Below are 57,671 nucleotides of genomic sequence, written 5' to 3'. Positions count from 1 at the left end.
CGGCGTCGGGTCGCTCATCCACGTCTACTCGATCGGCTACATGGAGCACGACGAGCGGCGCCGCCGGTTCTTCGGCTACCTGAACCTGTTCGTCGCGGCGATGCTGCTGCTGGTGCTGGCCTCGGACTACCTGGTCCTGTTCATCGGCTGGGAGGGCGTCGGCCTGGCGTCGTACCTGCTGATCGGGTTCTGGCAGCACAAGAACTCGGCGGCCGTCGCGGCCAAGAAGGCGTTCGTCGTCAACCGCGTCGGCGACATGGGCATGGTCCTGGCGATGGCGTCGATGATCACGGTCTTCGGCTCGACGGCGTTCGACGCGGTGTTCGCGTCGGCCGAGGGCGCCTCGACCGGCTGGCTCACCGCCATCGGCCTGTTCCTGCTGCTCGGCGCCTGCGGCAAGTCGGCGCAGTTCCCGCTGCAGTCCTGGCTGCTGGACGCGATGGAGGGCCCGACCCCGGTGTCGGCGCTCATCCACGCGGCGACCATGGTGACCGCCGGCGTCTACCTCATCGTCCGGTCCGCGGCCATCTACGACCTCGCACCCGACGCCCGCACCGCGGTCGTCGTCGTCGGCGCGATCACGCTGCTGATGGGTGCGATCATCGGATGCGCCAAGGACGACATCAAGAAGGCGCTGGCCGGCTCGACCATGAGCCAGATCGGCTACATGACGCTCGCCGCGGGGCTCGGCCCGGCCGGGTACGCGTTCGCGATCTTCCACCTGCTGACGCACGGCTTCTTCAAGGCCAACATGTTCCTCGGCGCCGGCTCGGTGATGCACGGCATGCACGACGAGGTCAACATGCGCCGCTACGGCGGGCTGCGGATCATGATGCCGATCACGTTCGTCACGTTCGCGATGGGCTACCTCGCCATCATCGGCATCCCGCCGTTCGCCGGGTACTTCTCCAAGGACCGCATCATCGAGGCGGCGTTCGCGGACAACTGGATCACCGGCCTGGCCACGCTGCTGGGCGCCGGCATCACCGCGTTCTACATGACCCGCCTCATGCTCATGACGTTCTTCGGCAACCGGCGGTGGCAGCACAGCGAGCCGCCGCACGAGTCGCCGTCGGTCATGACCGTCCCGCTCATCGTGCTGGCCGTGCTGTCGGTCGTCGGCGGGTTCGGCCTGCTGTACCTGGGCGCGGACATCGTCGACTGGCTGGCGCCGGTCACCGGTGAGGAGCACCACGAGCTGCCGATGCCGCTGTGGCTGCTGATCACCATCACGCTGGCCACCGTCGTGGTCGGGGTCGCCATCGCCTGGGCCCTGTACGGCCGCCGCGCCGTTCGCGAGGACGTCCCGGCCGGCAACCCGCTCACCGTCGCCGCCCGCAACGACCTCTACGGCGACGCGTTCAACGAGGCGGTGTTCATGCGGCCGGGCCAGTACCTGACCCGCTCGCTGGTCTACTTCGAGAACCGCGGCGTCGACGGCGCCGTCGTCGGCACCGCCACCGCCGTCGGCGGTCTGTCGGGCCGGCTGCGGCGCTGGCAGACCGGGTTCGTCCGTTCCTATGCCGTGACGATGCTCGGCGGCGTCGGCGTCGTCGTGCTGGCCATGCTGTTGGTGAGGCTGCCGTGACCTTTCCCTGGTTGACCACGCTCATCGCGCTGCCGGCGCTCGGGGCGGTGCTGACCGCCCTGGTGCCGACCGGGCGGGGCACGCTCGCCAAGCAGGTCGCGACCGGTTTCGCGCTGCTGACCCTGGTGGTCGGCGCGCTGATCAGCATCCAGTACCTGTTCGACGTCGACATGGGCGTCGAGCCGGAGACCTACGAGTGGATCCCCGAGTTCGGGGCCTCGTGGGCGCTGGACCTGCACGGCATCAGCCTCGCGCTGGTCGCGCTGACGGTGCTGGCCACCCCGATCGTCGCGCTGTCCATGTGGCACGAGGCCGAGGACGAGAAGCGCGACCCCAAGGCGTTCTTCGCGCTGCTGCTGGTGGTCGAGGCGCTGACGCTGACGGCGTTCCTCTCGCAGGACGTGCTGCTGTTCTACGTCGTCTTCGAGGCCATGCTGATCCCGCTGTACTTCATGATCGGCATGTACGGCGGCCCGCAGCGCCGCTACGCCGCGGTGAAGTTCCTGCTGTACAACCTCGTCGGCGGGCTGGCCATGCTGGCCGCCGTCATCGGGCTGTACGTGCAGTCGGTCGAAGCGGGCGACCCGTCGTTCTTCCTGCCCGACCTCGTCGCGCTCGACATCGACACCACCACCCAGTGGTGGCTGTTCGTCGGGTTCATGCTGGCGTTCGCGATCAAGGCTCCGCTGTGGCCGTTCCACACCTGGCTGCCCGACGCCGCGGCCGAGGCCACGCCGTCGAACGCGGCGTTCCTGTCCGGCGTCGCCGACAAGGTCGGCACCTACGGCATGATCGCGCTGGTGCTGCCGCTGTTCCCCGACGCGTCCCGCGACGCCGCGCCGGTGATCGTCGTGCTGGCGGTCGTGAGCATCATCTACGGCGCACTGCTGGCCATCGGCCAGACCGACATGAAGCGGCTGATCGGCTACACGTCGATCTCGCACTTCGGCTTCATCGTGCTGGGCATCTTCGCACTGACCGGCCAGGCCGCCACCGGCGCGACGTTCTACATGGTGAACCACGGGCTGTCGACCATCGCGCTGTTCGTGGTCGTCGGCTTCCTCATCCGCCGGCGCGGGTCGCGGCAGGTCGACGACTTCGGCGGCGTGCAGAAGCCGGCGCCGAAGCTGGCCGGCGTGTTCCTGTTCGCGGGCCTGTCCGGGCTGGCGCTGCCGCCGCTGTCGACGTTCCTGTCCGAGTTCCTGGTCATCTCCGGGACGTTCCTGCGGTACCGGCCGGCCGCGATCGTCGCGACGCTCGGCATCGTGCTGTCCGCGCTGTACATCCTGTGGCTCTACCAGCGGACGATGACCGGCCCGGTGCGGCCGGCCGTGGAAGGCATGCCCGACCTGCGCACCCGCGAGGTCGCCGTCGTCGCCCCGCTGCTGGCGCTGCTGCTGGTCGTCGGGTTCTTCCCGAAGCCGCTGACCGACGCCATCGACGAGGCCGTCGAGCCGACGCTCGTCGAAGTCGGCGTCGACCAACCCGAGCCGCTGGCTCCCGTCGCTGAACACGCCGAGGAAGGGACTGGCCGGTGAACGCCCCGACCATCGAGTACGCCGAGCTGGCGCCGCTCATCACGATCTTCGGCGCCGCGGTCGTCGGCGTCCTGATCGAGGCGTTCGTCCCGCGCAAGCTGCGGCACCCGATCCAGGTCGGGCTGGCGCTGCTGGCGCTGGTGGCGGCGCTGGTCCAGGTGATCCTGCTGGCCGGCACCGGCATCGTCGCCGCGGTCGGCGCGGTCGCCGTCGACGGGCCGGCGCTGTTCCTGCAGGGCACCATCCTGGTGCTGGCGATCATCAGCGTCGCGTTCTTCGCCGAACGCAAGCTCGAGGCCGGCGGCGACGCGTTCGCCCCCGCCGCGTCGTCGCTGCCCGGCAGCGAGGAGGAGCGGGTCCTCGTCCGCGAGCGGATGCTGCAGACCGAGGTCTACCCGCTGGTGCTGTTCGCCGTCGGCGGCATGATGCTGTTCCCCGCCGCGAACGACCTGCTGATGCTGTTCATCGCGCTCGAGGTCATGTCGCTGCCGCTGTACCTGCTGTGCGGCATGGCGCGCCGACGCCGGCTGCTCTCGCAGGAGGCGGCGCTCAAGTACTTCCTGCTCGGCGCGTTCTCGTCGGCGATCTTCCTGTTCGGCATGGCGTTCGTCTACGGCTACGCCGGCACGCTGCGGTTCGGGGAGATCTCCGAAGCGCTGACGGCGAACATCGGGCAGGACGGCATCCTGCTCGCCGGCGTCGGGCTGATGGCCGTCGGCCTGCTGTTCAAGGTCGGCGCGGTGCCGTTCCACTCGTGGACGCCCGACGTCTATCAGGGCGCGCCGACCCCCGTCACCGGGTTCATGGCGGCGTGCACCAAGCTCGCCGCGTTCGGTGCGCTGGTGCGGCTGTTCTACGTCGCCTTCGGCGGGCTGCGCACCGACTGGCAGCCGATGCTGTGGGCCGTCGCGATCGCCACCATGCTGGTCGGCGCCGTCGTCGCCCTGACGCAGACCGACATCAAGCGGATGCTGGCCTACTCGTCGATCGCGCACGCCGGGTTCGTGCTGACCGCGATGGTGGCCGCGGACTCCTCGGCCACCGGCGCGATCCTGTTCTACCTGGCGACCTACGGCATCGCGACGCTGGGCGCGTTCGCCGTCGTGACGCTGGTGCGCGACTCCGGCGGCGAGGCCACCCACCTGGCCAAGTGGGCCGGGCTGGGGCGGCGTTCGCCGGTGCTGGCGGCCACGTTCGCGCTGTTCCTGCTCGCCTTCGCCGGCATCCCGCTGACCAGTGGCTTCGTCGGCAAGCTGACGGTGTTCACCGCGGCCGTCGACGGCGGCGCCGCGCCGCTGGTCGTGGTCGGCGTCATCGCCAGCGCCGTGGCGGCGTTCTTCTACGTGCGGGTCATCGTGCTGATGTTCTTCAGCGACCCCGCGCCGGAGGGCCCGACCGTCGCGGTGCCGAGCCTGTGGACAGCGGTCGGCATCACGCTGGGCGCCGCGGCGACCCTGCTGCTGGGCATCGTGCCCGGCCCGCTGCTGGACCTGGCGCAGCAGGCGTCCATGTTCGTTCGTTAGAGTTGAAGCTCCTGCCGGGTGAGGGTGCCCGGCTACGAGGGAGGGGCCGGGGTTGAGCAGCGGTCTGGGCATACCGTCCGTCGACGCCGCACTCGAGGCGTCCATCAGCGCCGGTCTGGACGACGTCGAGGCGCGGCTGCTGGCGGCCGTCAAGTCCGACGACGCCATGCTCAGCGAGAGTTCGCGGCACCTGGCGCAGGCCGGCGGCAAGCGATTCCGGCCCATGCTCACGCTGCTGGCGGCCGGCTTCGGCGACATCGACGCGCCCAAGGTGGTGCCGGCCGCCGTCGTCGTCGAGCTCACCCACGTGGGCACGCTCTACCACGACGACGTCATGGACGAGGCGCAGCTGCGCCGCGGCGGTCCCAGCGCCAACGCGCGCTGGGGCAACAGCGTCGCCATCCTCACCGGCGACTTCCTGTTCGCCTGCGCGTCGGACCTGCTGGCCGACCTCGGCGCCGAGTCGGTGCGCATCCAGGCGCGCACGTTCCAGCGCCTGGTGCACGGTCAGCTGCACGAGACCCTCGGCCCGCGGGAGGACGAAGACCCCGTAGCGCACTACCTCTCCGTCCTCTCCGACAAGACGGCCTCGCTGATCGCCGCGTCCACCCGGCTCGGCGCCCTGCACGCCGGCGTCGACCCTTCGCAGGTCGAGGTCCTCGGCCAGTTCGGCGAGCGCATCGGCATGGCGTTCCAGCTGGCCGACGACCTGCTCGACATCGCCGGCTCCGAGCGGCTGTCGGGCAAGACGCCCGGCACCGACCTTCGCGAGGGTGTCGCCACCCTCCCCGTCCTGTACGCCCGCCGGGCCGCCCGTCCCGGCGACGAGCGGCTGCTCTCGCTCATCTCCGGCCCCGTGGTCGACGACGCCGACCACGCCGAGGCGCTGGAGCTGCTGCGCGCCCACCCGGCCATGGCCGAGGCCTCCGCCGACGTCCGGCGCTGGGCCGACGACGCCCGGGCCACGCTGGCCGGGCTGCCCGACCTCCCCGCCCGCGCCGCCCTGCACGCCCTCTGCGACACCGTCGTCACCCGCATGTCCTGACCCCCGCCTCTTCCCAGCGTGGAACCAGGGGCTGCGCCGGCCGAGAGCGATCGGAGCGGCCACATCTCACCCGCTGCGGCGACCGAACCGGGACCACGACGCCACGACATGCGGCGCTGTGTCGAGTGAGGTGCGCATCGTGCGGGTGACCTCACCCCGCTGCGGTGATGCGGCGTCACTGTCGTCGCCACAGAGGATTCACATCGTTCCCGCGGCCGTTCCTCGAGGCGCGGCGAGCGGCACCGACCCTGGTGCGCGCCGGATGATCACGTTCAGCACGAGATCTCGTGCCATACCACGCCTGCAATCGTGGTGACGCTCGGGGAATCGTGGTGATGACCCGTTCGCCCGCTCACGCCGTGCGGGCCAGCACGCCCGCTGGCGGCGGCTGGATCGGCTGGATGCGGCATACGTAGCCGCCGGTCGCCGGCATCCAGCCGCCGAGGCGCTCGAAGCCGAGTTGGCGCAGCGTGACGTCCCAGCCGCGGGTGCCGGTGGTGCCGTAGGGGAGCGGGCGGTTGGTGATGGTGGTGCCGTCCTGATCGGTGACGACGATCTCGTCCAGCAGTCGCGCCGGCGGACGGCTCCACAGCAGCCAGCCGGTGTAGGTCTCCTTGCGCATGTGATGACTTTAAGTGGCAATGTAGACCTTTGTATAGCTCAGTGTCTTTGTGCAGGTCAGCAGAGCTTCTATCGTGGGCGGCATGGTGGACGTCCCGGAGTTCCGGCCGCAGGGCCACGAACTGCTCTACGTCGCCATCGCCGACCACATCGTCGCGCGCATCGACGCCGGCGAGCTCCGGCCCGGCGCCCGGCTCGCTCCCGAGCGCGAACTCGCCGTCGAGTACGGCGTCGCCTACCTGACGGTGCGGCGGGCCATGCAGGAGCTGCGCGAGCGCGGCCGCATCCTCACCGTCCACGGCAAGGGCACCTTCGTCGCTCCTGACCAGCCCGCCGGCGAACCGCCGCCGGCCCCGGACCGGTGACGATCGTCGTGCCCGCCGCCTTCCAGCGGGTCACGCGGCCCATCACGAGGACTTCCCGAGCATCAACACGATCACAGGCGTAGTACGACACGAGATCTCGTGCTGAACGTGATCATTTCGGGCCGGTCAGGCGGCACTCGTCGGGTCGAGCACCAGTCGATCGACGGCGGCCCGCCGCGCGCGCTGCCGCCGCACCAGCACCTCGGCGGTCAGGATGGCCAGCGCCGTCCAGATGAGCGCGAACCCGACCCAGCGCACCGGGGGCACGGTCTCGCCGTAGACGACGACGCCGAGCAGGAACTGCAGCGTGGGTGTCAGGTACTGCAGCGTCCCCAGCGTGCTCAACGGCACCCGCACCGCCGCCGCCCCGAAGAACAGCAGTGGCACCGCCGTCACCACTCCGCAGCCGGCCAGCAGCAGCGTCGTGCCCCAGCCGGCCGTGCCGAAGTCGCCGGTGCCGTTGGCGCCCAGCACCACGAGGTACGCCAGCGTCGGCAGGAAGAGCACCGCGGTCTCGACCGCGAGGCTCTCGACGGCGTCGACGTCGGCCTTCTTCTTGACCAGGCCGTAGGCGCCGAACGAGAACGCCAGGGCCAGCGCGATCCAGGGCGGCCGGCCGTAGTCGACGGTCAGCACGACGACGGCGACGGCGGCCAGGCCGAGCGCGGCCCACTGCAGCCGCCGGAGCCGCTCGCCGAAGACCACGACGCCCAGGACCACGGTGACTAGCGGGTTGATGAAGTAGCCGAGCGACGTCTCGACGATGTGGTCGTTGTTGACGCCCCAGATGTAGACGCCCCAGTTGACGCAGATGAGCAGGGCGGCCAGGGTCAGCAGCCCGTACGAGCGGCGGCCGAGGGTGCGCAGCTTGCCGAGGTTCCGCGCGGCGGCGAGCAGCCCGAGCACCAGGACCAGCGACCAGACCACCCGGTGCGACAGGATCTCGATCGCGCCGGTGTCCTCCAGCAGCTTGATGTAGAGCGGGAAGACACCCCAGAGCGCGTACGCGCCGAAGCCGTACAGCAGGCCGGACCGGGAGGTGCTCACCAGCGCATGTTACGGGTATGCCAGCAACCACCGCACGGTTGGCTCATGACGCGAGACGCGTCACGGGTCAGCCGACCGTCCAGGTGTCCTTGCCGCGCAGCAGCGCCTGCAGGTCGCCCTCGCCCTGCGTGGCGGCGGCCTGGTCCAGCTGGGCGGCCATGAGGTCGCCGTACGCCGGCCGCTCGACCTGCCGGAAGATGCCGATGGGGCTGCGCGCCAGCGTGCCGGGGTCGGCCAGCCGCGACAGCGCGAACGCCTGGGTGGGGTCGTCGGCCGTGGCGTCGTGGACGATGACGCCGGGGTCGTCACCGGCGCACACCTCGAGCGCGCCCGTGGACGGGTTGCGGCGGACGCCGTGCTGCCCGTCGGCCCCGAACCTCACCGGCTCGCCGTGCTGCAGCCGGATGAGCACCTCGTCGCGGCTGTCGCGGTTCTTGAGGATCTCGAACGCGCCGTCGTTGAAGATGTTGCAGTTCTGGTAGATCTCGACCAGCGACGTTCCGCGGTGCGCCGCCGCGGCCGACAGCACCGACGTGAGGTGCTGGCGGTCGGAGTCGATGGTGCGGGCGACGAACGTGGCCTCGGCGCCGAGCGCCAGCGACACCGGGTTGAACGGCGACTCCAGCGAGCCCATCGGCGTCGACTTGGTGATCTTGCCCTGCTCGCTCGTGGGCGAGTACTGGCCCTTCGTCAGCCCGTAGATGCGGTTGTTGAACAGCAGGATCGTCAGGTTGACGTTGCGGCGCAGCGCGTGGATCAGGTGGTTGCCGCCGATGGACAGCGCGTCGCCGTCGCCGGTGATGACCCAGACGGAGAGGTCGGGACGCGACGCGGCCAGGCCGGTCGCGATGGCCGGCGCGCGGCCGTGGATCGAGTGCATCCCGTAGGTGTTCATGTAGTACGGGAACCGCGAGGAGCAGCCGATGCCGGAGACGAAGACGATGTTCTCGCGGGCCAGCCCGAGGTCGGGCAGGAAGCCCTGGACGGCCGCGAGCACGGCGTAGTCGCCGCAGCCGGGGCACCAGCGGACTTCTTGGTCGCTGGTGAAGTCCTTCTTGGTCTGCTTCACATCGGTGGTGGGCACCCCGGCGAGGCCGGGCAGGCCCAGTTCGACGGGTGCGGTCACAGCGCACCCACCTCCTCCATGATCACGTCGGCCAGCTCTTCGGCCTTGAACGGCAGGCCGCGCACGCGGTTGTACCCGACGACGTCGACGAGGTACTTGCCGCGCAGCAGCAGGGCGAGCTGCCCGAGGTTCATCTCCGGCACCAGCACGCGGTCGTAGGACCGCAGCACGTCGCCGGTGTTGGCGGGCATCGGGTTGAGGTGACGCAGGTGCGCCTGGGCGACGTTGTGGCCGGCCTTGCGCGCCCGCCGGACCGCCGCGCCGATGGGCCCGTACGTCGAGCCCCAGCCGACCACCAGCAGGCGGGCCTCGCCGCTGGGGTCCTCGACCTCGAGGTCGGGGATGCCGGCGATGCCGTCGACCTTCGCCTGGCGCACCCGGACCATGCGGTCGTGGTTGTTGGGGTCGTAGGAGATGGTGCCGGCGCCGTCGAGCTTCTCGATGCCGCCGATGCGGTGCTCGAGGCCGGGCGTGCCCGGGACCGCCCACGGCCGGGCCAGCGTCTCGTCGTCGCGCAGGTACGGCCAGAACTCCGCCTCGCCGTCGGTGGCATGGTTGGGCTCGGTGGCGAAGCCGGGCTCGATGGTCGGCAGCGAGTCGACGTCGGGGACCCGCCACGGCTCGGAGCCGTTGGCGAGGTAGCCGTCGGACAGCAGGAACACCGGCGTGCGGTAGGTGACGGCGATGCGCACGGCCTCGATGGCGGCGTGGAAGCAGTCGGACGGCGACGACGCGGCGACGACCGGCACCGGCGACTCGCCGTTGCGGCCGTAGATGACCTGCAGGAGGTCGGCCTGTTCGGTCTTCGTCGGCAGGCCCGTCGACGGGCCGCCGCGCTGAACGTCGACGATGACCAGCGGCAGCTCCAGCGACACCGCCAGGCCGACGGTCTCGCCCTTCAGCGCGACGCCCGGCCCGGACGTGGTGGTGACGCCCAGCGCCCCGCCGAACGACGCGCCGAGCGCGGCGCCGATGGCGGCGATCTCGTCCTCGGCCTGGAACGTGCGCACGCCGAACCGCTTGTGCTTGGACAGCTCGTGCAGGATGTCGGACGCCGGCGTGATGGGGTATGACCCCAGGAACAGCGGCAGCCCGGACTGGCGCGCCGCCGCGACCAGGCCGTACGACAGCGCCAGGTTCCCGGTGATGTTCCGATAGGTGCCGGCCGGCATGGCGGCGGGCTTGACCTGGTACGAGACCGCGAACTCCTCGGTGGTCTCGCCGTAGTTCCAGCCGGCCTTGAGCGCGGCGATGTTGGCGTCGCGGATGGTCTCGCGGGTGGCGAACTTCTCGCGCAGGAACGCCACCGTGCCCTCGATGGAGCGTCCGTACATCCAGGACAGCAGCCCGAGCGCGAACATGTTCTTCGACCGCGAGGCGTCCTTGCGGGACAGGTCGAACGGCGCCAGGGCCTCCATGGTGATGCCCGAGAGGTCGAGCGCGTGCACCTTGTAGGCGCTGAGGGTGTTGTCCTCGAGCGGGTTGGTGTCCCAGCCGACCTTCTTCAGCGCCCGCGGCGTGAAGTCGCCGGTGTCGACGATGATCGTCGCGCCCTTCGGCACGTCGGGCAGGTTGGCCTTCAGCGCCGCCGGGTTCATCGCCACCAGCACGTCGGGCGCGTCGCCCGGCGTGAGGATGTCGTAGTTGGCGAAGTGCAGCTGGAAGCTGGACACGCCGGGCAGCGTGCCGGCGGGCGCCCGGATCTCGGCCGGGAAGTTCGGCAGTGTGGAGAGGTCGTTCCCGAAGGAGGCGGTCTCGGCAGTGAATCTGTCGCCGGTCAGCTGCATCCCGTCACCGGAGTCGCCAGCGAATCGGATCACCACACGGTCGAGCTCGCGTACGTGCTTCACCGTCACCGTGTGTCGACGCCTCCTTATGACGTTCGGTGTCGCCGGGGTGTCCCCGGCTCGAATCCCGACCATCCATGCTACGGCGACTTTCCACAGGAGCCGTCCTGCCGTCCGAAGCGTGAGAGATGACACGTCCGAGCCATCTCTCGACCCATCGGACATCTGCGCGTAACCTCTACGGTCACCATCGCAGCACCCGGATCAGTTCGGAGGTCGTCATGGTCGACACCGTCCGTACCGAGCCCGCCCCGCCCCGGAGGCGTCCTCCGCTCAGATCGATCGTGGTCTGGACGCTGGTCGCCGTCGTGGGCGCGATCGCCTGGGGCGTCGTCGCGCTGAGCCGCGGCGAGGACATCTCGGCGCTGTGGCTGCTGGCCGCGGCGCTGGGCTCGTACGCCATCGCCTACCGCTTCTACGCGCGGTTCATCGCCCGCCGGGTCCTGCAGGTCGACGACACCCGCGCGACGCCGGCCGAGACGCTGCGCAACGACACCGACTTCCAGCCGACCGACCGGCGGGTGCTGTTCGGCCACCACTTCGCCGCGATCGCCGGGGCCGGCCCGCTCGTCGGCCCGGTGCTCGCCGCGCAGATGGGCTATCTGCCGGGCACCCTCTGGATCGTCGTCGGGGTGATCTTCGCCGGCGCCGTCCAGGACATGGTCGTGCTGTTCTTCTCGATGCGGCGCAACGGCAAGAGCCTCGGCCAGATGGCGCGCGAGGAGATCGGCGTCGTCGGCGGCGTCGCCGCGCTGATCGGCGTGTTCACCATCATGATCATCCTGCTCGCCGTGCTGGCGCTGGTGGTCGTCAACGCGCTGGCGCACTCGGCGTGGGGCACCTTCTCGATCGCGATGACCATCCCGATCGCGCTGTTCATGGGCTTCTACCTGCGCACGCTGCGGCCGGGCCGGGTGATCGAGACCAGCCTCATCGGCGTCGGCCTGCTGCTGCTGGCGATCGTCGGCGGCGGCTGGGTCCAGGACTCCAGCTGGGCCGACACGTTCACGCTGTCGCCCGAGGCGCTGGTGCTCGCGCTGGTGATCTACGGCTTCGTCGCCTCGGTGCTGCCGGTGTGGATGCTGCTGGCGCCGCGCGACTACCTGTCGACGTTCATGAAGATCGGCACCATCATCCTGCTCGCCATCGGCCTGCTGCTGGCCCGCCCGGTGCTGCAGAACGAGGCGGTCACCGACTTCGCGTCCAGCGGCGACGGCCCGGTCTTCGCCGGGTCTCTGTTCCCGTTCGTGTTCATCACCATCGCCTGCGGCGCGCTCTCCGGCTTCCACGCGCTGATCGCCTCCGGCACCACGCCGAAGCTGATCGAGAAGGAGTCGCAGGTCCGGATGATCGGCTACGGCGGCATGCTGATGGAGTCGTTCGTCGCCGTCAGCGCGATGATCGCCGCGTCGGTCATCGACCCCGGCCTCTACTACGCGATGAACGCGCCGGCCGGCTTCCTCGGCGACTCGCTGGAATCGGCGTCACAGGCCGTCGCCAGTCTCGGGTTCTCCATCACCCCGGACCAGCTGGCCGCCGCGGCGGCCGCCGTCGAGGAGTCGACGCTGGTCGCCCGCACCGGCGGCGCGCCCACCCTGGCCGTCGGCATGTCGCAGATCTTCTCCGACGGGTTCGGCACCGGCGGGCAGGCGTTCTGGTACCACTTCGCGATCATGTTCGAGGCGCTGTTCATCCTGACGACGGTCGACGCCGGCACCCGGGTCGGACGGTTCATGCTGCAGGACACCCTCGGCAACGTCTGGAAGCCGATGCGCGACGTGTCGTGGAAGCCCGGCCTGTGGGTCACCAGCGCGCTGGTCGTCGGCGCGTGGGGCTACTTCCTGTACGCCGGCGTCACCGACCCGCTCGGCGGCATCAACCAGCTGTTCCCGCTGTTCGGCATCGCCAACCAGCTGCTCGCCGCCATCGCGCTGACCGTCGCGACCACCATCCTGATCAAGAGCGGGCGGCTGAAGTGGGCATGGGTCACCGGCATCCCGCTGCTGTGGGACGCCGCGGTCACGCTGACGGCGAGCTGGCAGAAGGTGTTCTCCGACGATCCCACGCTCGGGTTCTTCGCCCAGCGCGACCGCTTCTCCGAGGCGCTGGACAATGGCGAGATCCTGCCGCCGGCGCGGTCGCTGGAGGACATGGAGCAGGTGGTCACCAACTCCACCGTCGACGGCGTGCTGGCGGCGTTCTTCGCGCTGCTGGTGGTGATCATCATCGCCGACGCGGCCAGGGTCTGCGTCAAGGCCCTGCGCGACCCGTCGGCGGCCACCACCACGGAGGCGCCGTACGTCCGGTCGACGATCGTCGCGCCGTCCGGGCTGATCCCGACCCGGGCCGAACGCGAGCTCATGGCGGCGGCCGCCACCCGCGGCGAGCGGGACGGTGACGGATGAGCGAGCTGGTGGGTGTGGTGCGGCGCGCCGCCTCGGGCGTGTGGTGGTACCTGCGGGAGGTCAGCGGCGAGACGGCCTACGATCGCTATGTCGAGCACTGTCGCCGGCACGAGGCGGTCCGGGTGCTGTCGAGGCGCGAGTTCGAGCGTCGCCGGCAGGACGACCGCGACCGCTCGCCGCAGCAACGCTGCTGCTAGGGCGCGTGGAACCCCGCGGCTCCACCGCGCGTTGACCCGCAGGGCGCCGTGCTCGTCGCGACGGGCGCCCGAGAGGTGGACGTGCAACGCAATCGTGTGAAGGCCGTAGTGCTGCTGGCCGGGCTGTCGGCGCTCGGCCTGCTGGCCGGCTCGTGGTTCGGCCCGGCCGGACTCCTCGTGGCCGCGGTCGTCGTCGTGGGACTGAACTGCTACGTCGTCCGGCGTTCCGACACGATCGCGCTGCGGGCCATGCGGGCCTACCCGGTCAGCGAGGCCGAGCAGCCGGTGCTGCACCGCGTGGTCCGCGAGCTGACGGCCCCCGCGCGGGTGCCGATGCCGCGCCTGTACGTCAGCCCCACCCGCGCGGTGAACGCGTTCGCGACCGGCCGCGACCCCGCGCACGCCGCCGTCTGCTGCACCGAGGGGATCCTCGAGCTGCTCGACGAGCGCGAGCTGCGCGCCGTCGTCGGGCACGAGCTCGCCCACATCCGCCGCGGCGACACCGTGGTCTCGTCGATGGCGGGCGCCGTGGCCAGCGTCGTCATGGTCGCCGCCGGCCTGCGCGTCCTCGGCGGCGGGCGCGACGGCGGCCAGGCCGGCCCGGTGGGCCGGGCGCTGCTGACGGTGCTCGGGCCGGTCGCGGCGGCCGTCGTCCGGGCGACGGTCATGCCGGCCCGCGAGTACGAGGCCGACGCCGAGGCCAGCCGCATCACCGGCGACCCCCTCGGCCTGGCCGCCGCCCTTCGCAAGCTCGACGCCAGCACACGCCGCCTGGTGCTGCCGCCCGAACGCGACATCGTCGCCACCAGCCACCTGATGATCGCCAGCCCGCTGCAGCAGACCGGCCTCGCCAAGCTGTTCGCCTCGCACCCGCCGATGGCCGAGCGGGTCGCCCGGCTGGAGCAGCGGGCCGGCTACCGCCGCTGACGGCCCGCTACGATCGACCGCGACGATACTCACGGCCCGGCCAGGCAGGAGGGGTCGGAGCCGGTGCCCTTGCACGCGTTCGTCGACGAGTCGTTCTCCACCGACTATGTGGTGGCGGCCGCCGTCGTCCCCGCCGCGGACGTGAACGCCGCCCGGGCGGCGCTACGCGGTGTCCTGCGCCCTGGTCAGCGGCGCATTCACTTCAAGGACGAGCGGCCACGGCGCGAGGACCAGGTGCTGTCCGTGATCGAGAGTCTTGAGGTCACCGCGACGGTGTATGTGACCAAGAATGAGCGGAAAGCCCGCGGTGTGTGTCTCGAGCGCATGGTGCCCGACCTCGCGGCAGCCGGCGTCTCGCGGCTGGTGCTCGAGCGCGACGAGTCGTTGGTGCGGTTCGATCGGCAGGTGCTCGCCCGGCTGACGCGGGAGTACTGCCCCGGCCTGGTGTACGAGCACCTGCGCGCTCATAGCGACTTGCTGTTGTGCGTGCCGGACGCGATCGCATGGTGTTGGGCGAAGGGCGGCCGCTGGCGCCAGCGTGTAGCCGGCTACACGGTCGAGAGCCGGACGTAGGGAGCGCGAAGCCCCGCTCACCAGTCGTCCGGCTGGCTGCGGGGCTCACTTCCTCAGGCTACTGCCCTGGCATCGGTCATCCTACGCTCGTCGGGCGGGTGCCGCCAAGGCGAAACGACCGGCGCCCGAGCCATGCGGGGTGCACGGGCCGGGCGCCGGCGCGGTTCAGCCGTCAGTCCTCGACGTCCTCGGCGGCGGCGGCGCCGAGGTCGGGGTTGTCGGTGAAGAAACCGTCCATGCCGGCCTCGAGGAACACCTGGATCTCGGCCTCGACGTCACCGATCCCGGCGGGGTCGGCGGACGAGCGGAACTCCGCGGGCAGGAACTGGTTCTCGCGGCGGAACGTCCACCCGTGCACCTCGAGCCCGGCCCGGTGCGCGTCGCGGATGACCGGGGTCGGCGAGCCGAGCGTGCCGTCGGCGTCGCGCGGGATCATGACGTTCTTCTCCAGGCCGACGCCGTCGGCGTAGCGCGCGATCGCCCGCAGGCCGGCGGCCGTCGCGAGGTCGGCGTACGTGCGCGGGTCGCCGGCCGCGACGAGGTCGTACGGGGCGCCGCTGGAGCTGATCAGCTGGGCGATCCGCACGTCGGTCATCCGGTCCAGCTGCTCGAGGTTGCCGGTCTCGAACGACTGCAGGATGACGGGGGCGTCGCGGTGGTCCATCCCGTTCGCCCGCAGCTGCGCGACCAGCGGCTCCTCCAGCGACAGCCCGATCGTGTCGAAGTACGTCGGGTGCTTGGTCTCGGGGTAGACGCCGACCGGCCGGCCGTCGCAGGTGCGCGAGTTCCGGGCCAGGTCCAGCACCTCGTCGAGGGTCGGGATCTGGTAGAGCCCGTCGAACGCGGTGTTCTGCGGCCGCGTGGCGGGGATGCGCTCCTCGGCCCGCAGCGTGCGCAGCTCGGCGAGGGTGAAGTCCTCGGTGAACCAGCCGGTGATCTGGGTGCCGTCGATCGTCTTGGTCGTGCGGCGGCCGGCGAACTCCGGGCGGCCGGCGACGTCGGTGGTGCCGCCGATCTCGTTCTCGTGCCGCGCGACCAGCACGCCGTCCTTCGTCGAGACGAGGTCGGGCTCGATGTAGTCGGCGCACTGCAGGATCGCGGTCTCGTACGCCGCCAGGGTGTGCTCCGGCCGGTAGCCGGACGCGCCGCGGTGCCCGACGACGGTGACGCCGTCGTCGGTGGGACGGGCCGGGCGCAGGTCGATGACGGCCATCTCGGTGTCGTCCGGCGTGCCGGTGACGCGCGCGTCGTTGCCCGGGTAGTTGTTGTCGTTGCCGATGAGGATGCGGCCGTCCTTCAGCCGCAGCACGGTCTCGAACGACTGGACCGGCAACGCGAACGTCTCGCCCAGGCCGTAGCCCTCGCCGGCGTCGATGCCCAGCGGGTTGTCGATGCGCAGCGCGTCGAGGACCAGCGACTTGCTCACGTATCCGTCGCGGTCGCGGCGGTTGAGGTCGACCTCGTAGACGCGCTTGATGACGGACTGGTCGCCCTCGAAGTCGTCGCGCTCGATGATCCAGAACTTGCCGCGGCCGACGGTGAACGCGTCGCCGATGACGTTGGCCTCCTGGTGGGTCTGGTAGCTCCAGGTGCGGCCGGTGTACCGGTCGCGCCTGGTGTCGAACTCATGGATCTCGCGGCGGCGCTGGTCGGGGTCGTTCACGTAGGCGCCCTCGACGATCGGGTACAGGTACCGGCCGTCGGGCGAGGCGGCCATCGCCTCGAACCCGCGGCTGGACCGCACCAGCGGCGTCTCACCGGGCCGCAGGTACGGGCTCTGCGGCGACTTCAGGTCGTCCGGCAGCGGGACCGGCGGCTCCAGCAGCGTGCCGTCGGCGGCGAAGTGCAGGATGAACGGGCCGAACTCCTCGCCCACCCAGAACGTGCCGTCCTTGGCCAGCACGACCGACTCGATGTCGAAGTCGGCGCCGGTGAGCAGCCGGTCCGGCGTGGTCTCGTTGACGATCGGGAAGTCCAGCACGTGGTTGCGGTCGTTGTAGGAGACGAACCGCTCCACCTCGATCTCACCCGAGCCGCCGTCGCCGGTGTTCCAGTCGGGCCGGACCAGGTAGTTGCGCAGCAGGAAGTCCGCCGAGTTGCCCTTCGAGCCGAAGCCGTTGTCCGGCTGCGCCCAGAACGTGCCGTCGCCGTTGTCGACCATGGCCGAGAAGCCGGGGATCACCTGGCCGTCCCACGGGCCCTGGCGCCCGTTCGCCGGCGTCGCCAGGGCGCCCGACGGCGGCCCCTCGGCCAGGTAGTCGGCCGACAGCGTGGCCCGGCCCTCGAGGACGGGGTGCGTGACGGACCCGTGGCCCCGCGAGGGGGACCCGGGGACGCGGTCTTCTCCGGCGGCCGCGGCTGCCGGGAGCAGCAGGGTCGCGGCGACGGCGGCCGCGATGGAACGCGCGAATGGAGTTCTCATCCGCCGATCACAACGGCGTCCCGCGACGACGATGCGACGTCGTCATGAACGCTGCCCGGCGCACGGCCGAAGTCCCCGCGAACGGCCGCGGCTGCGCCGTCCCCGCCCACGCCGCCGTGCCCGCCCGCCGTCCGTCCGCCACCGTCCGCCACCCTTCTGTGGCGGGCGGCGGGTAGGGCGCGGGGATGGGGAGGGGGATGGTTCAGCGGTAGTTGGTGAACTGGACGGCGAAGTCGAAGTCCTGCTCGCGCAGCATGGCCATGACCGCCTGCAGGTCGTTCTTGCTCTTCGACGAGACGCGCACCTCGTCGCCCTGGACCTGGGTGCGCACGCCCTTGGGGGCGTCGTCGCGGATGGCCTTCGTGATCTTCTTCACCTGGTCCTGGTCGAGGCCGTCCTGCAGGGTGGCGGTGATCTTGTACACGGTGCCCGACGCGCGCGGCTCGCCGGCGTCGAGCGCCTTGAGCGAGACCTTGCGCTTGACCAGCTTCTCCTTGAAGACGTCCAGCACGGCGTTGACGCGGTCTTCGGCGGAGGCCTCCATCTCGATGCCCAGCTCGCCGAGCCAGCGGATCGAGGCGCCGGTGCCGCGGAAGTCGAAACGCTGGGAGATCTCCTTCGCCGCCTGGTTGAGCGCGTTGTCCACCTCCTGCCGGTCGACCTTGCTGACCACGTCGAACGACGACTCGCTAGCCACGATGGCTCCTTCTGGATCTCTCGAGCCCGAACCGATTGTCCGGAGCCCTCCGCACTGATGTATTCTCTCACCGGTCCCAGCCGATGGCCGGGAACCACGGCAGGTTGCCCGAGCGGCCAAAGGGAGCTGACTGTAAATCAGCCGGCACAGCCTACGCAGGTTCGAATCCTGCACCTGCCACGCCTCTCGGGGTCAGTGAGCGCACGTCCCGGCACCGGCCGGTTCGGGACGTGAACTCCGCAGCCGAACGGCCGATTTCGCACCACGGCCACAGGTTGTGTACCCTCGTCTGGCGCACGCCCCAATAGCTCAGTCGGCAGAGCGTCTCCATGGTAAGGAGAAGGTCTACGGTTCGATTCCGTATTGGGGCTCTGGTGAGGCTGCGCCGTTTGCGCGGCGCCGACTCCCCTCGGCGGGGTAGCTCAGGTGGTTAGAGCAAACGGCTCATAATCGTTGTGTCGCGGGTTCGAATCCCGCCCCCGCTACTGGTGTGATGTCCCAGGACATTGGCATGGCCCGAACCGACGGATGTGGGTTCGGGCTCATCGTTTTTCGGTGCCGGTCCTGGCGGGCGTCCGGTTCCGTGGTCGCGGGTGCGGTCGATGATCAGGTCGCGGAGGAGTTCCGGCGTGGGTGTCGCCGGATCGGTTGGCGGATGGACAGCCTTGGGGCGCGCGGCGTAGGCGGTGGCCTGGGCCGCGCGCGGTGTGTATCCAGGAGAGCCTGCAGGTCGGCTCGTCGGCGACGTCACCGTGACGACCCGACCCGGACCCTTCGGTGTGTTCATCCAGGATCGACCACAGCATCAGGTGGTCGATCCTGGATGATCATCGAGACAGCACGGACGAGCCACCACGGATGTCCCGATCGGCGGCCTGCGTGAGCTTGGCTCGCCGAAAGCGACCATCCGTGCCGGATAGGCCCGATTCGTGGAGCACTTCGGCGTGCCAAGGCAGCGGCCACCGACATCGTGACGACGATGCCGACATCCTGACGACCACGCCCCGGCGCGATCGTCGTGCTCTCGTCCGCACGCCGATGTCGCGCACGCCGTCATTCTCGATGGCGGCTGACAGATGACCCGACAACACCCCATTCCGATGTGTTGAGCCAGGACACCGCCCCCGCTACTGGGACCCCTGGTCAGCCATGGGTTTTCTGTTCCGAACGGAGCGATGCAGATCGCGGCGAAGCCGCGGGCCGACCCCATCCTCCAGGATCGGTGGGGCAACCGCCGCTCGGCCGGCCTGGGCCGGCTCCGGCGCGGCGACCGTGAGCGCGTGCTCCGGCTGACGCCACGAGCGTGCTCGACGTTTTGAGCCGGCAACCGTGGGTATGGCGCCGGTTCAACCGATTCCGGTAGGGGGAGCGTCATGGTACGCCACACGATCTTGCACGCGATGCACGACGTCGGCCTCGCCGCGTGGTTCGGCGGAACGCTGGCCAACGCGATCTCGTTGAACCCGGCCGCCGGCGCCGCAACCGACTCCAGGAGCACGGGTGCGGTCGCGAACGTCGGCTGGAACCGCTGGACGCCGATCAACGCCGCGGCCATCGGCCTCCATCTCGTCGGCAGCGCGGGCTTGCTGGCCGGGAATATGCCCCGGCTCAAGGCTCAGCAAGGTGTCCTCGCCATGTCGCTGGCAAAGACGGCGCTGACGGCGGCGGCGTTAGGCGCTACCGCCTACGGCCGAGCGCTGGGCACGAAGGTGTCGAAGCGCGAAGACCTCCCGGCGGAGAGCGGCACCGAGCCCACGGCGTCGACGCCCCCTGACGCCGCCACAGCCCAGCGCCAACTGTCCATGGTCCAGTGGACCATCCCCGCGCTGACCGGCGCAATCGAGGTGATCAGCGCCTATGCGAGCGAGCAGCAACGAGCGACCGAGGTGCACAAGGGCATACTCAACCGCCTCATGGGTTGACGTCGCGAATGAGCGGACGAGCCGAGCAGAGCCCATCGCACCGAGTCGGGTTGGAACGCAGAGACCGTATCTGACCAGGAAGTTCTGCGGACGCCTCAGTAACGGGAGGCCCGCTGCGGCGGGGGATGAGTCCAGTTGATTCGTCAGCGTTGTCGCGATTCGAAGCCCGCCCCGCTTGATGCACGCTGCCACGCCAGCTGGCCGTCACCTCGCTCGCACTGCGCTCGATTGGGTGGTAGGTGACCAGGTCGGGTACCCTTGCACGGTTCCGACGATCCTGACGTCTTCGAAAGAGGCACCCGTGGCCGCCAAGAGCGCTGACATCCGCCCCAAGATCACCATGGCCTGCACGGAGTGCAAGGAGCGCAACTACATCACCAAGAAGAACCGGCGGAACGACCCCGACCGGCTCGACTTGAAGAAGTTCTGCCCGCGCTGCCGCACGCACACCGTCCACCGCGAGACCCGCTGACGCCTCCGCGTACAGCCTCGTGGCCAGGGTCCTCCCGTCGGTGCTCGGCCCTGGTGACGGTAACGTCAGCGCATGCCCATTGATCCTTCGGTCGTCGGACGGGTCTACCCTCCCCAGCTCTATGAAGTGAGCCGGGAGAAGATCCGCGAGTTCGCGGAGGCTATCGGCGACGCCAACGCCGCGTACATCGACACCGCCGCCGCTCGCGGTTACGGCCACGCCGATGTCGTCGCGCCGCCCACCTTCGTGATGATCCCGGTGATGAACGGCTTCGACCTGCTGATGAAGGACCTGGGCATCGAGTTCGCCCGGGTCGTGCACGTCGACCAGCGGTTCACCTATTCGCAGCCGCTGCCGGTGGGCACCCGTGTCGAGGCGACCACCCGGCTCGACGGCGTCCGCGCCGTCGCCGGCAACGACCTGCTGAAGATCCGCACCGAGGTCCGGGCCGAGGACGGCTCGGACATCTGCCTCTCCGAGGCCACCCTGCTGGTGCGACCCGAGGACTCCGACGGAAGAGACGCCAGTGACTGAGCGGGTGACCGAGCAGCTGGTGGTCGGCGACGTCGTCGCCGACCACACGTACTGGATCACCCGCGAGAACCTGGTCCGGTACGCCGGGGCGTCCGGCGACTTCAACCCGATCCACTGGAACGAGCGGGTCGCCACGTCCGTCGGGCTGCCCGGCGTCATCGCGCACGGAATGCTCACCATGGCGCTGGCCGGCCGGCTGCTCACCGACTGGCTGGGCGACCCTGCGGCCGTCGTCGAGTACGGCGTCCGCTTCGCCCGCCCGGTGGTCGTCCCCGACGACGACATCGGTGTGGCCGTCCGCGTCGCCGCCGCCGTCACCGAGGTCCGCGACGACGGCCTGGTGGCGCTCGAGCTCACCGTCAAGGTCGACGAGCAGAAGGTGCTGACGCAGGCCCGGGCGCTGTGCCGGCTCCCGGCCGACCGGCCGTCGCAGCCATGAGCGCGGGGGTGGGCGCGGTGCGCGAGACCTTCGATCTCCCCCTCGCCGGTCTCACCACGCTGCGGCTCGGTGGCCCGGCCAAGCGCGTCGTCGAGGCCACCACCGAGGACGAGCTGATCGGCCTGGTCCGCGACTGCGACGACCGCGGCGAGCCGGTGCTGGTGGTCGGCGGCGGGTCCAACCTGGTCGTCGGCGACTCCGGGTTCGACGGGACGGTGGTGCGGGTCGCCACCCGCGGCATCGACGTCGACGCGAGCGCCTCCTGCGACAGCGACGCGCTCGCGGCCTGCGGCGGGGTGCTGCTGACGGCGGCTGCCGGCGAGCCGTGGGACGACCTCGTCGCGTACACCGTCGAGAACGAGTGGCCCGGCCTCGAGGCGCTCTCCGGCATCCCGGGCCTGGTCGGAGCCACGCCCATGCAGAACGTCGGCGCCTACGGCCAGGAGGTCGCGCAGACGGTGTGGACGGTGCGTACCTACGACCGCCACGACCGTCGCGTCCGTACGTTCGCCAACGCCGACTGCCGCTTCGCCTACCGCGACAGCCGGTTCAAGGGCTCCGACCGCTACGTCGTCCTCACCGTCAGCTACCAGCTGCGCGAGGGGAACCTCGGCCGGCCGGTCGCCTACGCCGAGCTGGCCCGCCGGCTCGGCATCGCCGTCGGCGAGCGGGCGCCGCTGACCGAGGTCCGTGCCGCCGTGCTGGCGCTGCGCACCGGCAAGGGCATGGTGCTCGACGCCGATGACCACGACACCTGGAGCGCCGGCTCGTTCTTCACCAACCCGATCCTCACCGAGGCGCAGGCCGCCGCCCTGCCGGCCGACGCGCCCCGGTGGCCCGCCGGCGACGGCCTGGTCAAGTCCAGCGCGGCCTGGCTGATCGAGCACGCCGGGTTCGGCCGCGGCTACACCGGTGGCCGCGGCGACGTCTCGCTGTCGACCAAGCACACGCTGGCCCTGACCAACCGGGGCGAGGCCAGCACCGCCGACCTGCTGGGCCTGGCCCGCGAGGTGCGCGACGGCGTGCGCGCGGCGTTCGGCGTCGAGCTGACGCCGGAGCCCACGCTCGTCGGCTGCGCGCTCTAACGCAGCGACTGCGCGCTGCGGAACACTCCGTCCGGGTCGTAGCGGCGCTTGACGTCCCGCAGGCGGGCGGCGTTGTCGCCGTAGTAGGCGCGCTCCCAGTCGGCGAGGCCGGGCTCGGCGAAGTTCGCGTAGACGCCGCCCGTGCCGTACGGGTGGAGGGTGTCGCGCATATCCCGCACCCAGGCCCGGGCGTCGGCGCTGGCATCGGGCGCGACCGCGATGTGGTGGACGACGTAGCGGGCCAGGCGGTGCGGGAACGCGGTCGCGTCCGGGGCGACGTGGTGGTCGCCGCCGCCCCAGGGCATGAACCCGATCTCGCGCCCTGCCGGCCCGGACGAGAACCGCGCGAGCAGCGCGTCCACCGTCTCGGCCGGCAGCGGGCCGGTGAAGAACTCCGAGGTCGCGTACAGATGGAGGGACGGGTCGGAGGCGCTGACCGTGGCGCCGGCGAGGCGCCGGGCGGATTCGAGGTAGGACGACTCCGTGACGTCGACCCGCGTCGGAGGCGCCAGGCCGTCGCACAGGCGGGCCATCGACTCGCGGGTCTCGGCGTCGGTGCCGGCCATCGCGCCGTGCAGCCGCACCTCGTCCGGGTACACGCCGGCCTCGGCGCACAGCCGGGCGGGTGCGTCGACGGCGCGGTCGAGCCAGGCGCGGAGGACGCCGGCCGCGGCGGCGACCGGCCACGCGTACTGGAAGGTGGTCATCCGCGGCGCCGGCACGGTCCGGAAGGTCATCGAGGTGACGACGCCGAGCCCACCGGTTCCGCCGCCCCGGAGGGCCCAGAACAGGTCCGGCTCGTGCCGTTCGTCGGCGACGACCACGCCGCTGTCCGCCGTCACGACCTCCGCCCGGACGAGGTGGTCGCAGGTCAGCCCGTACTGGCGACTGAGCATGCCCCAGCCGCCGCCGAGCGCGAGTCCGCTGACGCCCACCGTCGGACAGGTTCCGGTCGGAAGCGCGCGTCCGTGGGCCGCGAGCGCCTCGACCAGCCCGGCCAGCCGGACCCCGCCGCCGACGACGACGTGGCCGGCGTCGAGCTCGATCGTGTCCATCGGGGACACGTCGATGACCAGCCCGGCGGTCGAGGACAGACCGGCCGCGCAATGCCCTCCGGACCGGACCGCGAGCGGCATCGCGTGACGGCGGGCGAAACCGATGGCGGCGGCCACGTCGGCGGCGTCGCGGCACCGGAGCACGGCGGCCGGTGCCGGGACACCGTCGTGCGCGACGAACGGCCGCGCCCGCACGGCCGCGTCGAAGCCGGGGTCGCCCGGGAGCAGGAGCGTGCCGGCGACGCCGTCGCGCAGGGTGGTCCAGTGCTCGGTCTTCACACGCTCACGTCCTCGTCGTCGTCGGATGCGTGTGCCCGCCGGTCCCTCGCCCGGCCGCGACCGACCGTACCGGACGGGTCCGACAGCGGACGCCGCCGATCACCGGACGGGAAGCTCGACGAACCGGGCTCGGCCGGCCTCCCGGGGCGGGCGCACCAGGAGGCGTGCGGTCGTCACGGCGTCCGGGCCGGTGCCGGTCACGCCGTCACCCTAGGCCCGCTCCAGCACCTCCTCGGCGGGCGGCGCCGCGGCGACCACCGGCGGCCGGCGGCGGCGCAGGCCGGATGCGGTGACGAGGACGCCGATCACGGCGCCGGCCAGCGGGACCAGCAGCGCCGTCCGGAACGTGTCCAGGCCGGCGCCGTCCGCGCCGCTGCCGGCGACGACGACCGCCGTCACGACGGCCAGTCCGAGCGCCGAGCCGAACTGGAACGACGTCGTCAGGACGCCGCTGGCCAGCCCCTGCTCCTCCTCGGCGACGCCGTCGGTGGCGGCGATGGTGAGCGGCCCGTAGGCCAGCGCGAACGCCGTGCTGAGGACGAGGAACGACGGCAGCATGGCGGCGTACGTCCAATCCACGTCCAGCCGCAGGAACAACGCGTACGCCGCCGCGGCCAGCGTCAGACCGGCCACGATCACCGTCGAGTTCCCGAACCGGCGCACCAGCACCGGCGTCAGCGTCGGGGCCAGGATCGCGTCCAGACCCAGGACCATCAGCGCCAGCCCGGTCTGCGTCTCCGACCAGCCGCGGAACTCCTGCAGATAGAGCACGGCGATGAACTGGAAGCCGACGAACCCGCCGACCAGCATCATCGCCCCGACGTTGGCCCGCACCAGGGGCGCGGACCGGAGCAGCCCGAGCCGCAGCAGCGGCGTGCGCGACCGGCGCTCGATCGTCACGAACACGGCCAGCAGCGCGATGCCGGCCGCCGCCGTCGCGGCCGTCGACCCGGCGCCCACCTCGGGCAGCATGACGACGGTGTAGACCAGCAGCAGCATCGCGCCGGTGAGGGTGAGCGTGCCGCCGACGTCGTAGCCGGCGCGGGTCCGCACCGGGGCGGTGTCGTGCGGGATCAGCCGCAGCGCCGCCACCAGGATGGCCGCCGCCATGAGCACCGGCGCGAAGAACACCCAACGCCAGTCCAGCGACGTCAGCAGCCCGCCGGTGACCATGCCCAGCGAGAATCCGCCCGCCGCGATGCCCGCGTAGACGAGCAGCGCCCGGTTGCGCTGCGGTCCCTCGGCGAACGTCGTCGTGATGATCGACAGGCCGGCCGGGGTCATGAACGCCGCCGCGACGCCGGTGACGAACCGCGCGACGATCAGCATCCAGCCGTCGGTGGCCAGTCCGCCGAGGCCGGAGAAGAGCAGGAACACGGTGAGCCAGAGGACGAACATCCGGCGCCGGCCCAGCAGGTCGGCGGCGCGCCCGCCGAGCAGGACGAACCCGCCGTAGCCGAGCACGTAGGCGCTCACCACCCACTGCAGGGACGACGTGGACATCCCGAGGTCCGCGCGGATGGAGGGGAGCGCGACGCCCATCATCGAGACGTCGATGCCCTCGAGGAAGATCGCGCTGCTCAGCACGAGCAGCACGGCCCAGCCGCGGGCGGTGAGCCGGTCGGAGGGTGCCGGTGGGGTGGGCACGGATGAGCTCCTTCGCACGGTTATCGAACCGATGGTCGGTTCCTTCTTGTAACTGATCGCATCTTCCGGCACCATGGCTGACCATGGAAGAAGGCACCTCGAAGTCACCCGGTCACCTCCAGGGAACCGACGACTGTCAGCAGTGGGACCCGCGCGAGGACTGCGACGTCCGGCAGATCCTCGACCGCATCGCCGACAAGTGGTCGCTGCTCGTCATCGCGCTGCTCGACGGCCGCAGCCTGCGCTTCACCGAGCTGCGGCGGAGGATCGACGGCGTCAGCCAGCGCATGCTGACGGTCACGCTGCGGCAGCTGGAGCGCGACGGCCTGGTACGCCGCACCGTCCACCCCGTCGTGCCGCCGCGGGTCGACTACGAGCTGACGCCGCTCGGCGCCACGCTGCACGACACCATCGAGGCGCTCGTCCGGTGGACCGAGGAGCACCAGCAGGAGATCGCCGCCGCGCGCGACGCGTACGACCGGCGCGTCGCCGCCGAGGCGCACCTCGTCGACGCCTGACCTTCCCGAATGGGGTGCGCGAGCCCACGCGGATGTGGCAGACTCTGCGCTCGTGATCGCCATGCCGACCCGTACCGCCGTCGCGGCGGTCCTCGGCATGCCCTGCTGTTGTCGCTGTCGCTGAACCCCACCCGCGACCCGACCATCCCGGTGCCCGGCAGCGGCCGGCCCCGTCACCACAGCAGGCAGGAATGTTCTCCCACCCCTCGCCCCTCCGCGGGCGCACCGTCCTCGTCCTCCACGCGCACCCCGACGACGAGGCGATCTTCACCGGCGTGACCATGCGCCGGCTGGCCGACGCCGGCGCACGGGTCGTGCTGGTCACCGCCACGCTCGGCGAGCTCGGCGAGGTGCACGTGCCGCTCGCGCCGGGCGAGACGATGGCGCGGCGGCGGGTCGCCGAGCTGGAGCGGGCGGCGTCGCTGCTGGGCGTGCAGCGCCTGGTGCTGCTCGGCGCGCGCGACTCCGGGCTGCCGGGCGCCGCCGACAACGTCCATCCCGACGCGCTCGCCGCCGCCGATCCGGAGCGGGTCGCCCGCCGCGTCGCCGCCCTGATCGACGAGGAGTCCGCCGAGGCGATCGTCCACGACGACGGCCGCGGCATCTACGGGCACCCCGACCACCTGGCGGCGCACCGCATCGGCGCCGCGGCCGCGCGGCTCACCGGCGTCGTCTCCTACGAGTCGACGGTCGACCGCGACCACCTGCACGACCGCGTGACCCGGTCGCACCTCATTCACGCCGCCGCCGAGGCGACCGGGCTGCCGTTCGGCGTCCCTGCCTCCGACGTCGCGCTGCGGCTCGGCGCGACGGCGGGGGAGCTGGCGGTCAAGCGCGCCGCCATCGCGGTGCACGCCAGCCAGGTCAGCCCCGACTCACTCGGCCACGCCGGCTTCGACGAGGCCTACGGCTACGAGTGGTACCTGCGCTCCGGCGGCCCGGGCATCCTCGACGAGCTCGTCTCGCCCGCCGCCGTCGTGGGCGCCCCCGCCTGAGTCCAGTTGACGGTGTGGAGAGGCGCGGCGCGCTGCTGCGGCGACGTGCGCACAGCGGTTGATCATGGAGATGGTCTCCTCTGGGATCGCGGGAACCGCGACCTTTTCGATGATCAACTCGGTGAGCGGCGGTGTGCGACGCCGTCCTCGTAGGAAACGGGCGCCTCGAGGACGTCGTAGATGTTCTGGGCGACCCAGTAGGTCTTGGAAAGAAGCGTTGTGGACCCCAGCGAACTTGGAAGTTGGAGCACAGACTCCAAGTCTCGGCGCGTTGGTTTGGAAGCTGGCGCGGTGGTTCCCACTGAACTTGGAAGTTGGAGCACAGCTTCCAAATCTCCCGGCGTTCGTTTGGAAGTTGGCAAGGTGGTTCCCAGCGAACTTGGAAGTTGGAGTGCAACCTTCATGTCGTATGTCGTTGCGCGAGGGTACGCCGTTCGCTACATGAGCGCGACGGTCAGGACGCGAGCCAGGCGTCGACGCCTTCGAGGAGCTCCTTGCGGACGTCGGACGGCGCCGCCGAACCCTCGATGGAGCCGCGGGCCAGCGCCGCCAGCTCGGCGTCGGAGAAGCCGTGCACGTGCCGGGCGGTCTCGTACTGGTCCAGCAGCCGCGACCCGAACAGCAGCGGGTCGTCGGCGCCGAGCGCGATGCGGGCGCCGGCCTCGGCCAGCCGGCGCAGCGGGACGTCCTCGGGGGTGGCGTAGACGCCGAGGCTGACGTTGGACGCCGGGCAGACCTCCAGGGTGATCTGCTCCTCGACGATGCGGCCGACCAGCGCGGGGTCCTCGGCCGAGCGGATGCCGTGGCCCAGCCGGTCGGCGTGGAGGTCGTCCAGGCAGGCGCGCGCGCTGTCCGGGCCGCGCAGCTCTCCGCCGTGCGGGACGGAGAGCAGGTCGGCCCGCCCGGCGATGGCGAACGCCGGCGCGAACTCCGCGATGACGCCGCGCCGTTCGTCGTTGGAGAGCCCGAACCCGACGACGCCCCTCCCGGCGTACTGCACGGCCAGGCGGGCCAGCGTGCGGGCGTCGAGCGGATGACGGGTCCGGTTCGCCGCGATCACGACGGCGATGCCCACCCCCGTCGACACCGAGGCGGCCCGGGCGGCGTCGAGCACGAGGTCGGTGAACGCGGTGATGCCGCCGAACCGCCCCCCGTAGCCCGACGGGTCGACCTGGATCTCCAGCCAGCCCGAGCCCTCGGCCGCCTCGTCCTGCGCCGCCTCGGTCACCAGGCGGCGCACGTCGGACTCCGTCCGCAGCACCGACCGGGCGAGGTCGTACAGGCGCTGGAACCGGAACCAGCCCTTCTCGTCGGCCGCCGACAGCAGCGGCGGCCAGTCCTCGCGCAGCGAGTCGGGCAGCCGCACGCCGTGCTCGTCGGCCAGGTCGAGCAGCGTCGAGTGCCGCATCGACCCGGTGAAGTGCAGGTGCAGGTGCGCCTTGGGCAGGGCCCGCAGGTCGCGAGGAGCCGGTTCGGTCACCGCGGCGCGGCTCAGCCGAGCAGCCGCTGGATCCGGCCGACGCCCTCGGCGAGGTCGTCGTCGCCCAGTGCGTACGACAGCCGCAGGTAGCCGCTCGGCCCGAACGCCTCGCCCGGCACCACCGCGACCTTGGCCTCCTCGAGGATCAGCTCGGCCAGCTCGGCGCTGGTCTTCGGCGTGCGCCCGGCGATGGTGCGGCCCAGCACGTCCTTCACCGAGGGGTAGGCGTAGAACGCGCCCTCGGGCTCGGGGCAGTAGACGCCGTCGATCTCGTTGAGCATCGACACGATGGTGCGCCGCCGGCGGTCGAACGCGGCCCGCATGTGCTCGACGGCGGACAGGTCGCCGGAGACGGCGGCCAGCGCGGCGCGCTGCGCGACGTTCGCGACGTTGGACGTGGCGTGCGACTGCAGGTTGCCCGCGGCCTTGATGACGTCCTTCGGGCCGATCATCCAGCCGACCCGCCAGCCCGTCATGGCGTAGGTCTTGGCCACGCCGTTGACGACGACGCAGGTGTCGGCCAGCTCGGGCACCTCGACGACGATGGACGAGAACCGGGCGTCGCCGTAGACGAGGTGCTCGTAGATCTCGTCGGTGACGACCCACAGGCCGTGCTCGTGCGCCCACCGGCCGATCTCGCGGACCGCCTCGGGCGAGTACACAGCGCCGGTGGGGTTGGACGGCGACACGAACAGCAGCACCTTGGTGCGCGGCGTGCGCGCGGCCTCGAGCTGCTCGACGCTGACGCGGTAGCCGGTGGTCTCGTCGGCCAGGACCTCGACGGGCACGCCGCCGGCCAGCGCGATGGACTCGGGGTAGGTGGTCCAGTAGGGCGTCGGCATGAGGACCTCGTCGCCCGGGTCGAGCAACGCGGCGAAGGTCTGGTAGACGGCCTGCTTGCCGCCGTTGGTGATGAGCACCTGGCCGGGCTCGACCTGGTAGCCGGAGTCGCGCGCCGTCTTCGCGGCGACGGCCTCCTTCAGCTCCGGCAGGCCGCCGGCCGGGGTGTAGCGGTGGTTGCGGGGGTCGCGGCAGGCCTCGACGGCGGCCTCGACGATGTAGTCGGGCGTCGGGAAGTCGGGCTCGCCGGCCCCGAAGCCGATGACCGGGCGGCCCGCCGCCTTGAGCGCCTTGGCCTTCGCATCCACCGCGAGCGTGGCCGACTCGGCGATGGCGGCGATGCGGGCAGAGACGCGGGGGTGGGCGCCGGCGGGCGCAGGCGAGGTCATGCGGTCCATCCTGGCATCACCTCACCGCGCCGCGCCAAGGGGTTGTGCGGATTGGGAGACGTCAGCGCCGCTTGCCGCTCACCGCGGCGTAGTAGGCGCTCGACTCGGGCCGGTACAGCAGGTACAGGATGTAGCCGGCCAGCGCGATCGTCAGCACGTTGATGATCAGGTTGAGGCCGCCGCCACCGCTGAGCGAGAACAGCGTGAACAGGATGTTCAGACCACCGAGCACGGTGGCCACCACGCGGGCCCAGGACTTCCCGGCCTTGTTCGCGTACGCCATCCACAGCCAGAGCGCGGCGCCGAGGAGGCCGACCACGACGCCCACCCCGACGGTGAGGTTGGCGGCGGCGTCGACGTCGTCGGCGCTGAGGCCGCTGTCGCTGTCGGCGATGGCGTCGCGGATGGCGTCACGGGCCAGGAACGTCAGCAGCACGCCGAGCACGGACAGGCCGGCACCGACGTACATGAGGACGGCGGCGCGGCGCAGCGTCTGCGGCGGCTCGGAGGGCGGGGTGGGGTCGCCCCAGGCGGAGGCACCCCCGTCGACCGGCCCGCTCCAGGCCGGCGGCCCGCTGGGCGGCGGGGTGGACGCCCACGGCTGCTCCGGCGGCCGGCCCTGGCCCGACTGCGCGTAGGGGTTGTCGTCCTCGCCCGGTCCGGTTCCCGGCGGAGGGGTGGTGCCACTCATGGTCGGATCTCCATCGTCTCGTCGGGGTGCCTATTGGCAAGGCACCTTAGCTGTTCGGGGCGGTGTGGCGCGTGAACCAGCGCCGTGAATCGGGCCGGTACAGCAGCCAGATCACCGCGGCCGCCACCACCGCGATGAGCACGCTCACGACGTTGTACGCGTCGAGCCGTGGCGCGGCGGCGAGCGTCGCCACGACGGCGGCCACGTACAGCACGGCGAAGAACGTGGCGCCTCGCCGGGCCCGGCGGCTGCCGCGCGCGCAGTAGCGGGCCACCAGCAGCCAGATCAGCGCGACGACGAACAGGTACACGACGTACGAGCCGCGCGCGCTGGTGCCGGACGAGGTGTCGAGGGCGTCCTCGTAGGCGTCCGGGTCGATCAGCCGCAGCACGCCGAGCAGCGCCGTCAGCCCGGCGCCGGCATACATGAGCCAGACGGCGCGGACGACGTCGCGGGGTGGCCGCAGCGCGGCGGCGCTGCCGGTGCCGGCGCTCGTGGGCGGGTCCGCCGTACCGCTCATGCCGTTCTCCGTCCGGTCGCGGGCCTCTCTTCCGACAGTAGAGACCGGCGACCGGCCGCGCCAGCGATCGGCGCCCTCCGGGAACGCATCGAGGACGATCTCCGTTGGGACGTCCGTGGTGGTGATGAGTGCTCTCCGCAGCGAGTTCGACCAGGACGCCCCTCACCCCGTACACTCTCACTCTTGGGTGGTCGTCGGACCCCCAGCCGAAGCGTACCCGCACATCTTTGGCTGGATTCGCCGCGTCCATTCGAAGGGCAGTAGCTCAATTGGTAGAGCACCGGTCTCCAAAACCGGCGGTTGGGGGTTCAAGTCCCTCCTGCCCTGCGAGGTCGCCACACCCAGCGGCCTGATCGACGACGGAGTCCGGCCCCGGGCGACGTTCCAGAGTCAGCGAGGTAGCACGTGACGGAGACCAGCGGCAAGACCGCTACACCCGAGCGTCCGCGTTCGCCCCGGCGCCGCGGGCCGTTCGCCCGACTGTCGCTCTGGATCCGCCAGGTCGTGGCCGAGCTGCGGAAGGTCGTCTACCCGACCCGCAAGCAGCTGCTGACGTACACGGCGGTCGTGCTCGTCTTCGTGGCGATCATGATCACCATCGTCTCGCTGCTCGATCTGGGTCTGGGCTGGGCGATGTTCGAGATCTTCGGCTGATCGATCCGTGGTCAGCCGCACCCAGGAGGAAGAAGCGCACACCGTGTCCGAGCACGAGTCGACCATCGAGGACGTCGAGACCGACGAGTCCCCCGCGGACGAGACCGGTCCGGCTGAGGCTGCCACCGAGGCGGAGACCGCCGAGGACGAGGCCGCCGGCAGCGTCGAGTCCGAGGAGTCCGACCCGCTGGCGGAGTTCCGCCGGGTGCTGCGCTCGAAGCCGGGCGAGTGGTTCGTCGTCCAGACCTACTCCGGCATGGAGAACCGGGTCCGGGCCAACCTCGAGAACCGCATCGGCAGCCTCAACATGGAGGACTACATCTTCGAGATCGAGGTGCCCACCGAAGAGGTCGCCGAGATCAAGAACGGCCAGCGCCGCCTGGTGAAGCGCAACCGCTTCCCCGGCTACGTGCTGGTGCGCATGGACATGACCGACGAGTCGTGGTCCGCGGTCCGCAACACCCCGGCCGTCACCGGGTTCGTCGGGCACGCGCACCAGCCCATCCCGCTGGGCCTCGACGAGGTCGAGCGGTGGCTCGCGCCGCAGGTGGCCGAGCAGGCCAAGCCGGCGGAAGAGAAGAAGCAGGTCGAGGTCGTAGACTTCCAGGTCGGCGACTCCGTCATGGTCGTCGACGGACCGTTCGCCACCCTGCACGCGACCATCAACGAGATCAACGCCGACTCCCAGAAGATCAAGGGACTGGTCGAGATCTTCGGCCGCGAGACCCCCGTCGAGCTCTCGTTCAACCAGATCCAGAAGCTCTGACGGTCCCCGCGCGCGCCGTCCGGTGCGCATGGGACAGCATCACCATCACGACAAGGACCCGAGGAATGCCAGCGAAGAAGAAGGTCGCAGGCCTGATCAAGCTCCAGATCCAGGCCGGCCAGGCGACCCCCGCACCGCCGGTCGGCCCCGCGCTGGGCCAGCACGGCGTCAACATCATGGAGTTCTGCAAGGCCTACAACGCGGCCACCGAGTCGCAGCGCGGCAACGTGATCCCGGTGGAGATCACGGTCTACGAGGACCGTACCTTCACCTTCGTCACGAAGACGCCGCCGGCCGCCAAGCTGATCCTCAAGGCCGCGGGTGTGGAGAAGGGCTCCGGCGAGCCGCACCGCACCAAGGTCGCGTCGATCAGCCGCGAGCAGCTGCGGGCCATCGCCGAGCAGAAGATGCCCGACCTCAACGCCAACGACATCGAGGCCGCCGAGAAGATCATCGCGGGCACCGCCCGGCAGATGGGCGTCACGGTCGCCGAGTGAACCCCGGCCGGGCTGACCGGCCGGCCAGTGGGAGGGTCCCAGCGCTGGGCCCGCACCACGACTCCCAGATCCACGAGGAGATGACATGAAGCGCAGCAAGTCCTACCGCGCCGCGGCCGAGAAGATCGACCGCGACCGCCTGTACAACCCGCTCGAGGCCGTCCGGCTCGCCCGCGAGACGTCCACCACCAAGTACGACTCGACCGTCGAGGTCGCGCTGCGGCTGGGTGTCGACCCCCGCAAGGCCGACCAGATGGTCCGTGGCACCGTCAACCTCCCGCACGGCACCGGCAAGACCGCCCGGGTCCTGGTCTTCGCCGTCGGTCCGAAGGCTGAGGAGGCCAAGGCGGCGGGCGCCGACATCGTCGGCGGCGACGAGCTGGTCGAGGAGGTCCAGGGCGGCCGGCTCGACTTCGACGCGGTCGTCGCGACGCCCGACCTCATGGGCAAGGTCGGCCGGCTGGGCCGGGTGCTCGGCCCGCGCGGCCTGATGCCGAACCCGAAGACCGGCACCGTCACCATGGACGTCGAGAAGGCCGTCTCCGACATCAAGGGCGGCAAGATCGAGTTCCGGGTCGACCGGCACGCGAACCTCCACTTCATCATCGGCAAGACGTCGTTCACCGAGCAGGCGCTGGCCGAGAACTACGCGGCCGCCCTCGACGAGGTCAACCGCCTCAAGCCGTCGGCCTCGAAGGGCCGCTACATCCGCAAGGCGACGCTCACCACCACCATGGGCCCGAGCATCCCGCTCGACCCCACCAAGGTGCGGGTGACGGAGACCGCCGACGCATGAGTTCGAACCGGTGAGGCGTTGCTGACGGCTCACCGCCCGCCGACCGCCGCGAACCAGTCCGATGGCTCGCGGCGGTCGCGTTCTCATGCCCTTCACGCCGCCGTCAGGACGTGGTGCCGGTGACGCAGCTGCTGGACCGCGGCGCGTCCGCCCGCCGCGGCCTGCCGTCGGTGCGCGAGATCCCGGTGCTCGGCCGGTTCCTCCTCTGGCTGCGCCCCGACTACGGCGGCCTGATCGGCGCCGCCTGCTTCTTCTGCTGGTCGCTGACGCCGACCCTGCTGCCCCGCACGTGGATCTATCAGGCGCTGGTGAGCGGCCTGACGGCGACCATCGGCTACGCCCTCGGCGTGCTGATCGCGTGGATGGTGCGGCTGATCGTGCGCCGGGTGCGGCCCGACCTGCTCACGCCGTCGCGACGGACCCGGCTGATCGCCTGGTGGGGCCTGGCCGGGACGGCGTCGGTGGCGGCCGCGTGGTACCTGGCCGACAACGCCGCCTGGCAGACCGAGCTGCGCGCCCTGATGGACGTCGACAGCCCGGGACCCAACCACTACCTGCTGATCCTGCTCGTCGCCGGCGCCGTCTTCGTCGTGTTCCTCGCACTGGCCCGGCTGCTGCGCGGTGCGTCGCGGCGGCTGCGCCGGTTCTTCGCCCGCTGGGTGCCGCCGGCCGTGGCGCTGGTCGCGTCCGTGCTGTGCGTCGGCGGGCTGACGTTCTGGTCGTGGACCGGCCTGCTGTACCCGTGGCTGCTGGGCGTGGCCAACGACGCGTTCGCCGCGGTCAACATGGAGACCGAGGCCGGCAACAACGCGCCCCGCTCCGTCACCCACTCCGGCGGCCCCGGCTCGCTGGTGACGTGGGACTCGCTGGGGCGCAAGGGCCGCGAGTTCGTGTCGTCGGGCCCGACCGTCGACGAGCTGACGGCGTTCAGCGGGCGGCCCGCGCGCGACCCCGTCCGCGCCTACGTCGGCATGGACTCCGCCGAGACGCCGGCCGGGCTGGCGTCGCTGGCCGTGCGCGAGCTGGAGCGGGCCGGCGGGTTCGACCGTCAGGTCCTCGTCGTGGTGACGACGACCGGCACCGGCTGGGTCGACGGCGCCGCCGCCGACGCGCTGGAGTACCTGTACAACGGCGACTCCGCGATCGTCGCCATGCAGTACTCCTACCTGCCCAGCTGGATCTCCTTCGTCGCCGACCAGGAGCAGGTGCGCCTCGCCGGCCAGGCGCTGTTCGAAGCCGTCCACGAGGCCTGGCTGGAGCGTCCGCCGTCGCAGCGCCCCAAGCTCATCGTCTACGGCGAGAGCCTCGGCGCGATGGGCAGCGCGTCCGCCTTCGACTCGCTGGACGACCTGCGCTCGAAGGTCGACGGCGCGCTGTGGGTCGGCTCGCCCAGCCGGCACTCGCTGCGCACCGAGCTGACCGAGCGGCGTGACCCCGGCTCGCCGGCCCGCCTGCCGGTGGTCGACGGCGGACGTGAGGTGAAGTTCTGGGGCGGCTGGCAGGAGCCGATGGACCTGGAGTTCGAGGACGGACCGCCGGTGCTGTTCCTCCAGCACGCCTCCGACCCCGTGACGCTGTGGTCGTGGGACCTCATGTTCGAGCGGCCCGAGTGGATCGACGAAGAGCACGGCCCCGACGTCCTGCCCAACCTCGACTGGTACCCGTTCGTGACGTTCTGGCAGGTCACCGCGGACATGGCGCTGTCGGCGACGGTCCCCGCCGGTCACGGGCACAACTACGGCGGCGAGCTCGTCGACGCCTGGCTCGCGGTCGCGCCGCCCGCCGACTGGCCGGCCGAGCGCACCGAGGAGCTGCGCGACATGGTGCACTCGTTCCAGGACCAGAAGACCGGCCCGTTCGGCTGATTTGGCGCCGGCGGCCCGGTGCCCGTACCATTGACGCTGCCAAAGACCGCCGGTCTCACGATCGCCCGCCGATCGTGACGAAGGCCCCGCAGCGATGTGGGCGGCCCGCGCAGGTGAGAGACGAAGGTTCTGCCGTCGGCCGCTGCCGCCGGTTCCTGTCGCCCCGCGCCTGCGCCGGGGCGTTCTTCATGTCTGCGGGTCTCCACCGGCACCACCATCTGGAGAAGGAGCCCCATGGCGAGGCCTGACAAGGCAGCCGCGGTCGCCGAGCTCGCGGACGAGTTCCGTGCCAGCAACGCGGTCGTGCTGACCGAGTACCGCGGCCTCACCGTCAAGCAGCTGACGGATCTGCGTCGGTCGCTCGGTGGGAACGCGTCCTACGCCGTGGTGAAGAACACGCTGACCAAGATCGCGGCGAAGGAAGCCGGGATCTCGGGGCTCGACGACTACCTGTCCGGCCCGTCGGCCATCGCCTTCGTCAAGGGCGACCCGGTCGAGGCCGCGAAGGGCCTGCGTGACTTCGCCAAGGCGAACCCCGTCCTCGTGGTGAAGGGTGGCCTGCTCGACGGCGCGCCGCTCACCGGCGAGGAGATCACCAAGCTCGCCGACCTCGAGTCGCGCGAGGTCCTGCTGGCCAAGCTGGCCGGTGCGATGAAGGCGTCGCTGCAGAACGCGGTGTCGCTGTTCAACGCTCCGCTGGCCCAGACCGCTCGCGTCGTCGAGGCGCTGCGGCAGAAGGCCGAAGAGGACCCGAGCATCCTCGCCGGAGGCGCCGGCACGCCGGCCGCCGTCGAGGCGCCGGCCGAGGAGGCGCCCGCTGCTGAGGCGGCCGCCGACGAGGCACCCGCCGCCGAGGCCGCCGACGCGGCCGAGACGACGGAGCAGAACGAGGGCTGAACGCCCGGGGGTCGTCCAACGGCCCCGAGCCCGTACGACAACCCGGCATTCAGCCGACCACAGAAAGGAAACCCGCCACCATGGCGAAGCTCAACACCGAGGAGCTCCTCGACGCGTTCAAGGAGATGACCCTCATCGAGCTCTCCGAGTTCGTGAAGAAGTTCGAGGAGACCTTCGAGGTCACCGCGGCCGCCCCGGTCGCCGTCGCCGCCGCTCCGGGTGCCGCTGCCCCCGGTGGCGCCGCCCCGGCCGAGGAGGAGAAGGACGAGTTCGACGTCATCCTCGAGTCGGCCGGCGACAAGAAGATCCAGGTCATCAAGGAGGTCCGCGGCCTGACGTCGCTCGGCCTCAAGGAGGCCAAGGACCTCGTCGAGGCCGCGCCGAAGCCGCTGCTCGAGAAGGTCAACAAGGAGACCGCCGACAAGGCCAAGGAGGCCCTCGAGGCCGCCGGCGCCACTGTCTCCGTCAAGTGAGTCACTGACCCACTGGCTCGTCCGGGCCCGGTACCCCTTCGCGGGGGTGCCGGGCCCGTTCGCATGGGTGGGGCCGCGGCCCGGATCGGTGACGGGTCGGTGACAGCACGCCGCGATCGATCACGTTCACCACGAGATCACGTGTCGCACTACGCCTGCGTTCGTGCCGACGCTCGGGGAATCCTCGTGATGGCGGACCGGGCACCGCACATCGATGACGGGGGACCGATGGTCCGGTGGTTTGCCCGACCCGCAGCCGGCCGGGCCGCGGACGCCGTCCGGGACGTGGGACGAGGCGCCAACCTGTTCGCCCACAGCGAAATCTCGGCCGCCGCGCAAGGCGCCACCGGCGCGCCGGAACCGCCGCCCCCACCCGCCCGAGACCCCCGGCGCGCCAGTGGATCGTACGTTCGGATGAGTCATCGATGAGCGCCTGAGCACGGTGAATGCCGCAATTACGGTGCCAAATCGGCAATATGGGGGGCGTCGGTGCTTGACGAGGGCGACCTCCTGACGAGATGCTGATCTGGCAGCGGGGTGGGGGATGCGAGACAGAAGGAAGCGCGGAGTGGCTGACCACTCGACAGCAGTGTGCCCATTGGGTTAGACTGCAGCTTTGCGCTGCCCTTCGCCGATGCTGCCCGCTTGGGTTGAGGACTGCGCGTGCATTCCGACCGTGTGCCCTCGGAAGGACCCCTGTTGGCCGTCACGCCCACCACCACTGCTGGCCCCAATGTCTCGCGTCGCATCTCTTTCGCCAAGATTCGCGAACCCCTTGACGTTCCGAACCTTCTCGCCCTTCAGATAGACAGCTTCGACTGGCTGCTCGGCAACGAGCGCTGGCAGGCGCGTGTCGCCGCCGCCGAGGCCGAGGGGCGCACCGACGTCAACACCACGTCGGGCCTGCAGGAGATCCTCGACGAGATCAGCCCCATCGAGGACTTCTCGGCGACCATGTCGCTGTCGTTCTCGAACCCTCGCTTCGAGGACCCCAAGAACAGCATCGACGAGTGCAAGATGCGCGACTTCACGTACTCCGCGCCGCTGTTCGTCACCGCCGAGTTCATCAACAACGAGACCGGCGAGATCAAGTCCCAGACGGTGTTCATGGGCGACTTCCCGCTCATGACCCCGAAGGGCACCTTCATCGTCAACGGCACCGAGCGCGTCGTCGTGTCGCAGCTGGTGCGGTCGCCGGGCCTGTACTTCGAGCGCTCGCTCGACAAGACCTCGGACAAGGACATCTACACCGCCAAGGTCATCCCGTCCCGGGGTGCCTGGCTGGAGTTCGAGATCGACAAGCGCGACATGGTCGGCGTCCGGCTCGACCGCAAGCGCAAGCAGAACGTCACCGTGCTGCTCAAGGCCATGGGCTGGACCAACGAGCAGATCCTCGAGGAGTTCGGCGACTACGAGTCCATGCGCGCCACCCTGGAGAAGGACCACACCACCACCCAGGACGAGGCGCTGCTCGACATCTACCGGAAGATGCGTCCGGGCGAGCCGCCGACGCGCGAGGCCGCGCAGCAGCTGCTCGAGAACGCCTACTTCAACCCGAAGCGCTACGACCTCGCCCGGGTCGGCCGGTACAAGCTGGGTAAGAAGCTCGGTCTCGACCTCGCGCTCGACCAGAGCACGCTGACCATCGACGACATCATCGGCACGCTGCGCTACCTCGTGCGGCTGCACGCCGGTGAGACGGAGATGACGACCGGCGACGTCACGGTGCCGGTCGAGGTCGACGACATCGACCACTTCGGCAACCGCCGCATCCGCACCGTCGGCGAGCTCATCCAGAACCAGGTCCGCACCGGTCTGTCCCGCATGGAGCGCGTCGTCCGCGAGCGCATGACCACGCAGGACGTCGAGGCCATCACGCCGCAGACGCTGATCAACATCCGGCCGGTCGTGGCCGCGATCAAGGAGTTCTTCGGGACCTCCCAGCTGTCGCAGTTCATGGACCAGACCAACCCGCTGGCCGGGCTGACGCACAAGCGCCGGCTCAACGCGCTGGGCCCGGGCGGTCTGTCCCGCGAGCGGGCCGGCATGGAGGTCCGCGACGTCCACCCGTCGCACTACGGCCGCATGTGCCCCATCGAGACCCCTGAGGGCCCGAACATCGGCCTCATCGGCTCGCTGGCCACCTACGCGCGCATCAACCCGTTCGGCTTCATCGAGACGCCGTACCGCAAGGTCGTCGACGGCCAGGTCACCGACGACATCGAGTACCTCAGCGCCGACGAAGAGGACCGCAGGGTCATCGCCCAGGCCAACGCGCCGCTGACCGATGACAACCGGTTCGCCGAGGACAAGGTGCTGGTCCGCAAGCGCGGCGGCGAGATCGAGACCGTCCCGGGCGACCAGGTCGACTACATGGACGTGTCGCCGCGGCAGATGGTCTCCGTGGCCACCGCGATGATCCCGTTCCTCGAGCACGACGACGCCAACCGCGCGCTCATGGGCTCGAACATGCAGCGGCAGGCCGTGCCGCTGCTCCGGTCCGAGTCGCCGCTGGTCGGCACCGGCATGGAGTCGCACGCGGCCGAGGACGCCGGCGACGTCATCCTGGCGGAGAAGAGCGGAGTGGTCACCGAGCTGTCGGCCGACTACATCACCGTCATGGCCGACGACGGCACCTACCAGACCTACCAGCTGGCCAAGTTCCGCCGTTCCAACGCCGGGTCGTGCATCAACCAGAAGCCGATCGTCGACGAAGGACAGCGCATCGAGGCCGGCCAGGTCATCGCCGACGGCCCGTCCACCGAGCTCGGTGAGATGGCGCTGGGCAAGAACCTGCTGGTCGCGTTCATGTCGTGGGAGGGCCACAACTACGAGGACGCCATCGTCATCTCGCAGCGGCTCATCCAGGACGACGTCCTCACCTCGATCAAGATCGAGGAGCACGAGGTCGACGCCCGCGACACCAAGCTGGGCCCCGAGGAGATCACCCGCGACATCCCGAACGTGTCCGACGAGGTCCTCGCCGACCTCGACGAGCGGGGCATCATCCGCATCGGCGCCGAGGTCACCAACGGCGACATCCTGGTCGGCAAGGTCACCCCGAAGGGCGAGACCGAGCTGACCCCCGAGGAGCGGCTGCTCCGCGCGATCTTCGGTGAGAAGGCGCGCGAGGTTCGCGACACCTCGCTGAAGGTGCCGCACGGCGAGTCCGGCAAGGTCATCGGCGTCCGGGTGTTCGACCGCGACGAGGGCGACGAGCTCCCGCCGGGCGTCAACCAGCTGGTCCGCGTGTACATCGCCCAGATGCGCAAGATCCAGGACGGCGACAAGCTCGCCGGCCGGCACGGCAACAAGGGCGTCATCGCCAAGATCCTGCCGGTCGAGGACATGCCGTTCCTCGAGGACGGCACCCCGGTCGACATGGTGCTGAACCCGCTGGGCGTCCCGAGCCGCATGAACCTCGGCCAGGTCATGGAGACCCACCTCGGGTGGGTGGCCAAGACCGGCTGGCAGGTCGAGGGCGACGACGAGGAGTGGAAGACCCGCCTGCGGGCCATCGGCGCCGCCGAGGCTCCCGCCGACACCAAGGTCGCCACCCCGGTCTTCGACGGTGCGCGCGAGGACGAGATCGCCGGCCTGCTCGGGTCGACGCTCAAGACCCGCGACGGCGTCCGCCTGGTGGGCGGCGACGGCAAGGCGCAGCTGTTCGACGGCCGGTCCGGCGAGCCGTTCCCGAAGCCGGTGGCGGTGGGCTACATGTACATCCTCAAGCTCAACCACCACGTCGACGACAAGATCCACGCCCGGTCGACCGGTCCGTACTCGATGGTCACGCAGCAGCCGCTGGGTGGTAAGGCGCAGTTCGGCGGTCAGCGCTTCGGTGAGATGGAGGTCTGGGCGCTCCAGGCCTACGGCGCCGCCTACGCGCTGCAGGAGCTGCTCACCATCAAGTCCGACGACGTCCCGGGCCGGGTCAAGGTCTACGAGGCCATCGTCAAGGGCGAGAACATCCCCGAGTCGGGTATCCCCGAGTCGTTCAAGGTGCTCTTCAAGGAGATGCAGGCGTTGTGCCTCAACGTCGAAGTGCTCTCCAGCGACGGGTCGCAGATCGAGATGCGGGAGACCGACGAGGACGTCTTCCGTGCGGCAGAAGAACTCGGAATCGACCTGTCCCGGCGCGAGCCGAGCAGCGTCGAAGAGGTCTGACGGTGGTGGGAGGCCGGTCCGCTGAGCCGGCCTCCCATTTCCGCCGGCCACCACAGACCTGATACATCTGAGCGAGAGAAGGACACACGTGCTCGACGTCAATTTCTTCGACGAGCTACGCATCGGCCTCGCGACCGCCGACAACATTCGCGAGTGGTCGCACGGTGAGGTCAAGAAGCCTGAGACCATCAACTACCGCACCCTGAAGCCGGAGAAGGACGGGCTCTTCTGCGAGAAGATCTTCGGCCCCACCCGCGACTGGGAGTGCTACTGCGGCAAGTACAAGCGCGTCCGCTTCAAGGGCATCATCTGTGAGCGCTGTGGCGTCGAGGTCACGCGCGCCAAGGTGCGCCGCGAGCGGATGGGCCACATCGAGCTCGCCGCCCCCGTCACGCACATCTGGTACTTCAAGGGTGTGCCGTCGCGGCTGGGCTACCTGCTCGACCTCGCGCCGAAGGACCTCGAGAAGGTCATCTACTTCGCCGCCTACATGATCACCTGGGTCGACGAGGAGGCGCGGCACCGCGACCTGTCCTCCCTCGAGGGCCAGATCGACGTCGAGCGCAAGCAGATCGAGCAGCGCCGCGACGCCGACATCGAGACCCGGGCGAAGAAGCTCGAGGCCGACCTCGCCGAGCTCGAGGCCGAGGGCGCCAAGGGCGACGCGCGCCGCAAGGTCAAGGAGTCGGCCGAGCGCGAGATGAGCCAGCTGCGCAAGCGCGCCGAGGCCGAGATCGACCGCCTGAACGCGGTGTGGGACCGCTTCCGCAACCTCAAGGTCCAGGACCTCGAGGGCGACGAGCTGCTCTACCGCGAGATGCGCGACCGCTTCGGCCAGTACTTCCGCGGCGGCATGGGCGCGCAGGCCATCAAGGAGCGCCTCGAGACGTTCGACCTCGAGGCCGAGGCCGAGAAGCTGCGCGACCTCATCCGCACCGGCAAGGGCCAGAAGAAGACCCGTGCGCTCAAGCGGCTCAAGGTCGTCTCGCCGTTCCTGACGACGAAGAACGACCCGCGCGGCATGGTGCTCGACGCCGTCCCGGTCATCCCGCCGGACCTGCGCCCGATGGTGCAGCTCGACGGTGGCCGGTTCGCGACCAGCGACCTCAACGACCTCTACCGTCGCGTCATCAACCGCAACAACCGCCTCAAGCGGCTGCTCGACCTCGGCGCGCCCGAGATCATCGTCAACAACGAGAAGCGGATGCTCCAGGAGTCCGTCGACGCGCTGTTCGACAACGGCCGCCGCGGACGTCCGGTGACGGGCCCGGGCAACCGGCCGCTGAAGTCGATCTCCGACATGCTCAAGGGCAAGCAGGGCCGGTTCCGCCAGAACCTGCTGGGCAAGCGCGTCGACTACTCCGGCCGTTCGGTCATCGTCGTCGGCCCGCAGCTCAAGCTGCACCAGTGCGGCCTGCCGAAGGGCATGGCGATCGAGCTGTTCAAGCCGTTCGTCATGAAGCGGCTGGTCGACCTGTCGCACGCGCAGAACATCAAGAGCGCGAAGCGCATGGTCGAGCGCGCCCGACCGGTCGTCTGGGACGTCCTCGAGGAGGTCATCGCCGAGCACCCGGTGCTGCTGAACCGAGCGCCGACGCTGCACCGTCTCGGCATCCAGGCGTTCGAGCCGCAGCTGATCGAGGGCAAGGCCATCCAGATCCACCCGCTCGTCTGCACGGCGTTCAACGCCGACTTCGACGGCGACCAGATGGCCGTGCACCTGCCGCTGTCGGCCGAGGCGCAGGCCGAGGCCCGCATCCTGATGCTGTCCAGCAACAACATCCTCAAGCCGGCCGACGGCCGGCCGGTGACCATGCCGACGCAGGACATGGTGCTGGGCATCTACTTCCTGACCTCCGACCGTCCTGAGCAGGTCGGCGAGGGCCGGGCGTTCTCGTCCGTCGCCGAGGGCATCGCCGCGTTCGACCGCGGTGAGCTGTCGCTGCAGGCGCCGATCACCCTGCGGGTGAACGACGTCGTGCCGCCGGCCGGCTACGAGACCCCGGAGGACTGGGAGCCGGGCCAGCCCCTGACGCTGCGCACGACCCTGGGCCGGGCGCTGTTCAACGAGGCGCTGCCGCTGGACTACCCGTTCGTCGACGCCGTCGTGGACAAGAAGCGCCTCGGCAGCATCGTCAACGACCTCGCCGAGCGGTACCCGAAGATCCAGGTGGCCGCGACGCTCGACGCGCTGAAGGAGATCGGCTTCCACTGGGCCACCCGGTCCGGTGTGACGGTCTCGTTCGACGACGTCGTGGCGCCGCCGACGAAGTCCGCCATCCTGGAGGAGTTCGAGTCCAAGGCCGAGAAGGTCGAGCGCAACTTCGCCCGCGGCGTCATCTCCGACGGCGAGCGGCGCGAGGAGCTCATCGACATCTGGACCGACGCCACCAACGCGGTCGACGAGGCCATGCGCGCGTCGTTCGCGTCCGAGAACGCCATCAACATCATGGTCACCTCCGGTGCCCGTGGTAACTGGATGCAGATCCGCCAGCTGGCGGGTATGCGCGGCCTGGTCGCCAACCCGAAGGGTGAGACCATCCCGCGGCCGATCAAGGCGAGCTTCCGCGAGGGCCTGTCCGTCGTCGAGTTCTTCATCTCGACGCACGGTGCCCGCAAGGGTCTGGCCGACACCGCGCTGCGCACCGCCGACTCCGGTTACCTGACCCGCCGGCTGGTCGACGTCTCCCAGGACGTCATCATCCGCGAGGTCGACTGCGGCACCGAGCGTGGTCTGTCGTTGCCGATCGCGGTCACCGGCCCCGACGGCCGGCTCATGGTCGACGAGCACGTCGAGACCTCGGTCTACGCGCGCTCGCTGTCCGAGGATGTCGTGGCGCCCGACGGCACCAAGGTGGCCTCGGCCGGTGACGACCTCGGCGACGTCGAGATCGGCCGGCTGGTCGCGGCGGGCGTCGAGAACGTCCGGGTCCGCAGCGTCCTGACCTGCGAGAGCAAGACCGGCGTCTGCGCCATGTGCTACGGCCGGTCGCTGGCCTCGGGCAAGCTCGTCGACGTCGGCGAGGCGGTCGGCATCATCGCCGCCCAGTCCATCGGCGAGCCCGGCACCCAGCTGACGATGCGGACGTTCCACACCGGTGGTGTCGCCGGTGAGGACATCACGCACGGTCTGCCGCGTGTGGTCGAGCTGTTCGAGGCGCGCGCCCCGAAGGGCAAGGCTCCGCTCGCGGAGACCGCCGGCCGGGTCCGCATCGAGGAGGACGCCAAGGGCGCCCACGCGGTCATCGTCCCCGACGACGGCGGCGAGGAGCAGTCGTTCCCGCTGTCGCGGCGTGTGTTCGAGTGGACCAACCGGCGCGCCCCGGGCATCGCCCAGTGGCGTGTCCAGGACGGCGACCGCGTCGAGGTCGGCGAGCTGCTGCACTCCGGTACGGCCGACCCGCACGACGTGCTGCGGGTCCAGGGCCAGCGGGCGGTCCAGGTCTTCCTGACCGACCAGGTCCAGGAGGTCTACCGGTCGCAGGGTGTGTCGATCCACGACAAGCACATCGAGATCATCGTGCGGCAGATGCTGCGCCGGATCACCGTGCTCGAGAGCGGCACGACCGACCTGCTCCCCGGCGAGCTGGTCGAGCGGTCGCGGTTCGAGGAGGAGAACCGCCGTGCGGTCGCCGAGGGCGGTCAGCCGGCCTCGGGTCGTCCGCAGCTCATGGGCATCACCAAGGCGTCGCTGGCCACCGACTCGTGGCTGTCGGCGGCGTCGTTCCAGGAGACCACGCGGGTGCTCACGGAGGCGGCCATCAACGCCAAGTCCGACCCGCTGATCGGCCTGAAGGAGAACGTCATCCTCGGAAAGCTGATCCCGGCCGGTACGGGCCTGCCCCGTTACCGCAACCTGCGGGTCGAGCCGACCGAGGAGGCCAAGGCGGCCATGTACTCCATGGTCGACTACGGCGCCGACTACTCCGACTACGAGTTCGGCCAGGGGTCCGGCGAGGCCGTGCGCCTGGAGGACTACGACTTCGGCTCGTACAACTGACGAGTCCGGCGTCCCTGAACGACGGCGCCGTCACCCTTCGCGGGTGGCGGCGCCGTCGTCATTCTCCGGGCCGGGGCTCGTCGGCGCCGGTGTCGTCGACGACCTCGAAGCCCTCCTGGTTCGCGCCCTTCTGCGGCGCGATCTCGCCCGGCGGCGGCACGTCCTGCTGGGCGTCGCGGACCGCCTGCAGGTACAGGGCCTTGTCCTCGTCGCTCAGGCCGTCGTAGGTGTCGCGGTCGAAGCGCACGGGTGCACCTCCTCGATCAGGAAGCTCCAGCACTCACGCCGATCGTCCCACGAGCGGGCGACCACCCGGAACCGCGTGCCGGGCGGGTAGAGCACCTCGGCCTCGTGCGCGAACGACGACAGCGCGCGGATGTCGGCGCCGCTGCGGCCGACGATGGCGATGAGGGCGTTGCCGCCGCCGCGGAACGCCTCGGCGACCGACACGCTGGCCGACGCGCTGGCGAACCCCCGATCGGCGACGATGACGCCCGGCCGCCACCGGGGCAGCTGTGGGTCCGGCAGCGAGGTGCCGCGATAGGCGACGCCGGTGAACCGCGGCAGCGCCGCGAGGCCCGCCACGGCGTCGTCGACCAGCCGGCGCAGCTCGGCCTGTCGCCCCGCCGGAACGTCGTGCGGTCGGCGCAGGTAGGCGTTCATCTCCTCGACGCCCTCGATGGTCGTGTAGTGGTGGATGGCGCGGGCCTGGGCCGCGGTGAGCGGCTCGGTCTTGCCCGGGGGACCGGTGGCCGCTGCCGCACCGGCGCCGCGGTCGTGCCCGCCCGCCACGCGTTGCTGGGCGTCGCTCGCCCCCGGCCCCGGCGTCAGGAGTGCGCCGAGGTCGTCGGCCGCGGACTCGATGACGAGCGTCAGCATCTCGGCGGCGGCCGCGAGCGCCTGCTGCATGGCGACCGCGGCGGCGCGGACGGCGTCGTGCTGCGACGGTGACAACGCCTGGCCGGCGCACCGGCCGGCGCGATGGACACGGGACAGCACGGACGCGGCGAGGACGCCGGTGCCGTCGTGCACCAGGCCGGACAGCTCCGCCAGCCCGCGGGTGGCGGTGCGTACCGGTCGCGCGGAGGACGAGAGGACCACACTTCCTATGGGTCGTTCCCGAAGGCCGAATGTGACAGCGACCGGAGCTCCATTTCCTGATGGGACCCGCTGCTTCGGGGGTGCCGCGGTCGGTGGGGTCGGGGTGCCCTCGCTCGCGTGGGGTTGGCTGCTGTCGGGCGTGCCGCTCCCGGCCAGCGTGTTAGCCGACGCCGAGATTGCCGACGCTGCGGCCTTGGAGATGCCGATGAATGCGTGGGGCGTGTGTCGTGGTGTGGTGGTCACGGTGGCGGCGTCGTCGTCGCGGTGTCGTGGTCGGCAGGTGATGCCGTCGCGGCCTGGATGGGTGAGGGATCCGCGTCGGCCTGGCTACCCGGATCCCTCACCCATCCGCGGCCTGCGGCTCGTGGTCATCGGCACCGGGGGGGCGACGGCGACAAGACCGGTGCGCCCGGCCTGGCTGGCACCACGCGACAGGGTTCGTCGGCACGGTGAGGGGGCCACGGCCGCGCGCGTGGCGGTCGGCACGATGTCGGCTCCATCGCGAACGCCAGCGACCTGCCCACCGGCACGACCAACGTCGGCTCACAGTGGGGTCGGGGTGCCCCCGCCCGCCTTGGTTGGCCGCTGTCGGGGATCTCGCGGCCGGCAGCGCCGCAGCCCCTTCCGTCGTGCGACTCGCTCTCGCCCGGGAGGTCGCGGTGGGAGCAGGGCCAGTAGATCGGCGCCGCACGCTCGCGAAGCGGCGGCGGTTGTCGGTACCCGCCCGTAGGGTGGGACCCCACCCGACCGGGCGGGGTCCAGCCTCCATCCCGACCGGGCAGGGTTCCAACGCGACAGGCGGATCGAACCCCGCTGTGCGGGACCCACCCCACCGTGCGGCGCCCGTCCGCTGGGCGGGGCATACTCCATCGGGCGGGGGCCACTCAGCCGGGCTGCCGGCCCATCGCCGGCGAGGAGGAGTCGATGATCGAGCCGACCGTCGGGCTGCTCCGCGGCGCCGGCCTGCTGAGCGACGAGCCGGACGAGTGGTACCGCGAGTGGGTGCGCTGGACGCTGGCGTCGGGGCTCACGCCGGAACAGGTCGTCGACGTCGCCCGCGACGAGGGAATTACCGCGGCGACGTTCGCACCGCTGGCCGGCAGCACGGTCTGGCGGGGTCCCGACAAACGGCCCTACGTCCGCATCGACGACGCCCGGCGGGCGCGCGAGCTGGCCCGGCTGACCGAGCTGCTCAACGGCGGCCGCCCCAGCCGCACCGATGCGCGACGCGACCGCAACCGCTGGTCGTACACCGGGCTGTTCGGCCTGAACCGCGGCGACGCCGGCGTCGCCGTGAAACGCGGCGCCCTCGTGGCCACTCCGGAGGGGACCATGATGGCCGTCGCCGGCAGCCGGGCGCTGCGCACCGTCCCCAACCCCGTCGACTGGTTCGCCTCCCGCGGCGGCACCACCTGGGGCGAGATCTACCTCGTGAACGGCTCGTTCGACGACCCGGCCGACGTGCTGCGGACGACGGTGGAGTCGGGCCGGCGGCCGCCCGGATCGGGCGCGCCGAGCCTCGCCCGCCTGCTGCGGCACGAGCGGGTGCACTCCGAACAGTGGGCGCGGTACGGGTACACCCGGTTCATCTGGGAGTACGTCATCCGGCACGATCCGCGCAAGCCGTGCGAGCACCCGCTCGAGCGCGAGGCCGGCCTCGCCGACGGCGGCTACCGTTGCTGATCGCTGGCCCGTTGTTGCTGCGTTGGCCGGTCGTTTCGGGGTTGGGCCCGTCCCCCTGCTGCCCGATTGTCTTGGCCGCGGGCGCGCGCCTCAAGTCCGCGGCCTCTGACTGTGTGCTCTTTGGCTGTGGGTGGGGGCCTTGGACTTGACCCGCGCGCACGCGGCTCAGAACGGGCAGCTATCAGGGGGACGGGGGAAGAGCGGCGACGTCTCCCGCGTCGTTGGCCCCATTTCGGTGTGGCGTTGGTGTCGTTGAGCGTCCGCCTGGTGAGATTTCACCGTGCTCCGGGGGGCATCACGAGGATTACCCCAGCGTCAACACCCCTACAGTCATGGTGAAGCTCACGAAATCCTCGTGATGTCGGCGATCGTCGATGATCATCGCGGCCCGCAGTCCGACAAAGCACGCGAAACGGGCACGACAAGCGTGAGGCGTGCCCAGATCCTCCCCGTCCCCCTGATAGCTGCCCGTTCTTGGCCGCGGAGCCGCGGGTCAAGTCCGCCCCTCGTCGCGAAAGCGACTCCCTGGCGGACTTGAGGCGCGGGTTCGCGGCAAGAGAATGGGCAGCAGGGGGACGGGGAGCCCCAGCCCACGTGAACTCGGCGAGGCCGCGTCGGCCACACAGCCCCGCTGGTTCGTCAGCCGATCACCGGCCTCCGGCGTGGGGTCGTGACGGGGACGAGACCTGTGCGTTATCGTCAGACAACGTCTTCCCGTCGAGCTGCGGCATCACTTTGACCTGGGTACCCTCGACCGGGTAACCTCAGTCTTCGTGCCTGGACTGCTCCGGGCAATCCGGCGCGCCCGGCTTCAGAGGTCGGCGCATACCGGACAGATCAACCGACCACATCGATCGGGAGCCTGATCGTGCGGCGTGGGACCGGGCCGACACGCCCGACCGCGGGGGTCGCCGAAAGGCACCCGCCACCTGCGCAGAGGCCAGGCGAACGAACGGTGTGATCCCCGGAAACCAGACCAGTCGAGGCAGTTCGACGAGCAGAGGACACGGAGACGTAGTGCCTACGATCCAGCAGTTGGTCCGCAAGGGCCGCCAGGACAAGGTCGCCAAGAACAAGACCCCGGCGCTCAAGGGCAGCCCGCAGCGTCGCGGCGTGTGCACGCGCGTGTACACCACCACGCCGAAGAAGCCGAACTCGGCTCTGCGCAAGGTTGCCCGTGTCAAGCTGACCAGCCAGATCGAGGTCACCGCGTACATCCCCGGTGTCGGCCACAACCTGCAGGAGCACTCGATGGTGCTCGTGCGCGGCGGCCGGGTGAAGGACCTCCCGGGTGTCCGGTACAAGATCATCCGCGGTTCGCTCGACACCCAGGGCGTCAAGAACCGCAAGCAGGCGCGCAGCCGCTACGGCGCGAAGAAGGAGAAGAGCTGATGCCCCGCAAGGGTCCTGCCCCGAAGCGGCCGGTCGTCGTCGACCCGGTGTACGGGTCGCCGCTGGTCACCCAGCTGGTCAACAAGGTGCTCATCGACGGCAAGAAGTCGATCGCCGAGGGCATCGTGCACGGCGCCCTCGAGGGCTGCCGCGAGAAGACCGGCACCGACCCCGTCGTCACGCTGAAGCGCGCGCTCGACAACGTCAAGCCGACCCTCGAGGTCCGCAGCCGCCGCGTCGGCGGCGCGACCTACCAGGTGCCCATCGAGGTGCGCGCCGGCCGCAGCACCACGCTGGCCCTGCGCTGGCTGGTCAGCTACTCCCGCGCCCGTCGTGAGAAGACCATGACGGAGCGTCTGATGAACGAGATCCTCGACGCCTCCAACGGCCTCGGTGCCAGCGTGAAGCGGCGCGAGGACACCCACAAGATGGCCGAGTCGAACAAGGCCTTCGCGCACTACCGCTGGTAGTCGCTGGCGCCGAGTCGACGAGACCGCATATAAGGAAGCGAACGCACGCACATGGCGACCGACCTCCGCAAGCTCGATCTGGCCAAGGTCCGCAACATCGGCATCATGGCCCACATCGACGCCGGCAAGACGACCACGACCGAGCGGATCCTGTACTACACCGGCATCAACTACAAGATCGGTGAGGTCCACGATGGCGCAGCCACCATGGACTGGATGGAGCAGGAGCAGGAACGCGGCATCACGATCACCTCGGCCGCGACCACCTGTGAGTGGGACGACCACACCATCAACATCATCGACACGCCCGGCCACGTCGACTTCACCGTCGAGGTCGAGCGGTCCCTGCGCGTCCTGGACGGTGCGGTCGCCGTGTTCGACGGCGTCGCGGGCGTCGAGCCGCAGTCGGAGACCGTCTGGCACCAGGCCAACAAGTACGGTGTCCCGCGGATCTGCTTCATCAACAAGCTCGACCGCACGGGTGCTGAGTTCCACCGCTGCGTCGACATGATCGTGACGCGGCTCAAGGCCACCCCGCTGGTCCTGCAGCTCCCGATCGGCGCCGAGTCCGACTTCCGCGGCCTCGTCGACCTCGTCGACATGAAGGCCCTGCTCTGGTCGGCCGAGACCCCGCTGGGCGAGATGTACGACACCGTCGACATCCCCGACACCCACACCGAGGCCGCCCAGGAGTGGCGCGACCGCCTGCTCGAGACCATCGCCGAGAACGACGAGGCGATGATGGAGCTCTACCTCGAGGGTCAGGAGCCCGACCGCGACGAGCTCATCGCCGCCATCCGGCGCGCCACCATCGCCGGCAACATCACCCCGGTGCTCACCGGCTCGGCGTTCAAGAACAAGGGCGTGCAGCCCATGCTCGACGCCGTCGTGCGCTACCTGCCGTCGCCGCTGGACATCGGCGCCGTCGAGGGTCACGCGGTCGACGACGAGGAGAAGGTCATCGCGCGCGAGCCCGACGAGGACGCCCCGCTCTCCTCGCTGGCGTTCAAGATCATGGCCGACCCGCACCTCGGCAAGCTCACGTTCGTCCGGGTCTACTCGGGCACGCTGACCGCCGGCACCCAGGTGCTCAACAGCACCAAGGGCAACAAGGAGCGCATCGGCAAGATCTACCGGATGCACGCGAACAAGCGTGAGGAGATCGACAAGGCCAGCGCCGGCCAGATCGTCGCCGTCATGGGTCTGAAGAACACCACGACGGGCGACACCCTGTCCGACGCGAGCCAGCCGGTCATCCTGGAGTCGATGAAGTTCCCGGCTCCGGTCATCCACGTCGCCATCGAGCCGAAGACCAAGAGCGACCAGGAGAAGCTGGGCACCGCCATCCAGCGCCTCGCCGAGGAGGACCCGACCTTCCAGGTCCGCACCGACGAGGAGACCGGCCAGACGGTCATCTCCGGCATGGGCGAGCTGCACCTCGAGGTGCTGGTCGACCGCATGAAGCGGGAGTTCAAGGTCGAGGCCAACGTCGGTAAGCCGCAGGTCGCCTACCGCGAGACCATCCGCCGCAAGGTCGAGAAGGTCGAGTACACGCACAAGAAGCAGACCGGTGGCTCCGGTCAGTTCGGCCGCGTCATCATCGACATCGAGCCGACGGGCGGCGAGGGCGACGGCGGCTACGAGTTCGTCAACGCCGTCACCGGTGGCCGCATCCCGCGCGAGTACATCCCCGCCGTCGACGAGGGTGTGCAGGAGGCCATGGAGTTCGGTGTCGTCGCCGGCTTCCCGCTGGTCGACGTGAAGGTGACGCTGCAGGACGGTGCGTACCACGAGGTCGACTCCTCGGAGCTGGCCTTCAAGATCGCCGGTTCCATGGCGTTCAAGGAAGCTGCTCGGCGCGCCGACCCGGTGCTGCTCGAGCCGATGTTCGAGGTCGAGGTGTCCACGCCCGAGGAGTACATGGGCGACGTCATCGGCGACCTCAACTCCCGCCGTGGTCAGATCCAGGCCATGGAGGAGCGTGCCGGCCAGCGCATCGTCAAGGCGCTGGTCCCGCTGTCGGAGATGTTCGGCTACGTCGGTGACCTCCGCAGCAAGACCCAGGGCCGGGCAAGTTATTCGATGCAGTTCAACTCTTACGCCGAGGTTCCCCGGAATGTCGCGGAAGAGATCATCAAGAAGGTCCGGGGAGAGTAATCTCTCCGGGGCTTCTGCCCGGCCTGCACGACGAGCAATCCCGACCGAGAAACACACAGCCGAACACACCGCACCGCGGGGGATCGGCAACGTACGAAGTCCCAACAGGAGGACCCCACAGTGGCTAAGGCGAAGTTCGAGCGGACCAAGCCGCACGTCAACATCGGCACCATCGGTCACGTCGACCACGGCAAGACCACGCTCACGGCGGCCATCACCAAGGTGCTGCACGACAAGTACCCGGATCTGAACGAGACCTTCGCCTTCGAGGACATCGACAAGGCCCCGGAGGAGAAGCAGCGCGGTATCACGATCAACATCGCGCACGTCGAGTACCAGACCGAGAAGCGTCACTACGCGCACGTCGACGCTCCGGGCCACGCCGACTACATCAAGAACATGATCACCGGCGCGGCGCAGATGGACGGTGCGATCCTCGTGGTCGCCGCCACCGACGGCCCGATGCCGCAGACCAAGGAGCACGTGCTGCTGGCCCGTCAGGTCGGCGTGCCGTACATCCTGGTCGCGCTGAACAAGGCCGACATGGTCGACGACGAGGAGATCCTGGAGCTCGTCGAGCTCGAGGTGCGGGAGCTGCTCTCCGAGTACGAGTTCCCGGGCGACGACGTCCCGGTCATCAAGGTGTCGGCGCTGAAGGCGCTCGAGGGCGACCCGGAGTGGGTCAAGACCGTCGAGGACCTCATGGAGGCCGTCGACGAGAACGTGCCCGACCCGGTGCGCGAGACCGACAAGCCGTTCCTGATGCCGATCGAGGACGTCTTCACCATCACCGGTCGTGGCACGGTCGTCACCGGCCGCGTCGAGCGCGGTGTGCTGAAGGCCAACGAGGAGGTCGAGCTCGTCGGCATCCGTCCCGGCCCGGCACAGAAGACCACCGTCACCGCCGTCGAGATGTTCCGCAAGACCCTCGACGAGGCGCGTGCGGGTGAGAACGTCGGTCTGCTCCTGCGTGGTACCAAGCGCGAGGACGTCGAGCGCGGCATGGTCGCGGTGAAGCCCGGCAGCAACACGCCGCACACCGACTTCGAGGCGCAGGTCTACATCCTGTCCAAGGACGAGGGTGGCCGGCACACGCCGTTCTTCAACAACTACCGTCCGCAGTTCTACTTCCGGACCACGGACGTCACCGGCGTCGTCACGCTGCCCGAGGGCACCGAGATGGTCATGCCGGGCGACAACACCTCCATGACCGTCGAGCTGATCCAGCCGGTGGCCATGGAGGAGGGTCTGAAGTTCGCCATCCGCGAGGGTGGCCGGACCGTCGGTGCCGGCAACGTCACCAAGATCCTCAAGTAGTTCGACACCGCGAGGGGCGGCCGTCTCGGCCGCCCCTCGTACCGCGATTGGTCTCAGCCAATCTGATCTGGCATACTGTTCAGGTTGCTCGGCGGAGGGCGACGTCAGCGCTGTGCGCGGGGAACGGTGGCACACCGGGCCCGATGACGAAGAACTCCGATGGGGCTGGCACTGCGCCGTCATGGCGTGGCCGGGCCGGCCGTCAAACCCCGATGACCAGCGTGTTGGCCGCGGCATGTGTGTGCCGCCCGGCGCGACACGCCCGACCGCGGGGGTCGGCGGAGCAGCAGCTCAGTGTTGGTTCAGATCGGGTCTTAGCAGTACGAAGAGTGAGGACGACAAGCAGCCATGGCGGGACAGAAGATCCGCATCCGGCTCAAGGCCTATGACCACGAGGTCATCGACACGTCGGCGCGGAAGATCGTCGACACGGTGACGCGCACGGGTGCGCAGGTCGCGGGCCCGGTGCCGCTGCCTACCGAGAAGAACGTGTACTGCGTCATCCGGTCGCCGCACAAGTACAAGGACAGCCGCGAGCACTTCGAGATGCGTACGCACAAGCGGCTCATCGACATCATCGACCCGACGCCGAAGACGGTCGACTCGCTCATGCGTCTCGACCTGCCGGCCGGCGTCGACATCGAGATCAAGCTCTGAGGGACCGCCGACGATGAGTATTCAGTCTTCCGAGGCCGCGACCACGGTGCGCAAGGGCCTGCTGGGCGAGAAGCTCGGCATGACCCAGGTGTGGGACGAGAACAACCGCATCGTGCCGGTCACCGTGATCAAGGCCGGGCCGTGCGTCGTCACGCAGGTCCGCACGCCCGAGAAGGACGGCTACGACGCGGTCCAGCTCGGCTTCGGCGCGCCGAACCCGCGCAGGGTCACCAAGCCCGCCCAGGGCCACTTCGACAAGGCCGGCGTCACGCCGCGCCGGCACGTCGCCGAGCTGCGCACCGCTGACGCCTCCGAGTACACGCTCGGCCAGGAGGTCACGGTCGAGGTGTTCGAGGCCGGCCAGGAGGTCGACGTCACGGGCACCACCAAGGGCAAGGGCTTCGCCGGTGTCATGAAGCGCCACGGCTTCGGCGGTCTGCGCGCCTCGCACGGTGTGCAGCGCAAGCACCGCTCGCCGGGCTCCATCGGCGGCTGCGCCACCCCGGGTCGCGTCTTCAAGGGCATGCGCATGGCCGGCCGCATGGGCGGCGAGCGCCTGACGACCCAGAACATCGCGGTCCAGGCCATCGACGCCGAGAAGGGGCTGCTGCTCCTCAAGGGCTCGGTTCCCGGCCCCAACGGCGGCCTCGTCTTCGTCCGCACGGCCGCGAAGGGAGCGACCAAGTGAGCACCGTGACGGTCCTCGACGCCGCCGGCAAGAAGTCCGGCACCGTCGAGCTCCCCGCCTCGATCTTCGAGGTCCAGGTCAACGTCCCGCTGATCCACCAGGTCGTGGTGGCCCAGCTGGCCGCGGCCCGCCAGGGCACGCACGCCACCAAGACGCGCGCCGACGTCTCCGGCGGCGGCTCGAAGCCGTACCGCCAGAAGGGCACCGGCCGGGCCCGTCAGGGCTCGATCCGCGCGCCGCAGTTCACCGGTGGCGGCATCGTTCACGGCCCGCAGCCGCGCGACTACTCGCAGCGGACGCCGAAGAAGATGAAGGCCGCCGCGCTGCGCGGTGCGCTGTCCGACCGGGCGACCCACGGCCGCGTGCACGTGGTCACCGGCTTCGTCGACGGCGACACCCCGAGCACCAAGGCCGCCTTGAAGACACTGCAGAACCTGACCGATCGCCGCAGCGTGCTGGTCGTGGTGGAGCGCGGTGACGAGGTCACGGTGAAGAGCCTGCGCAACGCGCCGCAGGTGCACCTGCTCGTGGCCGACCAGCTGAACACCTACGACGTGCTCTGCGCCGACGACGTCGTCTTCACCAAGGGCGCGCTCGACGCGTTCCTGGGCGGCGGGGAGCAGGCCGCTGAGGAGGGCACCAAGTGACCGTCAACCGCAGGGACCCGCGCGACATCCTCATCGTGCCGGTCGTGTCCGAGAAGAGCTACGGCCTTCTCGACGAGAACAAGTACACCTTCGTCGTTGCCCCCGACGCGAACAAGACCGAGATCAAGATCGCGGTCGAGAAGGTGTTCAACGTCAAGGTCACCGGTGTCAACACCCAGAACCGCCAGGGCAAGCGCCGCCGCACCCGCTTCGGCGTGGGGAAGCGTCCCGACACCAAGCGCGCGATCGTGACGGTCGCCGAGGGCCAGCGCATCGACATCTTCTCCGGCCCGGTCGGCTGAGCCGGCCAGGACACGAGCTACTGAGGTAACGACGAATGGGAATCCGAAAGTACAAGCCGACGACGCCGGGCCGACGCGGCTCCAGCGTCGCCGACTTCGTCGAGGTCACCCGGTCCACGCCCGAGAAGTCGCTGGTGCGGCCGCTGCCCAAGAAGGGTGGCCGCAACAACTCCGGCAAGATCACGACGCGCCACCAGGGCGGCGGGCACAAGCGCCAGTACCGGGTCATCGACTTCCGGCGGGCCGACAAGGACGGCGTGCCGGCGAAGGTCGCGCACATCGAGTACGACCCCAACCGGACGTCGCGCATCGCCCTGCTGCACTACGCCGACGGCGAGAAGCGCTACATCCTGGCGCCGTACCGCCTGGCGCAGGGCGCCACGGTCGAGGCCGGCCCCGGTGCCGACATCAAGCCCGGCAACAACCTGCCGCTGCGCAACATCCCGGTCGGTACGGTCGTCCACGCCATCGAGCTGCGGCCCGGTGGCGGCGCGAAGATCGCCCGCTCCGCCGGCGCCAGCGTCCAGCTGGTCGCCAAGGAGGGCACCTGGGCGCAGCTGCGCATGCCGTCCGGCGAGATCCGCAACGTCGACGTGCGCTGCCGCGCCACCGTCGGCGAGGTCGGCAACGCCGAGCAGTCGAACATCAACTGGGGCAAGGCCGGCCGCATGCGCTGGAAGGGCAAGCGCCCGACCGTCCGCGGCGTCGCCATGAACCCGGTCGACCACCCGCACGGTGGTGGTGAGGGCAAGACGTCCGGTGGTCGTCACCCGGTCAACCCGAAGGGCCGTCCGGAGGGCCGTACCCGCCGGAAGAACAAGCCCAGCGACCGTCAGATCGTCCGCCGTCGCAAGACCGGCAAGAAGCGCTGAGTCGGGAGTAGGAACAGATGCCGCGCAGCCTGAAGAAGGGCCCCTTCGTCGACGAGCACCTGGCCAAGAAGGTCGATGCTCAGAACGAGAAGGGCACGAAGAACGTCATCAAGACCTGGTCCCGTCGCTCGATGATCGTGCCGGACATGATCGGCCACACCATCGCGGTGCACGATGGCCGCAAGCACGTCCCGGTGTTCGTGACCGAGGCGATGGTCGGGCACAAGCTCGGCGAGTTCGCGCCTACGCGCACGTTCAAGGGCCACGAGAAGGACGACCGCCGCGCCCGGCGCCGGTGACGTCCACCACGGAATGACTGAGGAGTAACGATGGAAGCCAGGGCTCAAGCGCGGTTCGTCCGCGTCACGCCCATGAAGGCGCGCCGTGTGGTGGACCTGATCCGTGGGATGGACGCGGACGAGGCCTCGGCGCTGCTGCGGTTCGCCCCGCAGGCGGCCGCCGAGCCGGTGCGCAAGGTGCTCGAGAGCGCCATCGCGAACGCCGACGACCTCGCCGGCACGCCGCGCGAGACGCTGGTCATCGCGCAGGCGTACGTCGACGACGGTCCGACGATGAAGCGGTTCCGCCCGCGCGCCCATGGCCGCGCGAGCCGCATCAACAAGCGGACGTGTCACATCACGGTGATCGTCGACGACAAGGCGTCGATCGCTGCAGCGAAGGGAGGGGCCCGCTAGTGGGTCAGAAGATCAACCCGCACGGGTTCCGGCTGGGCGTTTCCACCGATCACAAGAGCCGGTGGTTCGCCGACAGCACGACCCAGGGTCAGCGCTACCGCGACTACATCGCCGAGGACGTCGCCATCCGCAAGCTGATGACCGACGGCATGGAGCGCGCCGGCATCTCGCACGTCGACATCGAGCGCACGCGCGACCGCGTGCGCGTCGACATCCACACCGCCCGGCCGGGCATCGTCATCGGCCGCCGCGGCGTGGGCGCCGACCGTCTGCGCTCCGAGCTCGAGAAGCTCACCGGCAAGCAGGTCCAGATGAACGTCCTCGAGGTCAAGCAGCCCGAGATCGACGCTCAGCTGGTCGCGCAGGGCGTGGCCGAGCAGCTGTCGGCCCGCGTGGCGTTCCGCCGCGCGATGCGCAAGGCGCTGCAGACCACCATGCGTGCCGGCGCCAAGGGTGTGCGCATCCAGTGCTCGGGCCGTCTGGGCGGCGCCGAGATGAGCCGCTCGGAGTTCTACCGCGAGGGCCGGGTCCCGCTGCACACGCTGCGCGCCGACGTCGACTACGGCTTCTACGAGGCCCGCACCACCTTCGGCCGCATCGGCGTGAAGGTGTGGATCTACAAGGGCGACGTGAGCGGCTCCCGCGCCGAGCGCGCCGCTGAGCAGGCCGCGCAGGCCCGCGCTCAGCAGCAGCGCAGCGGTGGCCGGGGCCGTCCGGAGCGCCGCCGGCCGGGTGGCCGCGGCGACCGCGACACCGCTCCCGCGACCCAGGCCACCGAGGCTCCGGCG

At 70.4% G+C, this 57,671-nt stretch carries 52 protein-coding genes and 4 tRNA genes (1 of these 56 running past the window's edge); 42 read left to right on the top strand and 14 right to left on the bottom strand.

Annotation, left to right across the window (positions count from 1 at the left end; translation table 11 throughout):
• The 4 genes in view from nuoL to DY240_RS10480 are tightly spaced (at most 52 nt apart) and all read left to right on the top strand, a layout consistent with a single transcriptional unit that may run on beyond the window.
• Positions 1-1,588 carry the 3' portion of an NADH-quinone oxidoreductase subunit L gene (gene nuoL, locus DY240_RS10495; RefSeq protein ID WP_407659299.1) on the top strand. 266 nt of this gene lie to the left of the window's left edge, so the window shows 1,588 of its 1,854 coding nt (coding positions 267-1,854); its start codon lies beyond the left edge, outside the window; its stop codon occupies positions 1,586-1,588.
• A gap of 11 nt (positions 1,589-1,599) precedes the next feature.
• Positions 1,600-3,126, top strand: coding sequence for an NADH-quinone oxidoreductase subunit M (locus DY240_RS10490; RefSeq protein ID WP_233552690.1), 1,527 nt, complete (start codon positions 1,600-1,602; stop codon positions 3,124-3,126).
• Positions 3,123-4,649: an NADH-quinone oxidoreductase subunit NuoN gene (nuoN, locus tag DY240_RS10485; RefSeq protein WP_119659853.1), complete on the top strand. Its 1,527-nt coding sequence runs from the start codon at positions 3,123-3,125 to the stop codon at positions 4,647-4,649. Before DY240_RS10490 ends, nuoN begins: the two co-directional genes overlap by 4 nt.
• A 52-nt stretch (positions 4,650-4,701) precedes the next feature.
• Entirely contained in the window at positions 4,702-5,694 is a 993-nt protein-coding gene (locus DY240_RS10480) for a polyprenyl synthetase family protein (protein ID WP_233552689.1), read from the top strand.
• A gap of 352 nt (positions 5,695-6,046) precedes the next feature.
• Here DY240_RS10480 and DY240_RS10475 read toward each other — a convergent pair whose 3' ends face one another.
• Positions 6,047-6,316, bottom strand: coding sequence for a hypothetical protein (locus tag DY240_RS10475; protein WP_119659852.1), 270 nt, complete (start codon positions 6,314-6,316; stop codon positions 6,047-6,049).
• Between the two features lie 82 nt (positions 6,317-6,398).
• Here DY240_RS10475 and DY240_RS10470 point away from each other — a divergent pair, with 82 nt between their 5' ends.
• Positions 6,399-6,680 (top strand): GntR family transcriptional regulator, encoded by a 282-nt coding sequence (locus DY240_RS10470; protein WP_119659851.1) that lies wholly within the window; start codon positions 6,399-6,401, stop codon positions 6,678-6,680.
• Positions 6,681-6,806: 126 nt separating this feature from the next.
• Here the strand turns inward: DY240_RS10470 and rarD are convergent, their stop codons facing one another.
• From rarD to DY240_RS10455, 3 genes are all read right to left on the bottom strand, one after another.
• A complete protein-coding gene (gene rarD, locus DY240_RS10465) occupies positions 6,807-7,727 on the bottom strand; it encodes an EamA family transporter RarD (RefSeq protein ID WP_199701246.1) in 921 nt (306 codons plus the stop codon).
• A 67-nt stretch (positions 7,728-7,794) separates the two neighbouring features.
• Positions 7,795-8,835: a 2-oxoacid:ferredoxin oxidoreductase subunit beta gene (locus tag DY240_RS10460; RefSeq protein WP_119659862.1), complete on the bottom strand. Its 1,041-nt coding sequence runs from the start codon at positions 8,833-8,835 to the stop codon at positions 7,795-7,797.
• A 14-nt stretch (positions 8,836-8,849) separates the two neighbouring features.
• Positions 8,850-10,775: a 2-oxoacid:acceptor oxidoreductase subunit alpha gene (locus DY240_RS10455; RefSeq protein WP_119659849.1), complete on the bottom strand. Its 1,926-nt coding sequence runs from the start codon at positions 10,773-10,775 to the stop codon at positions 8,850-8,852.
• 146 nt (positions 10,776-10,921) lie between these two features.
• Between DY240_RS10455 and DY240_RS10450 the strand changes: the two genes are divergently transcribed.
• From DY240_RS10450 to DY240_RS10435, 4 genes are all read left to right on the top strand, one after another.
• Positions 10,922-13,105 (top strand): carbon starvation CstA family protein, encoded by a 2,184-nt coding sequence (locus DY240_RS10450; protein ID WP_119659848.1) that lies wholly within the window; start codon positions 10,922-10,924, stop codon positions 13,103-13,105.
• Complete coding sequence (locus DY240_RS10445) at positions 13,102-13,302, top strand: YbdD/YjiX family protein (RefSeq protein WP_119659847.1); 201 nt, start codon at positions 13,102-13,104, stop codon at positions 13,300-13,302. The genes DY240_RS10450 and DY240_RS10445 overlap by 4 nt, the downstream gene beginning before the upstream one ends.
• Positions 13,303-13,377: 75 nt before the next feature.
• Positions 13,378-14,229 (top strand): M48 family metalloprotease, encoded by an 852-nt coding sequence (locus tag DY240_RS10440; RefSeq protein WP_119659861.1) that lies wholly within the window; start codon positions 13,378-13,380, stop codon positions 14,227-14,229.
• Positions 14,230-14,298: 69 nt separating this feature from the next.
• Positions 14,299-14,802, top strand: coding sequence for a hypothetical protein (locus DY240_RS10435; RefSeq protein WP_147375272.1), 504 nt, complete (start codon positions 14,299-14,301; stop codon positions 14,800-14,802).
• 172 nt (positions 14,803-14,974) lie between these two features.
• Here the strand turns inward: DY240_RS10435 and DY240_RS10430 are convergent, their stop codons facing one another.
• Together DY240_RS10430 and DY240_RS10425 are read right to left on the bottom strand one after the other, a co-directional pair.
• Positions 14,975-17,224, bottom strand: coding sequence for an esterase-like activity of phytase family protein (locus DY240_RS10430; protein ID WP_119659845.1), 2,250 nt, complete (start codon positions 17,222-17,224; stop codon positions 14,975-14,977).
• 202 nt (positions 17,225-17,426) lie between these two features.
• A complete protein-coding gene (locus DY240_RS10425) occupies positions 17,427-17,921 on the bottom strand; it encodes a YajQ family cyclic di-GMP-binding protein (protein WP_119659844.1) in 495 nt (164 codons plus the stop codon).
• Between the two features lie 98 nt (positions 17,922-18,019).
• On the opposite strand from DY240_RS10425, the gene DY240_RS10420 reads away from it, so the two are divergent.
• The 8 genes from DY240_RS10420 to DY240_RS10385 all read left to right on the top strand — a co-directional run bounded on the left by DY240_RS10420 (position 18,020) and on the right by DY240_RS10385 (position 22,373).
• Positions 18,020-18,101, top strand: a tRNA-Tyr gene (locus DY240_RS10420).
• A gap of 118 nt (positions 18,102-18,219) precedes the next feature.
• Positions 18,220-18,292 (top strand) — tRNA-Thr (locus DY240_RS10415).
• 40 nt (positions 18,293-18,332) lie between these two features.
• A tRNA-Met gene (locus DY240_RS10410) sits at positions 18,333-18,406 on the top strand.
• A gap of 888 nt (positions 18,407-19,294) precedes the next feature.
• Entirely contained in the window at positions 19,295-19,843 is a 549-nt protein-coding gene (locus DY240_RS10405) for a hypothetical protein (RefSeq protein WP_119659843.1), read from the top strand.
• A gap of 301 nt (positions 19,844-20,144) precedes the next feature.
• Entirely contained in the window at positions 20,145-20,315 is a 171-nt protein-coding gene (gene rpmG, locus DY240_RS33270) for a 50S ribosomal protein L33 (RefSeq protein ID WP_026877526.1), read from the top strand.
• A 72-nt stretch (positions 20,316-20,387) separates the two neighbouring features.
• Complete coding sequence (locus DY240_RS10395; protein ID WP_119659842.1) at positions 20,388-20,849, top strand: FAS1-like dehydratase domain-containing protein; 462 nt, start codon at positions 20,388-20,390, stop codon at positions 20,847-20,849.
• On the top strand, positions 20,842-21,288 hold the full coding sequence (locus DY240_RS10390; RefSeq protein ID WP_119659841.1) for a MaoC family dehydratase: 447 nt from the start codon (positions 20,842-20,844) through the stop codon (positions 21,286-21,288). Before DY240_RS10395 ends, DY240_RS10390 begins: the two co-directional genes overlap by 8 nt.
• On the top strand, positions 21,285-22,373 hold the full coding sequence (locus DY240_RS10385; RefSeq protein WP_119659860.1) for a UDP-N-acetylmuramate dehydrogenase: 1,089 nt from the start codon (positions 21,285-21,287) through the stop codon (positions 22,371-22,373). Before DY240_RS10390 ends, DY240_RS10385 begins: the two co-directional genes overlap by 4 nt.
• Here DY240_RS10385 and DY240_RS10380 read toward each other — a convergent pair.
• A complete protein-coding gene (locus DY240_RS10380) occupies positions 22,370-23,707 on the bottom strand; it encodes an FAD-binding oxidoreductase (protein WP_119659840.1) in 1,338 nt (445 codons plus the stop codon). The two genes, DY240_RS10385 and DY240_RS10380, sit on opposite strands and share 4 nt — an antisense overlap.
• Positions 23,708-23,917: 210 nt before the next feature.
• On the bottom strand, positions 23,918-25,429 hold the full coding sequence (locus tag DY240_RS10375; RefSeq protein ID WP_119659839.1) for an MFS transporter: 1,512 nt from the start codon (positions 25,427-25,429) through the stop codon (positions 23,918-23,920).
• An 8-nt stretch (positions 25,430-25,437) separates the two neighbouring features.
• Between DY240_RS10375 and DY240_RS10370 the strand changes: the two genes are divergently transcribed.
• Complete coding sequence (locus tag DY240_RS10370; protein ID WP_119659838.1) at positions 25,438-25,872, top strand: winged helix-turn-helix transcriptional regulator; 435 nt, start codon at positions 25,438-25,440, stop codon at positions 25,870-25,872.
• A gap of 191 nt (positions 25,873-26,063) precedes the next feature.
• Positions 26,064-26,867 carry a PIG-L family deacetylase gene (locus tag DY240_RS10365; RefSeq protein ID WP_119659837.1) on the top strand — a complete coding sequence of 268 codons (804 nt, stop codon included), beginning with the start codon at positions 26,064-26,066 and terminating at the stop codon, positions 26,865-26,867.
• A gap of 454 nt (positions 26,868-27,321) precedes the next feature.
• Here the strand turns inward: DY240_RS10365 and DY240_RS10360 are convergent, their stop codons facing one another.
• The 4 genes from DY240_RS10360 to DY240_RS10345 are packed head-to-tail and all read right to left on the bottom strand — an operon-like array spanning position 27,322 to position 30,787.
• The gene (locus DY240_RS10360; RefSeq protein ID WP_119659836.1) at positions 27,322-28,347 is read right to left on the bottom strand and encodes an adenosine deaminase; all 1,026 of its coding nucleotides are present in this window, start codon (positions 28,345-28,347) and stop codon (positions 27,322-27,324) included.
• Between the two features lie 11 nt (positions 28,348-28,358).
• Complete coding sequence (locus DY240_RS10355) at positions 28,359-29,585, bottom strand: pyridoxal phosphate-dependent aminotransferase (RefSeq protein WP_407659298.1); 1,227 nt, start codon at positions 29,583-29,585, stop codon at positions 28,359-28,361.
• Positions 29,586-29,637: 52 nt separating this feature from the next.
• Positions 29,638-30,267 (bottom strand): hypothetical protein, encoded by a 630-nt coding sequence (locus DY240_RS10350; protein ID WP_119659835.1) that lies wholly within the window; start codon positions 30,265-30,267, stop codon positions 29,638-29,640.
• A gap of 46 nt (positions 30,268-30,313) precedes the next feature.
• Positions 30,314-30,787, bottom strand: coding sequence for a hypothetical protein (locus tag DY240_RS10345; RefSeq protein ID WP_119659834.1), 474 nt, complete (start codon positions 30,785-30,787; stop codon positions 30,314-30,316).
• Between the two features lie 254 nt (positions 30,788-31,041).
• On the opposite strand from DY240_RS10345, the gene DY240_RS10340 reads away from it, so the two are divergent.
• The 10 genes from DY240_RS10340 (at position 31,042) to DY240_RS10295 (ending at position 44,902) form a co-directional block, all read left to right on the top strand.
• Positions 31,042-31,114: transfer RNA gene (locus tag DY240_RS10340), tRNA-Trp, on the top strand.
• Between the two features lie 78 nt (positions 31,115-31,192).
• Complete coding sequence (secE, locus tag DY240_RS10335; RefSeq protein WP_119659833.1) at positions 31,193-31,441, top strand: preprotein translocase subunit SecE; 249 nt, start codon at positions 31,193-31,195, stop codon at positions 31,439-31,441.
• Between the two features lie 7 nt (positions 31,442-31,448).
• A complete protein-coding gene (gene nusG / locus DY240_RS10330) occupies positions 31,449-32,207 on the top strand; it encodes a transcription termination/antitermination protein NusG (RefSeq protein WP_233552685.1) in 759 nt (252 codons plus the stop codon).
• Between the two features lie 65 nt (positions 32,208-32,272).
• The gene (gene rplK / locus DY240_RS10325) at positions 32,273-32,704 is read left to right on the top strand and encodes a 50S ribosomal protein L11 (protein ID WP_119659831.1); all 432 of its coding nucleotides are present in this window, start codon (positions 32,273-32,275) and stop codon (positions 32,702-32,704) included.
• Between the two features lie 85 nt (positions 32,705-32,789).
• Positions 32,790-33,500 carry a 50S ribosomal protein L1 gene (rplA, locus tag DY240_RS10320; protein ID WP_119659830.1) on the top strand — a complete coding sequence of 237 codons (711 nt, stop codon included), beginning with the start codon at positions 32,790-32,792 and terminating at the stop codon, positions 33,498-33,500.
• Positions 33,501-33,619: 119 nt separating this feature from the next.
• Positions 33,620-35,365 (top strand): alpha/beta hydrolase, encoded by a 1,746-nt coding sequence (locus DY240_RS10315; protein WP_158602808.1) that lies wholly within the window; start codon positions 33,620-33,622, stop codon positions 35,363-35,365.
• 234 nt (positions 35,366-35,599) lie between these two features.
• A complete protein-coding gene (gene rplJ / locus DY240_RS10310; protein ID WP_119659828.1) occupies positions 35,600-36,262 on the top strand; it encodes a 50S ribosomal protein L10 in 663 nt (220 codons plus the stop codon).
• Between the two features lie 80 nt (positions 36,263-36,342).
• Positions 36,343-36,735 carry a 50S ribosomal protein L7/L12 gene (rplL, locus tag DY240_RS10305; protein ID WP_119659827.1) on the top strand — a complete coding sequence of 131 codons (393 nt, stop codon included), beginning with the start codon at positions 36,343-36,345 and terminating at the stop codon, positions 36,733-36,735.
• A gap of 696 nt (positions 36,736-37,431) precedes the next feature.
• Positions 37,432-40,902 carry a DNA-directed RNA polymerase subunit beta gene (rpoB, locus tag DY240_RS10300; protein WP_119659858.1) on the top strand — a complete coding sequence of 1,157 codons (3,471 nt, stop codon included), beginning with the start codon at positions 37,432-37,434 and terminating at the stop codon, positions 40,900-40,902.
• A gap of 88 nt (positions 40,903-40,990) precedes the next feature.
• On the top strand, positions 40,991-44,902 hold the full coding sequence (locus tag DY240_RS10295) for a DNA-directed RNA polymerase subunit beta' (protein ID WP_119659826.1): 3,912 nt from the start codon (positions 40,991-40,993) through the stop codon (positions 44,900-44,902).
• Positions 44,903-44,960: 58 nt separating this feature from the next.
• Here DY240_RS10295 and DY240_RS10290 read toward each other — a convergent pair whose 3' ends face one another.
• Both DY240_RS10290 and DY240_RS10285 read right to left on the bottom strand, forming a co-directional pair.
• Positions 44,961-45,149, bottom strand: a complete 189-nt coding sequence (locus DY240_RS10290) for a hypothetical protein (RefSeq protein ID WP_119659825.1) — start codon at positions 45,147-45,149, stop codon at positions 44,961-44,963.
• The gene (locus tag DY240_RS10285) at positions 45,116-46,003 is read right to left on the bottom strand and encodes an ADP-ribosyltransferase domain-containing protein (RefSeq protein ID WP_119659824.1); all 888 of its coding nucleotides are present in this window, start codon (positions 46,001-46,003) and stop codon (positions 45,116-45,118) included. Before DY240_RS10285 ends, DY240_RS10290 begins: the two co-directional genes overlap by 34 nt.
• A 924-nt stretch (positions 46,004-46,927) precedes the next feature.
• On the opposite strand from DY240_RS10285, the gene DY240_RS10280 reads away from it, so the two are divergent.
• From DY240_RS10280 to rpsC, 13 genes are all read left to right on the top strand, one after another.
• Positions 46,928-47,686 carry a hypothetical protein gene (locus DY240_RS10280; protein ID WP_119659823.1) on the top strand — a complete coding sequence of 253 codons (759 nt, stop codon included), beginning with the start codon at positions 46,928-46,930 and terminating at the stop codon, positions 47,684-47,686.
• A gap of 1,017 nt (positions 47,687-48,703) precedes the next feature.
• Positions 48,704-49,078 (top strand): 30S ribosomal protein S12, encoded by a 375-nt coding sequence (gene rpsL, locus DY240_RS10275; protein WP_026877502.1) that lies wholly within the window; start codon positions 48,704-48,706, stop codon positions 49,076-49,078.
• The gene (gene rpsG / locus DY240_RS10270) at positions 49,078-49,548 is read left to right on the top strand and encodes a 30S ribosomal protein S7 (RefSeq protein ID WP_119659822.1); all 471 of its coding nucleotides are present in this window, start codon (positions 49,078-49,080) and stop codon (positions 49,546-49,548) included. The genes rpsL and rpsG overlap by 1 nt, the downstream gene beginning before the upstream one ends.
• Before the next feature lie 51 nt (positions 49,549-49,599).
• The gene (gene fusA, locus DY240_RS10265) at positions 49,600-51,705 is read left to right on the top strand and encodes an elongation factor G (protein ID WP_119659821.1); all 2,106 of its coding nucleotides are present in this window, start codon (positions 49,600-49,602) and stop codon (positions 51,703-51,705) included.
• A gap of 120 nt (positions 51,706-51,825) precedes the next feature.
• Entirely contained in the window at positions 51,826-53,022 is a 1,197-nt protein-coding gene (gene tuf / locus DY240_RS10260; protein WP_119659820.1) for an elongation factor Tu, read from the top strand.
• Between the two features lie 348 nt (positions 53,023-53,370).
• Positions 53,371-53,679, top strand: coding sequence for a 30S ribosomal protein S10 (rpsJ, locus tag DY240_RS10255; protein WP_026877498.1), 309 nt, complete (start codon positions 53,371-53,373; stop codon positions 53,677-53,679).
• A 13-nt stretch (positions 53,680-53,692) separates the two neighbouring features.
• Positions 53,693-54,367, top strand: coding sequence for a 50S ribosomal protein L3 (gene rplC / locus DY240_RS10250; RefSeq protein ID WP_119659819.1), 675 nt, complete (start codon positions 53,693-53,695; stop codon positions 54,365-54,367).
• On the top strand, positions 54,364-55,014 hold the full coding sequence (gene rplD / locus DY240_RS10245; protein ID WP_119659818.1) for a 50S ribosomal protein L4: 651 nt from the start codon (positions 54,364-54,366) through the stop codon (positions 55,012-55,014). Before rplC ends, rplD begins: the two co-directional genes overlap by 4 nt.
• Positions 55,011-55,316 carry a 50S ribosomal protein L23 gene (rplW, locus tag DY240_RS10240; RefSeq protein ID WP_046772618.1) on the top strand — a complete coding sequence of 102 codons (306 nt, stop codon included), beginning with the start codon at positions 55,011-55,013 and terminating at the stop codon, positions 55,314-55,316. The genes rplD and rplW overlap by 4 nt, the downstream gene beginning before the upstream one ends.
• 35 nt (positions 55,317-55,351) lie before the next feature.
• Entirely contained in the window at positions 55,352-56,188 is an 837-nt protein-coding gene (gene rplB, locus DY240_RS10235) for a 50S ribosomal protein L2 (RefSeq protein ID WP_119659817.1), read from the top strand.
• A gap of 17 nt (positions 56,189-56,205) precedes the next feature.
• Positions 56,206-56,487, top strand: a complete 282-nt coding sequence (gene rpsS / locus DY240_RS10230; protein WP_046772620.1) for a 30S ribosomal protein S19 — start codon at positions 56,206-56,208, stop codon at positions 56,485-56,487.
• Between the two features lie 30 nt (positions 56,488-56,517).
• Positions 56,518-56,883 (top strand): 50S ribosomal protein L22, encoded by a 366-nt coding sequence (rplV, locus tag DY240_RS10225; protein ID WP_069110677.1) that lies wholly within the window; start codon positions 56,518-56,520, stop codon positions 56,881-56,883.
• On the top strand, positions 56,883-57,671 hold a 789-nt coding region (gene rpsC / locus DY240_RS10220; protein WP_119659816.1), incomplete at its 3' end, for a 30S ribosomal protein S3. The genes rplV and rpsC, both read left to right, overlap by 1 nt.

The organism is Jiangella rhizosphaerae (assembly GCF_003579925.1).
Lineage (GTDB): Bacteria > Actinomycetota > Actinomycetes > Jiangellales > Jiangellaceae > Jiangella > Jiangella rhizosphaerae.
Note: the sequence above shows the minus strand (reverse complement) of the source record. Positions and strands in the feature narration are given on the sequence as shown.

Excerpts from the sequence above, each read along its gene's own strand:
- DY240_RS10475 (WP_119659852.1), bottom strand. The coding sequence starts at position 6,316 with ATGCGCAAGGAGACCTACACCGGCTGGCTGCTGTGGAGCCGTCCGCCG.
- DY240_RS10470 (WP_119659851.1), top strand. The coding sequence starts at position 6,399 with ATGGTGGACGTCCCGGAGTTCCGGCCGCAGGGCCACGAACTGCTCTAC.
- DY240_RS10455 (WP_119659849.1), bottom strand. The coding sequence starts at position 10,775 with ATGGTCGGGATTCGAGCCGGGGACACCCCGGCGACACCGAACGTCATA.
- DY240_RS10450 (WP_119659848.1), top strand. The coding sequence starts at position 10,922 with ATGGTCGACACCGTCCGTACCGAGCCCGCCCCGCCCCGGAGGCGTCCT.
- DY240_RS10445 (WP_119659847.1), top strand. The coding sequence starts at position 13,102 with ATGAGCGAGCTGGTGGGTGTGGTGCGGCGCGCCGCCTCGGGCGTGTGG.
- DY240_RS10430 (WP_119659845.1), bottom strand. The coding sequence starts at position 17,224 with ATGAGAACTCCATTCGCGCGTTCCATCGCGGCCGCCGTCGCCGCGACC.
- DY240_RS10405 (WP_119659843.1), top strand. The coding sequence starts at position 19,295 with ATGGTACGCCACACGATCTTGCACGCGATGCACGACGTCGGCCTCGCC.
- DY240_RS10395 (WP_119659842.1), top strand. The coding sequence starts at position 20,388 with ATGCCCATTGATCCTTCGGTCGTCGGACGGGTCTACCCTCCCCAGCTC.
- DY240_RS10385 (WP_119659860.1), top strand. The coding sequence starts at position 21,285 with ATGAGCGCGGGGGTGGGCGCGGTGCGCGAGACCTTCGATCTCCCCCTC.
- DY240_RS10375 (WP_119659839.1), bottom strand. The coding sequence starts at position 25,429 with ATGGTGCCGGAAGATGCGATCAGTTACAAGAAGGAACCGACCATCGGT.
- DY240_RS10370 (WP_119659838.1), top strand. The coding sequence starts at position 25,438 with ATGGAAGAAGGCACCTCGAAGTCACCCGGTCACCTCCAGGGAACCGAC.
- DY240_RS10365 (WP_119659837.1), top strand. The coding sequence starts at position 26,064 with ATGTTCTCCCACCCCTCGCCCCTCCGCGGGCGCACCGTCCTCGTCCTC.
- DY240_RS10355 (WP_407659298.1), bottom strand. The coding sequence starts at position 29,585 with ATGGACCGCATGACCTCGCCTGCGCCCGCCGGCGCCCACCCCCGCGTC.
- DY240_RS10350 (WP_119659835.1), bottom strand. The coding sequence starts at position 30,267 with ATGAGTGGCACCACCCCTCCGCCGGGAACCGGACCGGGCGAGGACGAC.
- DY240_RS10345 (WP_119659834.1), bottom strand. The coding sequence starts at position 30,787 with ATGAGCGGTACGGCGGACCCGCCCACGAGCGCCGGCACCGGCAGCGCC.
- rplK (WP_119659831.1), top strand. The coding sequence starts at position 32,273 with ATGCCAGCGAAGAAGAAGGTCGCAGGCCTGATCAAGCTCCAGATCCAG.
- rplA (WP_119659830.1), top strand. The coding sequence starts at position 32,790 with ATGAAGCGCAGCAAGTCCTACCGCGCCGCGGCCGAGAAGATCGACCGC.
- rplJ (WP_119659828.1), top strand. The coding sequence starts at position 35,600 with ATGGCGAGGCCTGACAAGGCAGCCGCGGTCGCCGAGCTCGCGGACGAG.
- rplL (WP_119659827.1), top strand. The coding sequence starts at position 36,343 with ATGGCGAAGCTCAACACCGAGGAGCTCCTCGACGCGTTCAAGGAGATG.
- DY240_RS10280 (WP_119659823.1), top strand. The coding sequence starts at position 46,928 with ATGATCGAGCCGACCGTCGGGCTGCTCCGCGGCGCCGGCCTGCTGAGC.
- rpsG (WP_119659822.1), top strand. The coding sequence starts at position 49,078 with ATGCCCCGCAAGGGTCCTGCCCCGAAGCGGCCGGTCGTCGTCGACCCG.
- fusA (WP_119659821.1), top strand. The coding sequence starts at position 49,600 with ATGGCGACCGACCTCCGCAAGCTCGATCTGGCCAAGGTCCGCAACATC.
- rpsJ (WP_026877498.1), top strand. The coding sequence starts at position 53,371 with ATGGCGGGACAGAAGATCCGCATCCGGCTCAAGGCCTATGACCACGAG.
- rplC (WP_119659819.1), top strand. The coding sequence starts at position 53,693 with ATGAGTATTCAGTCTTCCGAGGCCGCGACCACGGTGCGCAAGGGCCTG.
- rplB (WP_119659817.1), top strand. The coding sequence starts at position 55,352 with ATGGGAATCCGAAAGTACAAGCCGACGACGCCGGGCCGACGCGGCTCC.
- rpsS (WP_046772620.1), top strand. The coding sequence starts at position 56,206 with ATGCCGCGCAGCCTGAAGAAGGGCCCCTTCGTCGACGAGCACCTGGCC.
- rplV (WP_069110677.1), top strand. The coding sequence starts at position 56,518 with ATGGAAGCCAGGGCTCAAGCGCGGTTCGTCCGCGTCACGCCCATGAAG.